Origin of the sequence: Bacillus sp. SDLI1 (assembly GCF_001553895.1) — a bacterium.
GTDB classification, from domain to species: domain Bacteria; phylum Bacillota; class Bacilli; order Bacillales; family Bacillaceae; genus Bacillus; species Bacillus siamensis.
This window is the reverse complement of sequence record NZ_CP013950.1, coordinates 1,464,022-1,521,692: the sequence shown is the minus strand read 5'-3', so window position 1 is coordinate 1,521,692 and position 57,671 is coordinate 1,464,022. Positions and strand designations below refer to the sequence as shown.

At 47.8% G+C, this 57,671-nt stretch carries 49 protein-coding genes and 4 pseudogenes (2 of these 53 only partly in view); 31 read left to right on the top strand and 22 right to left on the bottom strand.

All coding sequences use genetic code 11. From position 1 onward, the window contains the following. The 5 genes and pseudogenes from AUL54_RS07095 to AUL54_RS07075 form a co-directional block, all read left to right on the top strand. Positions 1–214, top strand: the 3' portion of a protein-coding gene (locus tag AUL54_RS07095; RefSeq protein ID WP_060963367.1) for a glucose-1-phosphate cytidylyltransferase. 551 nt of this gene lie to the left of the window's left edge; 214 of the gene's 765 nt are visible here — the last part of the coding sequence; the start codon falls outside the window, past its left edge; the stop codon is at positions 212–214. Between the two features lie 6 nt (positions 215–220). Further along, a complete protein-coding gene (locus AUL54_RS07090; RefSeq protein WP_060963366.1) occupies positions 221–1,189 on the top strand; it encodes a GDP-mannose 4,6-dehydratase in 969 nt (322 codons plus the stop codon). Positions 1,190–1,211: 22 nt separating this feature from the next. Continuing rightward, positions 1,212–2,123 carry a putative nucleotide-diphospho-sugar transferase gene (locus tag AUL54_RS07085; protein ID WP_060963365.1) on the top strand — a complete coding sequence of 304 codons (912 nt, stop codon included), beginning with the start codon at positions 1,212–1,214 and terminating at the stop codon, positions 2,121–2,123. 27 nt (positions 2,124–2,150) lie between these two features. Further along, positions 2,151–3,330: pseudogene (locus AUL54_RS07080) on the top strand (glycosyltransferase). Continuing rightward, a complete protein-coding gene (locus AUL54_RS07075; RefSeq protein ID WP_060963363.1) occupies positions 3,327–4,265 on the top strand; it encodes a putative nucleotide-diphospho-sugar transferase in 939 nt (312 codons plus the stop codon). The pseudogene AUL54_RS07080 and the gene AUL54_RS07075 overlap by 4 nt, the downstream one beginning before the upstream one ends. A 28-nt stretch (positions 4,266–4,293) precedes the next feature. Here AUL54_RS07075 and AUL54_RS07070 read toward each other — a convergent pair whose 3' ends face one another. Continuing rightward, a complete protein-coding gene (locus tag AUL54_RS07070; RefSeq protein ID WP_016936965.1) occupies positions 4,294–5,523 on the bottom strand; it encodes an MFS transporter in 1,230 nt (409 codons plus the stop codon). A 116-nt stretch (positions 5,524–5,639) separates the two neighbouring features. Further along, the gene (locus AUL54_RS07065; RefSeq protein ID WP_060963362.1) at positions 5,640–7,025 is read right to left on the bottom strand and encodes a branched-chain amino acid transporter BcaP; all 1,386 of its coding nucleotides are present in this window, start codon (positions 7,023–7,025) and stop codon (positions 5,640–5,642) included. Positions 7,026–7,269: 244 nt separating this feature from the next. Between AUL54_RS07065 and AUL54_RS07060 the strand changes: the two genes are divergently transcribed. The 3 genes from AUL54_RS07060 to AUL54_RS07050 all read left to right on the top strand — a co-directional run bounded on the left by AUL54_RS07060 (position 7,270) and on the right by AUL54_RS07050 (position 10,626). Next, positions 7,270–8,727 carry a benzaldehyde dehydrogenase gene (locus AUL54_RS07060; protein WP_060963361.1) on the top strand — a complete coding sequence of 486 codons (1,458 nt, stop codon included), beginning with the start codon at positions 7,270–7,272 and terminating at the stop codon, positions 8,725–8,727. Between the two features lie 15 nt (positions 8,728–8,742). Then, entirely contained in the window at positions 8,743–9,597 is an 855-nt protein-coding gene (locus AUL54_RS07055; protein WP_060963360.1) for a methyl-accepting chemotaxis protein, read from the top strand. A 129-nt stretch (positions 9,598–9,726) separates the two neighbouring features. Then, positions 9,727–10,626 carry an SDR family oxidoreductase gene (locus AUL54_RS07050; protein WP_032858503.1) on the top strand — a complete coding sequence of 300 codons (900 nt, stop codon included), beginning with the start codon at positions 9,727–9,729 and terminating at the stop codon, positions 10,624–10,626. A gap of 46 nt (positions 10,627–10,672) precedes the next feature. Here the strand turns inward: AUL54_RS07050 and AUL54_RS07045 are convergent, their stop codons facing one another. Further along, positions 10,673–11,740 carry a tetratricopeptide repeat-containing glycosyltransferase family 2 protein gene (locus AUL54_RS07045; RefSeq protein ID WP_060963359.1) on the bottom strand — a complete coding sequence of 356 codons (1,068 nt, stop codon included), beginning with the start codon at positions 11,738–11,740 and terminating at the stop codon, positions 10,673–10,675. 158 nt (positions 11,741–11,898) lie between these two features. Here AUL54_RS07045 and AUL54_RS07040 point away from each other — a divergent pair, with 158 nt between their 5' ends. Then, positions 11,899–13,788, top strand: a complete 1,890-nt coding sequence (locus AUL54_RS07040; protein WP_060963358.1) for an ABC-F family ATP-binding cassette domain-containing protein — start codon at positions 11,899–11,901, stop codon at positions 13,786–13,788. Between the two features lie 176 nt (positions 13,789–13,964). Here the strand turns inward: AUL54_RS07040 and AUL54_RS07035 are convergent, their stop codons facing one another. From AUL54_RS07035 to AUL54_RS07025, 3 genes are all read right to left on the bottom strand, one after another. Further along, positions 13,965–15,236 (bottom strand): NCS2 family permease, encoded by a 1,272-nt coding sequence (locus tag AUL54_RS07035; RefSeq protein WP_060963357.1) that lies wholly within the window; start codon positions 15,234–15,236, stop codon positions 13,965–13,967. After that, the gene (locus AUL54_RS07030) at positions 15,214–16,494 is read right to left on the bottom strand and encodes a cytochrome P450 (protein ID WP_060963356.1); all 1,281 of its coding nucleotides are present in this window, start codon (positions 16,492–16,494) and stop codon (positions 15,214–15,216) included. Before AUL54_RS07030 ends, AUL54_RS07035 begins: the two co-directional genes overlap by 23 nt. A 142-nt stretch (positions 16,495–16,636) precedes the next feature. Next, on the bottom strand, positions 16,637–17,416 hold the full coding sequence (locus AUL54_RS07025) for an HAD-IIB family hydrolase (RefSeq protein WP_060963355.1): 780 nt from the start codon (positions 17,414–17,416) through the stop codon (positions 16,637–16,639). A 165-nt stretch (positions 17,417–17,581) separates the two neighbouring features. Between AUL54_RS07025 and AUL54_RS07020 the strand changes: the two genes are divergently transcribed. Both AUL54_RS07020 and AUL54_RS07015 read left to right on the top strand, forming a co-directional pair. Beyond that, complete coding sequence (locus AUL54_RS07020; protein WP_060963354.1) at positions 17,582–18,004, top strand: MerR family transcriptional regulator; 423 nt, start codon at positions 17,582–17,584, stop codon at positions 18,002–18,004. Between the two features lie 63 nt (positions 18,005–18,067). Then, positions 18,068–19,252 (top strand): MFS transporter, encoded by a 1,185-nt coding sequence (locus AUL54_RS07015; protein ID WP_060963353.1) that lies wholly within the window; start codon positions 18,068–18,070, stop codon positions 19,250–19,252. 43 nt (positions 19,253–19,295) lie between these two features. Here AUL54_RS07015 and AUL54_RS07010 read toward each other — a convergent pair whose 3' ends face one another. Continuing rightward, on the bottom strand, positions 19,296–20,852 hold the full coding sequence (locus AUL54_RS07010; protein ID WP_060963352.1) for an ABC-F family ATP-binding cassette domain-containing protein: 1,557 nt from the start codon (positions 20,850–20,852) through the stop codon (positions 19,296–19,298). Between the two features lie 170 nt (positions 20,853–21,022). Between AUL54_RS07010 and AUL54_RS07005 the strand changes: the two genes are divergently transcribed. Beyond that, complete coding sequence (locus tag AUL54_RS07005) at positions 21,023–22,153, top strand: DEAD/DEAH box helicase (RefSeq protein ID WP_060963351.1); 1,131 nt, start codon at positions 21,023–21,025, stop codon at positions 22,151–22,153. 73 nt (positions 22,154–22,226) lie between these two features. Next, positions 22,227–22,672 (top strand): annotated as a pseudogene (locus AUL54_RS07000) (GNAT family N-acetyltransferase). A 53-nt stretch (positions 22,673–22,725) separates the two neighbouring features. Here the strand turns inward: AUL54_RS07000 and AUL54_RS06995 are convergent. Together AUL54_RS06995 and AUL54_RS06990 are read right to left on the bottom strand one after the other, a co-directional pair. Continuing rightward, positions 22,726–23,745, bottom strand: a complete 1,020-nt coding sequence (locus AUL54_RS06995; RefSeq protein ID WP_060963350.1) for an NADP-dependent oxidoreductase — start codon at positions 23,743–23,745, stop codon at positions 22,726–22,728. Positions 23,746–23,873: 128 nt separating this feature from the next. Then, positions 23,874–24,224: a DUF3212 family protein gene (locus tag AUL54_RS06990; protein ID WP_060963349.1), complete on the bottom strand. Its 351-nt coding sequence runs from the start codon at positions 24,222–24,224 to the stop codon at positions 23,874–23,876. Between the two features lie 191 nt (positions 24,225–24,415). Between AUL54_RS06990 and AUL54_RS06985 the strand changes: the two genes are divergently transcribed. From AUL54_RS06985 to nosA, 11 genes and pseudogenes are all read left to right on the top strand, one after another. Beyond that, the gene (locus tag AUL54_RS06985) at positions 24,416–24,763 is read left to right on the top strand and encodes a YflT domain-containing protein (RefSeq protein WP_016936978.1); all 348 of its coding nucleotides are present in this window, start codon (positions 24,416–24,418) and stop codon (positions 24,761–24,763) included. 162 nt (positions 24,764–24,925) lie between these two features. Then, on the top strand, positions 24,926–26,191 hold the full coding sequence (locus AUL54_RS06980) for a pectate lyase (protein ID WP_060963348.1): 1,266 nt from the start codon (positions 24,926–24,928) through the stop codon (positions 26,189–26,191). A gap of 117 nt (positions 26,192–26,308) precedes the next feature. After that, positions 26,309–27,745 carry an anion permease gene (locus tag AUL54_RS06975; RefSeq protein WP_007408966.1) on the top strand — a complete coding sequence of 479 codons (1,437 nt, stop codon included), beginning with the start codon at positions 26,309–26,311 and terminating at the stop codon, positions 27,743–27,745. Between the two features lie 106 nt (positions 27,746–27,851). Continuing rightward, positions 27,852–28,550, top strand: a complete 699-nt coding sequence (locus AUL54_RS06970; RefSeq protein ID WP_060963347.1) for a hypothetical protein — start codon at positions 27,852–27,854, stop codon at positions 28,548–28,550. A 114-nt stretch (positions 28,551–28,664) separates the two neighbouring features. Then, positions 28,665–33,554 (top strand): beta strand repeat-containing protein, encoded by a 4,890-nt coding sequence (locus AUL54_RS21930; RefSeq protein ID WP_082761614.1) that lies wholly within the window; start codon positions 28,665–28,667, stop codon positions 33,552–33,554. 418 nt (positions 33,555–33,972) lie between these two features. Then, positions 33,973–35,577, top strand: a complete 1,605-nt coding sequence (locus AUL54_RS06955) for a sensor histidine kinase (protein WP_060963345.1) — start codon at positions 33,973–33,975, stop codon at positions 35,575–35,577. Beyond that, the gene (locus AUL54_RS06950; protein ID WP_060963344.1) at positions 35,574–36,254 is read left to right on the top strand and encodes a response regulator; all 681 of its coding nucleotides are present in this window, start codon (positions 35,574–35,576) and stop codon (positions 36,252–36,254) included. The genes AUL54_RS06955 and AUL54_RS06950 overlap by 4 nt, the downstream gene beginning before the upstream one ends. 12 nt (positions 36,255–36,266) lie before the next feature. Then, positions 36,267–37,229, top strand: a complete 963-nt coding sequence (locus tag AUL54_RS06945; RefSeq protein WP_060963343.1) for a tripartite tricarboxylate transporter substrate binding protein — start codon at positions 36,267–36,269, stop codon at positions 37,227–37,229. Between the two features lie 193 nt (positions 37,230–37,422). Then, a complete protein-coding gene (locus tag AUL54_RS06940; protein WP_016936787.1) occupies positions 37,423–38,721 on the top strand; it encodes an Mg(2+)/citrate complex secondary transporter CitM in 1,299 nt (432 codons plus the stop codon). 51 nt (positions 38,722–38,772) lie between these two features. After that, positions 38,773–39,058 (top strand): annotated as a pseudogene (locus AUL54_RS06935) (MBL fold metallo-hydrolase); the annotation flags it as partial. Between the two features lie 192 nt (positions 39,059–39,250). Next, the gene (nosA, locus tag AUL54_RS06930; protein ID WP_060963342.1) at positions 39,251–40,342 is read left to right on the top strand and encodes a nitric oxide synthase; all 1,092 of its coding nucleotides are present in this window, start codon (positions 39,251–39,253) and stop codon (positions 40,340–40,342) included. On the opposite strand, the gene AUL54_RS06925 is transcribed toward nosA, so the two are convergent. Beyond that, positions 40,336–40,608, bottom strand: coding sequence for an acylphosphatase (locus AUL54_RS06925; RefSeq protein ID WP_060963341.1), 273 nt, complete (start codon positions 40,606–40,608; stop codon positions 40,336–40,338). The genes nosA and AUL54_RS06925 overlap by 7 nt on opposite strands. A 67-nt stretch (positions 40,609–40,675) precedes the next feature. On the opposite strand from AUL54_RS06925, the gene AUL54_RS06920 reads away from it, so the two are divergent. Next, positions 40,676–41,335: an MOSC domain-containing protein gene (locus AUL54_RS06920; protein ID WP_060963340.1), complete on the top strand. Its 660-nt coding sequence runs from the start codon at positions 40,676–40,678 to the stop codon at positions 41,333–41,335. Between the two features lie 40 nt (positions 41,336–41,375). Here AUL54_RS06920 and AUL54_RS20590 read toward each other — a convergent pair whose 3' ends face one another. The 4 genes from AUL54_RS20590 to map form a co-directional block, all read right to left on the bottom strand. Next, entirely contained in the window at positions 41,376–41,510 is a 135-nt protein-coding gene (locus tag AUL54_RS20590) for a YflJ family protein (protein WP_003155609.1), read from the bottom strand. A gap of 178 nt (positions 41,511–41,688) precedes the next feature. Then, complete coding sequence (locus tag AUL54_RS21145) at positions 41,689–41,844, bottom strand: hypothetical protein (protein WP_003155608.1); 156 nt, start codon at positions 41,842–41,844, stop codon at positions 41,689–41,691. A gap of 81 nt (positions 41,845–41,925) precedes the next feature. Then, the gene (locus tag AUL54_RS06915; protein WP_003155607.1) at positions 41,926–42,237 is read right to left on the bottom strand and encodes a DUF3243 domain-containing protein; all 312 of its coding nucleotides are present in this window, start codon (positions 42,235–42,237) and stop codon (positions 41,926–41,928) included. A 56-nt stretch (positions 42,238–42,293) separates the two neighbouring features. Then, complete coding sequence (map, locus tag AUL54_RS06910) at positions 42,294–43,043, bottom strand: type I methionyl aminopeptidase (protein ID WP_003155605.1); 750 nt, start codon at positions 43,041–43,043, stop codon at positions 42,294–42,296. 165 nt (positions 43,044–43,208) lie between these two features. Here map and nagE point away from each other — a divergent pair, with 165 nt between their 5' ends. Next, entirely contained in the window at positions 43,209–44,585 is a 1,377-nt protein-coding gene (nagE, locus tag AUL54_RS06905; protein ID WP_060963339.1) for an N-acetylglucosamine-specific PTS transporter subunit IIBC, read from the top strand. 129 nt (positions 44,586–44,714) lie between these two features. Then, positions 44,715–45,158, top strand: coding sequence for a YfmQ family protein (locus AUL54_RS06900; protein ID WP_007408492.1), 444 nt, complete (start codon positions 44,715–44,717; stop codon positions 45,156–45,158). A gap of 41 nt (positions 45,159–45,199) precedes the next feature. Here AUL54_RS06900 and AUL54_RS06895 read toward each other — a convergent pair whose 3' ends face one another. Further along, positions 45,200–47,137, bottom strand: coding sequence for a lipoteichoic acid synthase (locus tag AUL54_RS06895; RefSeq protein WP_060963338.1), 1,938 nt, complete (start codon positions 47,135–47,137; stop codon positions 45,200–45,202). A gap of 247 nt (positions 47,138–47,384) precedes the next feature. Here AUL54_RS06895 and AUL54_RS06890 point away from each other — a divergent pair, with 247 nt between their 5' ends. Beyond that, entirely contained in the window at positions 47,385–47,762 is a 378-nt protein-coding gene (locus AUL54_RS06890) for a DnaJ family domain-containing protein (protein ID WP_016936778.1), read from the top strand. Between the two features lie 9 nt (positions 47,763–47,771). Here the strand turns inward: AUL54_RS06890 and AUL54_RS06885 are convergent, their stop codons facing one another. The 3 genes from AUL54_RS06885 to AUL54_RS06875 are packed head-to-tail and all read right to left on the bottom strand — an operon-like array spanning position 47,772 to position 48,736. Continuing rightward, entirely contained in the window at positions 47,772–48,203 is a 432-nt protein-coding gene (locus AUL54_RS06885) for an Hsp20/alpha crystallin family protein (RefSeq protein ID WP_016936777.1), read from the bottom strand. A gap of 15 nt (positions 48,204–48,218) precedes the next feature. Next, positions 48,219–48,461: a spore germination protein gene (locus tag AUL54_RS06880; RefSeq protein WP_003155595.1), complete on the bottom strand. Its 243-nt coding sequence runs from the start codon at positions 48,459–48,461 to the stop codon at positions 48,219–48,221. Between the two features lie 14 nt (positions 48,462–48,475). Continuing rightward, positions 48,476–48,736 (bottom strand): spore germination protein, encoded by a 261-nt coding sequence (locus AUL54_RS06875; RefSeq protein ID WP_007408496.1) that lies wholly within the window; start codon positions 48,734–48,736, stop codon positions 48,476–48,478. A 70-nt stretch (positions 48,737–48,806) separates the two neighbouring features. Here AUL54_RS06875 and AUL54_RS20585 point away from each other — a divergent pair. Together AUL54_RS20585 and AUL54_RS06870 are read left to right on the top strand one after the other, a co-directional pair. After that, a pseudogene (locus AUL54_RS20585) lies at positions 48,807–48,935 on the top strand (trehalose operon repressor); the annotation flags it as partial. 133 nt (positions 48,936–49,068) lie between these two features. Beyond that, positions 49,069–49,734, top strand: coding sequence for an NAD(P)H-dependent oxidoreductase (locus AUL54_RS06870; RefSeq protein ID WP_016936776.1), 666 nt, complete (start codon positions 49,069–49,071; stop codon positions 49,732–49,734). Positions 49,735–49,773: 39 nt separating this feature from the next. Here the strand turns inward: AUL54_RS06870 and AUL54_RS06865 are convergent, their stop codons facing one another. The 3 genes from AUL54_RS06865 to AUL54_RS06855 all read right to left on the bottom strand — a co-directional run bounded on the left by AUL54_RS06865 (position 49,774) and on the right by AUL54_RS06855 (position 56,145). Continuing rightward, the gene (locus AUL54_RS06865) at positions 49,774–50,535 is read right to left on the bottom strand and encodes a YibE/F family protein (protein WP_060963337.1); all 762 of its coding nucleotides are present in this window, start codon (positions 50,533–50,535) and stop codon (positions 49,774–49,776) included. Further along, the gene (locus AUL54_RS06860) at positions 50,532–51,671 is read right to left on the bottom strand and encodes a YibE/F family protein (protein ID WP_060963336.1); all 1,140 of its coding nucleotides are present in this window, start codon (positions 51,669–51,671) and stop codon (positions 50,532–50,534) included. Before AUL54_RS06860 ends, AUL54_RS06865 begins: the two co-directional genes overlap by 4 nt. Before the next feature lie 181 nt (positions 51,672–51,852). Then, positions 51,853–56,145, bottom strand: a complete 4,293-nt coding sequence (locus AUL54_RS06855) for a multifunctional 2',3'-cyclic-nucleotide 2'-phosphodiesterase/3'-nucleotidase/5'-nucleotidase (protein WP_101605576.1) — start codon at positions 56,143–56,145, stop codon at positions 51,853–51,855. A 220-nt stretch (positions 56,146–56,365) separates the two neighbouring features. On the opposite strand from AUL54_RS06855, the gene AUL54_RS06850 reads away from it, so the two are divergent. Further along, a complete protein-coding gene (locus tag AUL54_RS06850; protein WP_060963335.1) occupies positions 56,366–56,881 on the top strand; it encodes a type 1 glutamine amidotransferase domain-containing protein in 516 nt (171 codons plus the stop codon). A gap of 20 nt (positions 56,882–56,901) precedes the next feature. On the opposite strand, the gene AUL54_RS06845 is transcribed toward AUL54_RS06850, so the two are convergent. After that, positions 56,902–57,671, bottom strand: the 3' portion of a protein-coding gene (locus AUL54_RS06845) for a LacI family DNA-binding transcriptional regulator (protein ID WP_060963334.1). 262 nt of this gene lie beyond the right edge of the window; only the last 770 of its 1,032 coding nucleotides appear in the window; the start codon falls outside the window, past its right edge — the gene reads right to left on this strand; its stop codon occupies positions 56,902–56,904.

The window sequence follows — 57,671 nt, the reverse complement described above, 5'->3', positions numbered from 1 at the left end:
CGGATTCTTCGTGCTCAGCCCGAAGGTATTCGATTATCTGCCGAAAGACAGCGATGTCATGTTTGAAGAAGAACCGCTGAAGGAGCTGGCGAAGGACGGCGAATTGGCGGTATATCGGCATTACGGTTTCTGGACGGCGATCGATACGTATAAAAACTTGCTGGAAATCAACAAGATGTGGGACAGGGGACAACATGTATGGAAGGTATGGTGATCAAGTTTGAGTTTCTGGAAAAATAAAAATGTGTTTGTGACGGGATGTACAGGTCTTTTAGGAAGCTGCTTGGTAAAGGAACTGATCGATCAGGGGGCCAATGTGACGGGACTTGTCCGTGACACTGTGCCCAAATCTAATCTGTATCAGGGAGAACAAGTGAAGCAAATGAATATCGTGCAGGGCGCTCTTGAAGATCTGGATGTGATTGAGCGGGCGCTGGGCGAATATGAAATCGACACGGTCTTTCATTTAGCAGCACAGGCGATCGTCGGCGTCGCAAACCGCAATCCGATTTCCACATTTGAAGCCAATATTCTCGGCACATGGAACATCCTTGAAGCGTGCCGCCGGCATCCGCTCATCAAGCGGGTGATCGTCGCCTCCAGTGATAAAGCGTACGGCGACCAGCCGGCACTGCCGTACGATGAAAACATGCCTCTTCAGGGCAAACATCCGTATGATGTGTCAAAAAGCTGTGCCGATCTGATAAGCCACACATATTTTAATACGTACGGCCTTCCGGTTTGTATTACGCGCTGCGGCAACTTGTACGGCGGCGGGGATTTGAATTTCAACCGGATTATCCCGCAGACGATTCAGCTCGTGCTGAACGGTGTAGCGCCGGAAATCCGCAGCGACGGCACATTTATCCGTGATTATTTTTACATTGAGGATGCGGTCGACGCGTACCTTTTGCTGGCGGAAAAGATGGAGGAGCTCAATCTTGCGGGAGAAGCGTTCAACTTCAGCAATGAGATTCAGCTGACGGTGCTGGAACTTGTAGAAAAAATTCTTAAGGCTATGGACAGTGACTTGAAGCCGAAAGTGCTCAACCAGGGGAGCCACGAAATTAAGCATCAATATTTGTCGGCGGAAAAGGCGAGAAAGCTTCTGAACTGGACACCCGCGCATACCATTGATGAAGGGTTGGAAAAAACGATCGAATGGTATAAAGCCTTTTTTCAAAAGTAACAGAAACAGAGGTGATAAAGACGTGACAAGCGCATATTGCACAGTTTTATCAAAAGGAAGGCTGTATCAGGCCATCGCTTTATTCGGCTCATTGAAAGAGGTTCAGGCTGACGCCCCCATTTTTACTTTGTGTATGGATCAAGACACCTATGACGTGCTTCAGGCAATGCAGCCGGATAATGTCACCCTGATTCCGGTGTCTGAACTGGAAAATGAGGAGCTCCTTGAACTGAAGCGGACGAGAGATCAGAGCGAATACTGCTGGACGGTGAAGCCGGTATTTCTCGAATTCGTGCTGGACGGACATCCGGACTTAGAGCGTGTCACGTACATTGATGCCGATTTGTTTTTTTTCGCTGATCCGCGCCCGATTTTTGAAAATCAGCCGGATTGTTCGGTGCTTCTGTCACGGGGCGATATCGTCATCCCCTCATTTGAAAAACAGGAAATTGACATGCTGCAGCGCCTTTTAGGCCGGTATAACTCCGGTTTTCTCAGCTTCAAAAACGACCGGGCCGGCACAGATTGTCTCAGATGGTGGAAAGAACGCTGCCTTGAAGAATGCAAAAATGCGCCGGGTGAAGGGAAATTCGGAGATCAGGGCTACTTGGATCACATGTCTGATCTATTCCCGAATGTGTGTGACATCACAACGCCCGGTGTGAATATCGGCCATTGGAATTACGGCCGGCACACATTTTCATGGAAGGACGGGCGTCTTGTTCTCGAAGACGAAAGTCCGCTGATTTTCTATCATTTCAGCGGATACCGGATCATCACAGCCGGCGACATTCGGCAGATTCACGAGAAGACCCGGACCGACCTGCCGTTTGTCCATCAGCTTTACAAAGACATTCTGAAGCAGGTGATCGGGACGGTCAGCGCCGTCTGCCCGAAGTTCAGCGGCTTTGCATCTGAGGACGATAACAAATAAATGATTATATACAGGAAGTGAACAAAAGTGAAGGCAAGCGTCATAGTTCCCGCATATAATTCCAGGGAGCGGCTTTATAACAGCCTGCTGTCCCTGAATGAACAGGAATGCACAGAGCCGTTCGAAGTGATTGTGGCTGACAACGGTTCGGAAGACGGAACTTTATCCATGCTCGAATCATTCAGCGCGAATTTTCCGCTGATTTTTGTGAGAATTAAAGAAAACAGAGGGATCGCTTACGGCCGGAATCAGGCGGTCCGCAATGCCAGAGGCGATATTTTGATTTTTCATGACAGTGACATGCTTGCCGAAAAGGATTTGGTGGCGAAGCATATCAAGGCTCATGAGAACCGGGACGATCTTGTTGTATGCGGTATGTTCTGGAAGCGGCTGTACAGCTTTTATTATGACCGTTTTGAAAAAGAGCATAAGGAAAAGCTCGCCGAACTGTATGAAGAGCTGCCGGGCGATAAAGAGCCGCTTCTTGATGAAAGTGCCATCAGAGACGGAAGCTTTCTCGACCGATGCTTTGACTTAGATACCGATTTTATACGTGTGCTGAAAAGCATTTTGGAAAAATACGGAGACGGCTTGAAAGGCTACCGTCTGCCGTGGCGTTTTTTCATTACGAACAATTCCTCAGTCAAACGGCAGCACGTGGCAGATCTCGGTCTGTTTGATGAAGGCATTGTCAGATACGGTTTTGAAGATTATGATCTCGGCATCAGGCTTCACCAGTCGGGCTTGTCGTTTCAGCTGCGGCGCGATATCATGAGCGTCCATCAGGAGCATCCGAGCAACTGTGCTTCCGTTGATGACATTAGGACGAATATTGCGTACATGTGCGACAAGTACAATGACATCCATTCGCTTGACGTGCACCTCGCGTTTAACGGCCCGTTTGACGCGGAGTTAACCAACAGCATTATGGCAGACATCGAAGTGCTGCTTGATTATGAGAAATATGAAAGCCTGCTGTACATCTTTCTTGAGCTGATGCACGCGGTTAAAGACCGCAACCTCGATCCGGACTGGAGGACGAAAAGCCCGCGTATCACGGCGAACAGCTTTCATCTGCCGGAGGCCCAAAAGCTTTTGTCAAAAGCGGAAAAAAAGCTGGGCGTTACGCACTTTGCAAGAGCGTTCAAAGCGCTGTTTGCTGATTTACTGCATGTGGATTTTAAATAAATTGGATGTGATATGGTGAGTAAATATCATTTTTCAACCATTGTTTCAAGAACGCATATCTTTAAACTGATGCCGATGATTCATTCTCTCCATGAGCATTGCCGTGATTTTCATCTGTATGTGCTGTGTGTCGACAAGAAGGCGTATGAACTGCTTCAGCAGGTGCCGTGGGAGCATGTCACGGCGGTTCAGCTCCATGAAATGGAGGACCCGGAGCTGCTTGAAGCAAAGGGCGGGCGGACGTTTCATGAATATTGCTGGACGCTGAAGCCGGCATTTCTGTTCCATGTGATGACGGAGTATGATGAAGCCGAATATTTTGCCCATTTGGACACCGATCTCTTTTTCTTCTCAGATGCGGGCGAGCTGTTTGCGGAAAAGCCGGATGCTTCTCTTTTCCTGACGGATCACCGCAATTCAGAACGGTTTGCGTCTTATTACAAGCTGACCGGGCAGTACAACACCGGGTTTGTCGGCGCGCGGAATACTGAGGAAGCGTATCGGGCGGTCTGGCAGTGGAGACAGGATTGCATCTCCTATTGTACGGTGGAGATGAATGAAGAAAAAAAGACATACGGTGACCAAAGGTATGTTGAAAAATGGCCCGCGCAGTTTGAGAACGTTCATGTCACGGAGTCGATCGGCGCGAATGCCGCGCTGTGGAATATTGAGCAATACGAAGTCAGCCTGCGTGACGGGGCTGTATATGTCAATGACACCCCGCTGATTTTTTATCATTTTTCAGGCTTTACGCTCGTCACGGAGAACGAATTCAATCTGTGCTGGTACTATCACATTGATGACGAGGCGACAGTCAATATGATTTACGTGCCGTACATCAAAAACATAAAAAAATGGATTGATGGAATTCAAAAGGCGTTTCCTGATTTCAGAGACGGGTTTATTCCGAAATATGCGGTTCCTGACACTCATTTTTATACGGTTGAAACATAAAATCCCTGCCGAAAAGGCAGGGATTTTTTTATGAATGCCATTCTTTTAATGTTTTGTCGCTCGGCAGGACAAACGCGAGCAGTCCTAAAACGGGCAGAAAGGCGACGGCTGTCATGGTCGGCGTCAATCCCGCGGAATCAATGAGGGCGCCGAGTGCAACGGCTCCGATCGCGCCCATTCCGAAGGCGAGCCCGACCGTAAGCCCTGACATCGTGCCGATTTTACCCGGAACGAGCTCCTGCGCGTAGACAACGGTCACAGAGAAGCTGGACATCAGGACAACGCCGATCAGCGCCAGTACGCCATAGGCGATGACAGGTCCCGCAAACGGAAGGAAAATCGTCAAGGGAGCCGATGCCATCATTGATACGATAATGACGTTCCGCTTTCCGAAACGGTCTGCCAGCGGCCCGCCGAGAAACGTTCCGACAGCCCCGAAGAATAAAAAGACGAAGATGTAGCTCTGTGCCTGCTGAATGCTGACATGATAGGCATTCATCGCATAGAACGTATAAAAGTTGCCGATCGCGCTCACATACCAGGAACGCGCGAAAATCAGGAAGATAATCATGATAAGGGCAAGAATAATCGGCTTTGTAATCACAGTCTCCACAGCGGCAGCCGGTGATTTTTTACTTGCGGCACGCAAATGAATAAGGCGGCCTTTATACCATTTGGCGATATAAATGAGAAACAGCACAGCGATTGCGGCGACAAGCGTAAACCAGACAGAGCCGAATTGACCGAGCGGAACGAGAATCAGCGCGGTAATCAGGGGCGCCATCGCCTGACCGGTGTTTCCGCCGACTTGGTAAATCGATTGCGCCAAGCCGCGCTTTTCGCCGGCGGCCATGTAAGCGACACGCGATCCTTCAGGGTGAAAAACGGCGGAGCCAAGGCCGATAAAAAATACACAGCATAAAATCGTCAGAAAAGACGGGGCGAACGCGAGACCTAAAATGCCGAGCATGCTTGCGGTGAGTCCGAGCGGCAGGGCATACGGCATCGGGCGTTTATCCGTATACCAGCCGATGACGGGCTGCATCACGGAAGACACCATATTCAGCGTAAAGGCGATCATTCCGAGCTGTGTAAAGGTAAGGCTCATGGAACGTTCCAAAATAGGAAACATCGCCGGAATCACCGCTTGCAGTGAATCGTTCAGCAAATGACAAATCCCGATAATCAATAAAATGGAATACATGGTTGTATCGGGACGATGGACAGGTTTTTCTTTCATCGGTGCGGCAATTGCCAAAGTGATTCTCCTCCTTTTATGTAAGCAAAGCATACACCATATTATTCATAAGGTGAATGAATGATCAAGAGCAAAAAAGGCTCTTCTTTCTCAAATCGAAAAAAGAGCCTCCCTTTTTATTTGTTTAACAAACTGTGTTTTCTCGAATAAACCATATAAACGACGATCCCGGCGGCGATCCAGATGACAAAGGAAAGCCATGTCACGCCGGGCAGGCTGCTTGCGAGATAGAGGCAGAAGCATGCGCTGATGATCGGCACAAAAGGAACGAAAGGAACACGGAAGGAAGATTTGATCTCCGGATGTTTCTTTCTTAAAACGATGACGGCGATCGCGATGACCGTAAAGGCCGCCAAGGTTCCCATATTGACGAGATGGGCTAATGTTCCCAAATCAATCAAACCGGCGAGCCCGGCGGCAACGATCCCCGTCACCCAGGTGTTTTGAAACGGTGTTTTAAAACGCGGGTGCACCTTGGAAAATACGCGGGGCAAAAGACCGTCTCTGCTCATCGCAAATGTGAGACGCACCTGAGCGTACAGCAGAGCAAGCATGACTGTTGTAATCCCGATAATCGCGCCGACGGAAATAATGCCCGCGATTTTGTTCTGGCCGACAAACTGCAGCGCAAATGATACCGGATCTCCGACATTTAATTTAGTGTACGAAAGCATTCCCGTCAGAACGAGCGATACGGTAATGTAAAGAATGGTGCAGATGGCGAGCGCGCCGATAATCCCGATCGGCATTGATTTCTGCGGGTTCTTCACTTCTTCCGATGCGTTGGACACAGCATCAAATCCGAGATACGCGAAGAAAACGGTCGCGGCGCTCGTGATGACGCCTTTCATTCCGAACGGCATAAACGGCGACCAGTTTTCCGGTTTCACGTAGCCGAATCCGACGATGATAAACAGCAAAATGATGGCAATTTTCATCAAAACAATGACATTATTAAAGCGGGTGCTTTCTTTCACGCCTCTTGAAACAATCGCGGTAATCATCAAAATAATAATAACGGCCGGCAGATTGAGCACGGCGCCCGCTTTGCTTCCGGGTGCGGCGGTCAGCCCCTCCGGAAGATGCAGCCCGAAGCCCGCAAGAAGCGACTGGAAATACGATGACCAGCCGGTTGCGACGGCGGCGATCGCAATGACATATTCAAGCATTAAGTCCCATCCGATCAAAAACGCGAGACATTCTCCGAGAGTGACATAGGAGTAAGTATATACGCTGCCTGAAATCGGAATGGTTGAAGAAAATTCCGCATAACAAAACGCTGCGAGCGCGCAGGCAAGACCCGCGAGCACAAACGACAGAATCAAAGCCGGCCCTGCCCCTGTTGCGGCCACGGTCCCGGTAATTACAAAAATCCCCGTGCCGACAACACAGCCAATTCCGAGTAAAACCAAGTCAAAAGCGCTTAACGAGCGGGCCAGACCGGCCTGTTTGCTCTGGGCCTTTAAGTCGGCGATCGGCTTTTTCCGAAATAATAAAGACATATGGGTCCTCCTGAAAATTCATAATATTCATATCATTATATACACTGACGTTTGTATTATATTGTCGAAATTTCGCACAGTCAATTAAAGAATTTTCCACTTTAAAAGGAAAAAGCTCAAAAGCGTCGATGTGCGGAAGGAACAGTAATTTTATTGTGAAATAGTTCAATTTTCTTACGTTAAGACCGATACAAAAAATGACTCATCAACTATTTTCAAGTTTCGGTGAAAGGGAGATGTTTACATGTTTCAATATGAAGAACTAAATAAGCAGTTTATCGGCGGCCGATGGAGGGATGGGAGCAGCCGGAACGTATTGGAAAACAGGAATCCTTATACTCAGAAAGTCATCACCTCATTCCGAAAAGCGACGCCTGATGACGTAGATGCGGCGTATCGCGCCGCGGCTCTTGCGAAACAAGAATGGGACAAAGTCAATCCTTTTAAAAAGCGGGCCATTTTGGAAAAAGCCGTATCTTTCATCGAAGAGCACGAAGAAGCGATCATTTACTTAATCATGGAGGAGCTTGGCGGAACAAGGCTGAAGGCTGAGTTTGAAATCGGACTTGTCAAAAATATGATAAAAGAAGCCGCAACATTTCCGGTGCGGATGGAAGGGAAAATTCTCCCGTCCACGATTGACGGAAAAGAAAACAGGCTGTACAGAATACCGGCCGGCGTCGTCGGGGTCATCAGCCCGTTTAACTTCCCGTTTTTCCTTTCGGTGAAATCAGTTGCGCCGGCACTCGGAGCTGGCAACGGCGTTGTGCTGAAGCCTCATGAAGAAACACCGATCTGCGGCGGAACACTGATTGCGAAGATTTTTGAAGCGGCCGGCGTACCGGACGGGCTGCTGAATGTCATCGTGACGGATATCGGGGAGATCGGCGACAGTTTTGTTGAGCATCCCGTGCCGCGGATTATCTCATTTACGGGTTCAACCGGAGTGGGCAGCTATATCGGACAGCTTGCGATCAAACACTTCAAAAAACCGCTGTTGGAGCTTGGCGGAAACAGCGCGCTGATCGTGCTTGAGGACGCTGATCTCGAATACGCCGTCAATGCGGGTGTATTCAGCCGGTTTACGCATCAAGGCCAGATCTGCATGTCGGCGAACCGGGTGCTCGTACACACATCTGTATATGACAAATTCACAGAGCTTTACGAAGCGAAAGTGTCATCGCTGAAAGTCGGCGATCCGATGGACCCTGACACGGTGATCGGGCCTTTAATCAATGAGAGGCAGGCGGAAGGTCTGAGACGGTCTGTCGAAAAAGCGATAGAAGAGGGAGCGGTTCCGGTGCTGTCCGGCCGATTCAGCGGAACGGTCGCTGAGCCCGTCATTTTAAAAGATGTGAAACCTGAGATGAGCATCGCGAAGGAGGAGCTGTTCGGTCCGGCCGTCTGCATCATGCCGTTTGAAACGGAGGATGAAGCGGTAAGCATCGCAAACGCGACACCGTTCGGTTTAAGCGGAGCCGTGCATACGGCAAACGTTGAGCGCGGCGTTGAGTTTGCTAAGCGGATCGAAACCGGCATGATTCACGTCAACGATACGACTATTAATGATGAACCGAATGTCGCGTTCGGCGGCGAGAAGCAATCAGGTCTCGGCAGGCTGAACGGCGAATGGAGCCTGGAAGAATTCACTACGCTGAAATGGATTTCGGTTCAGCATGAAAAACGGCAATTCCCATATTAAGAAGGAGTGAAAGAAATGAGTATACAGACGGAACAGCAAACGCACAGCCTGCTTGACGCTTTTGTCAAAGTTGCGCCTTTTTTAAACAGCCTGATCCAAGATGACATCACCATCGGGATTTATGATACAGAAAAATTAATCGTGAATATTCCGGCTAAAACGTTTTCTCTTAATGTAAAGCCGGGAGACCCGCTCCAAAAAGGAGACATCATTACAGACGCAATCCGTTTGAATCAGAAAAAGACAAGCATGGTGCCGAAAGAGCTGTTCGGATTTCCGCTGATCGCCAGAGCGATCCCGCTTCACGATGAAAACGGAAAAGTCATCGGCGGCGTCGGTCTCGGCACGAGCCTTGAAAAATCAGCCAAGCTTCATGATGTCGCTGAAAGCCTGTCCGCCGTCGTGGAACAGACTGCTTCAGCCATCGCGGATATTTCAGAATCCATCAGCGGCTTTTCATCACAGATGTCCGGGATTTCCGTTCAGGCGAAACAAGTCAGTGAAAGCGCGGGAGAAATCGCCGACATTTCCGTCACTGTCAAGGGCATTTCAGATCAAAGCAATCTGCTCGGTTTGAATGCGGCCATTGAAGCCGCGAGAGCGGGAGAATCCGGAAAGGGCTTTTCCGTGGTGGCGGACGAGATCCGCAAGCTTGCCACTCATTCAAAAGACAACGTCGGACAAATTGACCAGATTACGAAAAAAATCCACAGCCTGCTGAAAGGGCTGGAGGACTCTATTGAATCCATCAACCAGAACACAGACGGCCAAGCGGCGGCGGTTGAACAAATTTCTGCCACGATGCAGGAGATTTCAGGAAGCGCCCAGCATTTAGCGAAAATGGCTGAAAATGTGCTCGGAGATTCATAAAAAAGGGGAGCTTATGGGCTCCTTTTTTGTTTTCTCTCCATTATTCGGAAACTGCATTTCATACGTTTGATCCGCTATGCTCAGGGGTACACATACCAATACATCACCAATGATAAAGGAGAGTTTTGTATGTCTGATGCAAATCTGCACAACCCGCTGACGAAATATGATCATGATGAATTTCCAAAACAATATCAAGAACCGCCCGGTTTGCAGAAAGAGATGAAGCCTGTGCCGGACTGCGGCGAAACAAGCTATAAAGGAGCCGGCAAGCTGAAGGGAAGAAAAGCCCTCGTCACCGGCGGCGATTCGGGGATCGGCCGGGCCGCCGCGATTGCTTATGCCCGGGAAGGGGCGGATGTGGCGATTAACTATCTGCCTGAGGAACAGCCGGATGCTGAAGAAGTGAAAGCGTTAATTGAAAAAGAGGGAAGAAAAGCCGTTCTGCTGCCGGGAGATTTAAGCGATGAAGCGTTTTGCGGAGAATTGGCGGAAAAAGCGTATCAAGAGCTTGGCGGTCTTGACACGCTCGCTCTTGTCGCCGGCAAACAGCAGGCAGTGGATGATATCAGCGATCTTGCCACAGAACAAATCTATCAAACATTCGAAGTCAACGTGTTCTCGCTGTATTGGCTCGTCAAAGCCGCGCTTCCGTATCTGCCGGAAGGTGCGTCTATTATCACGACAACTTCTGTCGAAGGGTACAATCCAAGTCCGATGCTGTTGGATTATGCCGCGACGAAACATGCCATTATCGGCTTTACCGTCGGCTTAGGAAAGCAGCTGGCGAATAAAGGAATCAGAGTCAACTCTGTAGCGCCGGGGCCGATCTGGACGCCGCTTCAGATTTCCGGAGGACAGCCCGGTGAAAACATTCCGAAATTCGGCAAGGAAACACCGGCCGTGCCATTACAGCGTGCCGGCCAGCCCGCGGAGCTTGCAGGGATTTATGTCTTTTTGGCCTCAGAAGAATCGAGCTATGTGACATCCCAGATCTACAGTGTCAGCGGAGGTATTCCGACGGCGTAATGAATAAGGAGCTGCCCTCTTACAGGGGGCAGCTCTTTTTTTGATGTTATGTGCCGAGCACGTTTTGATTATACAGTACGCTCGGATGTGACGGGTGATAGGAGGCGGCTTTGTCGTTATGAATCTTCGCTTTTTCTCTGTCGCCGAGCTGCCAGTGGCAGACGCAGAGCTGCAGATGAGGATACCAGGTGGAATATTCGAGCTGGGTAAAGCCTGAATCGCTGTATGTGGCGGATAGGGCGAGCTCATACCAAAACACGCCCTGCCGGTATTGCCGTTTCTCCGCAAAATAGTCGCCAAGCCTGCAGCAGAACTCCGGCCGCGGACAATCAATCAAAAATGATTTTAAGAGCGACGTCATGGCGGCCTCTTCATGGCCGACCGCCCTGTAGCAATCGAATAGATATTGGCACGTTCTGATCTCGTCTTCGATCCAGCACTGTTTAGTGGAAAGAAAATGGTGATAATACGTAATGGCGCGCTGATACTGGCCGTGATCCTTTAATTCATTCGCGAAATAAAATAAATCGCGCGGTGTCATCGTTTCACTGTTTTCCGCCATTTTCTCGTAAATCCTCAGGTTGCGGTCTGAGGGAGGCGAGTGCTTTTTCTCGGATTTGCGGTGTGTGACGGCGATATCGGTTTCTATGATGTTTCCGTATACTTCCAGATATTCATGCACGGCTCCGATCCAGCGGAACCCTTTTTCCCGCTTGACGAGACGGTTGCGGCGGTATCTGAAGCTGACCTCTCCCCGATCATCAAAGCCGACGTGATAATACATGGATACCGCGTCCACCTCTTTTGAAAGCGACGCCTTCAGTTCAATCAGTTTTTCACGATCCTTTTCCGTCAGCATATCGTCGGCGTCCAGCCACAGAATATATTCCATTTCCGCTTTCGAAAACGCAAAATTACGGGCGGCCGCAAAGTGATCGATCCATTCAAAATCATAAATCTTATCCGTATAACGGGCCGCGATTTCTTTCGTCCGGTCGGTCGACCCCGTATCAGCAATCACAATTTCATCCGCAATGTCTTTGACGGAATCAAGACAGCCCGCAAGCACTTCCTCTTCATTTTTCACGATAACGCATAAACTGATGCTGATCATGTCATCACCTCTTCACCTCCAGTGTATAAAAGGAGAGGCGGAAACATTCTTCGGACAAAATGATCGCTTCCAAGAAATTTGTCTGCCCTTTTACTAGTTTTATTCCAGCGCCTGATTTAAAATGAACACATGAACTTACGTGAGGATTGATAGGAACCATGAGCATCATAAAAGCGGAAAACCTTTATAAAACATACGGAGAAAAGACATTATTCGACCATATCTCCTTTCATATTGAAGAGAATGAAAGAATCGGTTTAATCGGCCCGAACGGAACGGGGAAGTCCACGCTTCTGAAAACCATTGCCGGCCTCGAATCAACGGAGGAAGGCGAGATGACGGCTTCAGGAAACGTGCATATTGAGTTTTTGCATCAGGACCCTGAGCTTCCTGCCGGACAAACCGTCCTTGAGCATATTTATTCCGGCGACTCAGCCGTCATGAGAACGATGCGGGAGTACGAAAAAGCGCTTCAGGAGCTGAATGAAGAGCCGGAAAATGAACAGCGCCAAAAGCACCTGCTTGATGCGCAGGCGAGAATGGACGCGAATGACGCGTGGGAGGCGAATACATTAGCCAAAACGGTTTTAACCAAACTCGGTGTCACCGACTTGATGAAGGATGTCAGCGAGCTGTCCGGCGGCCAGAAAAAGCGCGTCGCGATTGCGAAAAACGTCATCCAGCCGGCTGACCTGCTTATTTTGGATGAACCGACAAACCATTTGGACAATGAAACGATTGAATGGCTGGAAGGCTACTTATCGCAATATCCGGGCGCCGTCATGCTTGTCACGCACGACAGGTATTTTCTGAACAGGGTGACGAACAGAATTTACGAGCTTGAGAGAGGCAGCCTTTATACGTATAAGGGAAACTATGAAGTATTCCTGGAAAAACGGGCCGAACGGGAGGCGCTGGCAGAGCAGAAAGAAACGAAACGTCAAAACCTCCTGCGCCGCGAATTGGCGTGGCTCAGAAGAGGAGCGAAAGCACGCTCGACGAAACAAAAAGCGAGAGTGGACAGAGCGGAGGCGCTCAAGGAGCAAAAAGGGCCGGCAGTCTCCGGATCGCTCGATTTCGCGATCGGGTCCCACCGTCTCGGAAAACAGGTGATAGAAGCGGAAAACGTCACCCTCACCTACGACGGCCAAGCGCTGATCAGCCAATTTAACGAGCTTGTCATCCCGGGTGAAAGAATCGGCATCATCGGGCCGAACGGAATCGGGAAAACGACACTTTTAAACAGCCTCGCCGGCAGAATTCAGCCAGACAGCGGCCGCATCACCATCGGGCAGACGGTCAGGATCGGGTACTACACCCAGGACCACAGCGAAATGAACGGCGATATGAAAGTCATTGACTATATAAAAGAGACGGCTGAAATCGTCAAGACGGCGGAAGGTGATGTCATCACCGCGGAACAAATGCTTGAGCGCTTTCTGTTCCCGCGCCCGATGCAGCAGACATATATCAGAAAGCTGTCAGGCGGGGAAAAGCGCCGTCTGTACTTGCTGAATGTACTGATGCAGGAGCCGAATGTGCTGTTTTTAGATGAGCCGACCAATGATCTGGACACAGAAACATTAAGCGTGCTCGAAGATTACATCGAACAGTTTCCGGGCGTCGTCATTACCGTATCCCATGACCGCTATTTCCTTGACCGTGTTGTGGACCGCCTGATCGTATTTGAAGGACAAGGCATCATTTCGCGTTTCCAAGGTTCGTACAGTGAATACATGGAATACGCAAAAGCGAAGAAGACTGCGGTAAAACAGCCGGCCGAAGAGAAAAAGGCGGAAGAAGAGCCGAAGAAAAAGCGCAAAAAGCTTTCGTACAAGGATCAGATCGAATGGGACGGCATCGAAGACAAAATCGCCGGCCTTGAAGAAAAGCATCAGCGTTTGGAAGCGGAAATCGCTGAAGCGGGAAGTGATTTCGGAAAGATTCAAGAACTGATGGCCGAACAGGCAAAAACGGCTGAAGAGCTTGAAGCGGCGATGGAGCGCTGGACCGAATTGTCACTGATGATTGAAGAACTTGAGAATTAATAGAATGCGGATGCACGCCGCGCTTTTTTACACAAGCCTTATTATCGTAAAAACGTTGCTTTGAACCGCTTCACCGCATTGTTAGAGCACTAAGCAGTTTCCATCAGTGACAGGGGTTCAGCTAATCGAGACAAAAAACCAGCGGAGCGTGTATGCTTCACTGGTTTTTTGTTTCGTTATAAAAATAATAAATAGTTTAGCAAAAATAAACACGCAACGAAGCAAACGGTGACATTTAGCTCTTTCCCTTTTCCACACAGGATTTTAATCAGAGGATAAGAAATAAACCCAAATGCCATGCCGTCGGCAATATTATAGGTTAAAGGAATTAAGACAATCGTTAAAAATGCCGGAAAATATTCTGTCACATCATTGAAGTGAATGTCACGTATACTTTGAAGCATCAAGCTTCCGATTAAAATTAAGATAGGAGCGATAGCGCTGTCAGGTATGGCTTTAATAACAGGCATAAAAAATACCGAGCATAAAAATAATAAACCGACTACAGCCGAGGACAGACCCGTTCTCGCGCCGGAAGCAATACCGACAGAACTTTCCAATGCAGCCACTGTAGAGCTTGTGCCAAACGTTCCCGCAAAGATATTTGAAACTCCTGTCGCTCGGTAAGCGTGAGTGAATTTTCTCTCGTTTTTTTCAAAAGTTTGGATCGTTCCCAGATTTTGAAACAGCAAAATCATGGTTAACGAAAACACAGCCGTCCAAAAGGGAAGTGTAAGGAAGCGATCAAACGAAAATGCTCCGAATAAATGCTGGTACTGCCGCAGTCCTGCTGACCAATCACTCGAACCGTCCCATTCGGTAAAACCGAACGGAATTGCCAGAAGCGCACCTGCTGCAATGCTGATAAGAAGTCCGCCCTTTACATTCCTGATAAATAAAACCGCTGTGATAAGCAAAGAAACCAGCGTAAGCAAAGTTTTGGGACTTGTCAAATCCCCCAATTCAATAAGATTTTGCTTATTTGCCGTCACGATACCGCCTTTTTGCAGGCCGATAAAAGTAATAAACAAGCCTATGCCGACAGTAATCGCACTTTTCATTGAAAGAGGAATGGATTTTGTTAAAGATGCCGCTAAAGGAGAAAATGCAATAATGGTGTATAAAACGCCTGAAATGAATACAATAGCCAAGCCTTCTTGCCATGAAAAGCCGAGAGCACGGACAATGGTATATGAAAAAAATATATTTTCACCCATTCCGGGAATAATCACTAAAGGGGAATTTGCCCAGAAGGCTATCATCAGACAGCCTAAAAAACAAGTGATAGAGGTTGCGATTGCGGATGCTTCTTGGCTCATGCCGGCATCCTTTAAAATTGAGGCATTGACGATAACTATATACGCAACTGTGAAAAAGGCAGTTAGCCCCGAAAGAAATTCCCGCTGAACAGTCGTCTCATGCGCTTTAAGCTTGAAGGTTCGATTCATCCAATTTGTTAACAATGTTGCTCTCCTCCTGATATGATGGGATCTCCGCTGCTTTTGTACTGATGATAGTCAGATGATTCAGCGTTCTGAAACCGAACGTATCCATCCAGCTGGCTTTTGATTGAGAAAGATTCTGTCCCTGAAAAGCCTTTTGAAATGATTTTGCAAATATAGCCAAAGATTTCTTTGTAATTACCGCACCCGCACAGTAATGACTCCCTGCTCCAAAAGTAAGCGGTGCCGATTTGTGACTGTGCTGATGAATACAAGAAGGATTTATGTATTGTTGGGGGTCTACATTTCCCGCAGAAATAAAAAAGATTACCCGGTTGCCTTTTTTTATAGTTTTGCTGCCGATTTGAATGTCTTCATTCGCATTACGGGCGCAGTATGGAAAAGGTATTTCCAGCCTCAGTGTCTCTTCGGCAAATGTTTCAATCGGCAGACTGTCAAGAAATGACGGGTTTTCAGATGAGTATTTGATGAAGAAATACATAAACGTTTTAATAGCGCTTAAAAACGGTTCATGCCCGTCAATAACAATATTAATGATCAGCGCGAGGGATTCCTGATGTGTGCCGATGCTTTTTAAAACGCAGTCGAACAGTCTGTCCTCTTCAAAACGTTCATCGTCTATTATTTCATTAATCAGTCTGTAGGTTTTCTTAATGGATGCTATGGCGTTTTGGATGTGTGAGTGATCTGGGTGAGGGTTCCAAAGGAAGTCTACTGCGCTTGTTGCTTCAGCTAAAATAGTTGAATAATCTTTAACGCTTAATCCAAGCAAGTCTGCCATAACGTTGTTTATAAACGGGTCGGCGATTTCACTTACCGCGTCTATAACCGCTTGTCCCTCTTTAAGGGGAATGCGGCTGAAAACAGAGTTTGCAGCGCTTTGTGAGATTTCGGTTATTCGGGCATTTATTTTGTTAATAGGAAGTTGCACTTTTCTTCGCAATTGCGTATGTTCAGGTGCATCCATATACATAAGCCATTTCGAATAGAAAGACGTTAAAAATTGTTTTTCTTCTTCTGCGATGTTCAGTTTTTCGAAAAACTCTTTTTTTCTGTTGGCTGTAAATCGCTTGTCTTTTAAAAAATGAGAAATGAAATCATAGCGAAAGATCAGCCAGGCATTCAAGTCGTCTGACCACAATGGGTCATTGTGCTGCAGAGCTTCTTCATAAAAGGAAAAACGATTTGCTGTCATCTTGCCGATGATACCTTCGGTCAGTGGACAGCCGCTTATACTGGTCAATGTGAATACCTCCGAACATATTTGAATATTAACTATTTATAATTGGTTATAACTAGTTATAATGGATAATAACATAAACATGTTATTTTTTAAATAAAATGTTACAAAAAGTAAAAAACCGATCTGAGATCGGTTTTATATATCAAACGAGAGGAGCCAGCGCTTTATATCTTTGGGAAAGCTCCGTTATTTTTTGTGCAATTGCTTCTTCAGTATTCTCTTCAGTCGGAATCGTCTCGTCTGCATAAGGCTCCAAATCAGGATGACAGCCGATTCTTACCGCGTAAGCAGCGTTTTGAAACATTGTAATATCGTTTGTATCATTTCCGAAGGCAATATATTCTTCAGCATTCACCGGAATTCTTTGCAAGGCGCTCCATTTATGAATATTGGCAGGACTGATGTCAATCAGGTTTTCATTCGTATGTTTATGCACTACCATATCTTCATGTTCAAGCTCCCGCGCCATCGCGTCCATGTCATCTGCTTCAACAATCAAAATCTTAACAAAAGACTCCATTTCTTCAACCGTCACAATTTTCGCCAGTTTAAGTTCATCAACTTGTTTTAAAATCGGGTGGGTGGCAGGACCTGTGTAAGCATAGTTCCAATCACTGTCAATTAAGTATGACGCATTGTATTTTTCAATCAGATGTAAAATTGTTTTTCTTTGTTCATCTGTAAAACAGTGTGTGTGAACGATCTTTCCCGTGCTGGAAGACAACGCGCCGTTTCCGCCGATGAGATACGAATTATGAAAGTGTTTGTCAAGAACCGGTATCATATCACGAATCGGTCTGGCAGAAGCGAAGACTGCTTCATGCCCTTCGTCCTGCAAGGTGAGGATTGCATCAGCTATCACGCTGGAAACGGGTTTTCCTTTAAAACATATCGTTCCATCCAAGTCAAAAACAAATTTCATAGTATCCCCCTGTATATCATTATTTATATCTATTTATAACTAATAATAACATTTATTCTCTTCATCATCCTCATATTTTTCAAGCAGAAAAACCAAACCTTTACGTTTACGTTAAGGTTCAAATGGTGTATAATAGAAACAGAAACGACAAGAGGGGGATTCACCTTGGAATGGATGAAGATTGATCAAGTTGCCAAACGAAGCGGATTGACAAAACGAACCATTCGTTTTTACGAGGAGATTGGTTTGATTCCTGCTCCTAAACGGACAGAAGGCGGCGTCCGGCTTTACTCTGAAGATGATATGGAGGAGCTTGAAAAAGTCACCAGCACAAAAGAAGTGCTCGGTTTTTCCCTTCAGGAGCTTCAGCAGTTTATGGAGATGAGCCGTCAGCTGGAATTAAACAAAGAGGGGTACTTGTTGTCACTGGATCCGAAGGAACGGAAAGCAAAGCTGGAAGAGCTTCAGCACGCATTAAACCACCAGCTTGAGATGATTGATGAGAAGATCAGCACATTTCTGCATTTTAAAGAGCGCCTTAACGGAATGAAAGAAAAAGCTGACCGCGCCATTCAATCAATCGAATGATTTTGCTGTAAACGCTATGAAGATAGCGTTTCTTTTAATGGATTAAATAGGAGGTCTGATCAAATGGATACATCATCACAACAGAAAACAGGCTTATTCAGCCAGCCGAAAGCCGTTTGGGCGGTTGCGTTTGCCTGTGTGATTTCCTTTATGGGAATCGGACTCGTCGACCCGATACTTCCGGCGATTGCCGCACAATTACATGCTTCACCTAGTGAAGTATCTCTGTTATTTACAAGTTATTTACTCGTTACCGGTTTTATGATGTTTTTCTCAGGCGCAATTTCCAGCTGGATCGGCGCGAAATGGACGCTGCTTCTCGGACTTATTTTTATCATCGTGTTTGCCGCCCTTGGCGGAAGCTCAAGTTCAATCGCTCAGCTTGTCGGCTATCGCGGCGGCTGGGGGCTTGGGAATGCTCTCTTTATTTCAACCGCGCTTGCCGTCATTGTCGGGGTATCTGTCGGCGGCAGCGCCAAAGCCATTATTTTGTATGAGGCCGCGCTCGGCTTGGGGATTTCCGTCGGGCCGCTTGCAGGCGGAGAGCTTGGCAGCATTTCATGGCGCGCTCCGTTCTTCGGAGTGTCTGTCCTGATGTTTATAGCGCTTTGCGCGATTTCACTCATGCTGCCGAAGCTTCCGAAACCGGCGAAACGCGTCGGTGTGTTTGATGCGATGAAGGCGCTCAAATATAAAGGCCTTTTGACAATGGCAGTATCGGCATTCTTATACAACTTTGGATTTTTTATTTTGCTTGCTTATTCTCCGTTCGTTCTGGATTTAGATGAACACGGTCTTGGATACGTCTTCTTCGGCTGGGGATTATTGCTGGCAATTACGTCAGTCTTTACGGCGCCGCTCTTGCACAAAGCGCTGGGAACAGTGCGTTCGCTCGTCGTTCTCTTTATCGCCTTTGCGGTCATTCTCATCGTTATGGGGATCTGTACTGACCATCAGACATTGATCATTACATGTATCGTTGTCGCCGGTGCCGTGCTCGGTATGGTGAATACGATCATGACAACCGCTGTGATGGGTTCTGCGCCGGTTGAACGTTCAATCGCGTCTTCAGCCTACAGCTCAGTCCGCTTTATCGGCGGTGCGCTCGCTCCGTGGATTGCCGGAATGCTGTCAGAACACTTTACCGCAAGCACACCATATACAGTAGGCGGGATCGTCGTTTTTGTCGGCATGCTTGTCCTTCTCATGGGACGCAAACATCTCGCCGGAATAAAAGCCGGACATTAAGAAAAAAAGGAACTTCCGCACAGGCGGGAGTTCCTTTTTGTGTTTACAGCACTTTCGTCGTCCAAGACTCGCAGTTCCATGTTTCCGTCGCGATATCCATATAGAACTCCGGTTCGTGGGAAATGAGCAGAATGGAGCCTTTGTATTCTTTCAGCGCGCGTTTCAGCTCTTCTTTCGCATCGACATCCAGGTGGTTTGTCGGCTCGTCAAGCACGAGCAGATTTGTTTCTGAATTGATCAGCTTGCACAGTCTGACCTTCGCTTTTTCTCCTCCGCTTAATACGGAGACGCGGCTTTCAATGTGTTTAGTGGTCAGGCCGCATTTGGCGAGGGCGGCGCGGATTTCGTACTGGGTAAAGGAAGGAAATTCGCTCCACACTTCTTCGATGCACGTATTGTTATTGGTTTCTTTTACTTCCTGCTCGAAATAGCCCGTGTATTGATGCTCGCCGCGTTCCACCGTGCCTTCCAGCGGCTGAATTTCACCGAGCAGGCTTTTTAACAGCGTCGTTTTCCCGATGCCGTTCGCGCCGTACAGGGCGACTTTCTGTCCGCGTTCCATTCTGAGGTTGAGCGGACGTGACAGCGGGGTATCGTAGCCGATGACTAAGTCCTTCGTTTCAAAAATCAGCTTGCCTGACGTTCTCGCCGGCTTGAAATGGAATTCCGGTTTCGGTTTTTCAGCCGCCAGCTCAATCATATCCATCTTATCGAGTTTCTTTTGGCGGGACATCGCCATATTTCTCGTGCTGACCCGCGCTTTGTTGCGGGCGACGAAATCTTTCAGCTCAGCCACTTCCTGCTGCTGCTTTTTGTAGGCCGCTTCGAGCTGCTGTTTTTTCACCTCGTATACTTCCATAAACTGATGGTAGTCGCCGACATAACGCGTCAGCTCTTGATTTTCCACATGATAAATCAAATTGATCACGCTGTTTAAAAACGGAATGTCGTGAGAAATTAAGATGAACGCATTTTCATATTCCTGCAAATAGCGTTTCAGCCATTCAATATGCTGCTCATCAAGGTAGTTGGTCGGTTCGTCCAACAGGAGGATTTCCGGTTTTTCCAAAAGCAGCTTGGCGAGCAGCACTTTCGTCCGCTGTCCGCCGCTTAAGTCAGTGACATCGCGGTCAAGGCCGACATCCTGCAGGCCGAGGCCGCGGGCGATTTCTTCAACTTTGCTGTCAATCACGTAGAAATCATTATTTGTCAGGGCGTCCTGAATGACACCGACATCTTCAAGCAGCTGCTCAAGCTCATCGGGGTCCGCTTCGCCCATTTTGTTGTAAATCTCATTCATTTCTTCTTCCATCGCAAATAAGTAATGGAACGCATCTTTCAGCACGTCGCGGACCGTTTTTCCTTTTTCAAGCACGGTATGCTGATCGAGATAGCCGACGCGCACGTTTTTCGCCCATTCAACCTTTCCCTCATCAGGCTCAAGCTTTCCGGTAATAATATTCATAAATGTTGATTTACCTTCGCCGTTAGCTCCGATTAAGCCGACGTGTTCCCCTTTTAAAAGACGGAACGATACATTGTTAAAAAGCGCACGGTCACCGAAGCCGTGGCTTAAATCTTTTACGGATAAAATACTCATCATTACACCTCTATCGTTATCAGACACGCTTTTTCATTATGTGTCTTTCTCATTAATGATTATAAAGGAGGAGACCGTTTGTTAAAAGGCTTGGAAGGAAAAAGAAAATTGCGTTTGCCGCGTGCATTTGAGATACTATGGAGTAGATTTTAAGAATTGAGGAGAACGACATGACCCAAACATGGCCATTTTTACAGCATACACAACCATTTATCGCCGAAAACTGGAAGGCGTCTGGCTTTCAGAAGCCGACCGACATTCAGGAAAAAGCCGCTCAGGTGATCATGGAAGGGAAAGACGTCATCGCCGAATCCCCGACGGGAACGGGAAAAACATTGGCGTATACGCTTCCGGTTCTGGAGCGGATCAATCCGGAGCAAAAACATCCGCAAGTGATTATTTTAGCGCCGTCCCGCGAGCTTGTGATGCAGATTTTTCAGGTGATTCAGGATTGGAAAAAAGGCTCCGATCTTCGCGCCCTGTCTTTGATCGGCGGAGCAAACGTGAAAAAGCAGGTGGAAAAGCTCAAAAATAAACCGCATATCATTGCAGGCACACCGGGCAGGGTGCTCGAATTGATTCAGGCAAAAAAGCTGAAAATGCATGAAGTCAAGACGATCGTTCTTGATGAAGCGGATCAGCTCGTGACAAAGGAACACCGTGAAACAATGAAAAAAATCATTAAAACGACGCTGAAAGACCGCCAGCTTTTAAGCTTTTCCGCTACGCTGCAGCCGGAGACAGAAGAGGTGCTGAAGGGAATTGCACACGAACCGGCCGTTTTGAAGGTGGAGCGGAATACGGCGGAAAAAGCTCGGGTCACGCATCAATATCTCGTCTGCGATCAGCGGGATAAAGTGAAGCTATTGCAAAAGCTGTCACGGCTGAACGGCATGCAGGCGCTCGTGTTCGTCAGAGATATCGGCAATTTAAGCGTCTATGCGGAAAAACTCGCCTATCATCACGTGGATCTCGGCATCCTGCACGGAGAAGCGAAAAAAATGGAGCGGGCAAAGATATTATCAGCGTTTGAACGAGGAGAATTTCCGCTGCTTCTGGCGACTGACATAGCGGCGCGCGGACTCGATATCGAGGATCTTCCGTACGTCATTCACGCGGACATCCCGAATGAAGACGGGTACATTCACAGATCCGGCCGGACGGGGCGGGCCGGTAAAGAAGGAACGGTACTCAGCCTTGTCACGCCGATGGAAGAATCCAAACTGAAAAAAATGGCCAAATCACTCGGAATTGAGCTGAAAGAGGCCGTTTATTCAGGCGGAAAATTATCTGAGAAATAAGAAACGGAGGGCGCGAAGCCCTTCTTTTTTTTGTTGTGAAATAATAGAAAAGGTTCGCACGGGGGATGGGAAGATGGTTTCAATAGACAGATTTCAAATATTGAAGGAACGTGAGCTGAAAATACTTGAACACTGGTTTAAGGACGATAATATCAGTCGGAGAATGGATGCGATACTGCCATTAGATGCGTGGTATGCACGATTGAATAAAGATGAAGACGATACTGTCCTTATGGCATATGACGGGCAGCTGCCGGCAGGCATAGTCTCTATAGAGTTTGTGGAGGAACGGGCGTATATCGGATTGATCGTCAATCCTTTGTACCAGCTTCAAGGGTACGGAAAACGGATATTGCAAAAACTCCTGACTGACCCTGGGTTTACCAGTGTGCGGGAATGGGCGGCAAGCATCGAAAAAGACAATCAAATCAGTTTAGCCTGCTTTCAAGCAGCGGATTCACTTTGGAAGATACGGAGCCGGATGAAGACAGATTTCTGACTTTGATTCTTCGCAGCTGATCCGAAAAAGCAGAAAAGGAGGGGACAAAGCCCTCCTTTTTTTCATCATCATGTTAACTTGGATCACTGACTTTGATGATCTGTTTGCCTTTGTTTTCTCCCTTAAACAAACCGAGGAACGCGTCAGGGATATGGCTGAATCCTTCCGTAATCGTTTCTTCATAATGAAGCTTTCCGTCCTTGAGCCATTCAGCCAATTGTTTCGCGCCTTCGGAAAAGCGGTCAGCATAATCACCGACGATGAATCCCTGCATCAGCGCTTTTGTTTTGATCAGTTTCGGCTGTACGCGGGGGCCCATGTCTTCCTCTTCACTTTCAGTATTGTATGAAGAGATCGCTCCGCATACCGGAATACGGGCGAATTCATTCAGCAGGTTGATCACCGCATCTGAAATCGGTCCGCCGACATTGTCAAAATAGACATCGACGCCGTCAGGGCATGCCTGTTCAAGCGCTTTTTGAATATCATCCGCCGTTTTGTAATTAATGGCCTCATCAAATTGAAGCTCCTCTTTCAGATACGCGATTTTTTCGTCAGAACCGGCGATGCCGACAACCCGCGCGCCTTTGATTTTGGCAATCTGCCCGACCGTTGAGCCGACGGCGCCCGCAGCCCCTGAAACAACGACGGTTTCGCCTTTTTTCGGACGGCCGATATCAAGCAGCCCGAAGTAAGCGGTCAGTCCGGTCATCCCTAAAATGCCGAGATACGCCGAGGCGGGTGCGATATCCGTATCCAGTTTGCGGAGGGCGGACTCATTCACTGCTGAGTATTCCTGCCATGCGAGATTCCCGATCACGATATCGCCTTTTTTCAGCTTATTGCCGTCTGTGAGAACCTCGGCAATCACTCCGCCTGTTATGGCTTCATCTAAAGCGAACGGCTCGACATATGATTTTGTATCCTGCATTCGTCCGCGCATGTACGGATCAACGGACACATAACTCGTTTTTACAAGCACTTCACCGTCTTGCGGCTCGGGAACGGCAATCGTTTCAAAACGGAAATCGTCATGGGCGGGAACGCCTTTAGGGCGTCTCGCCAATTGAATCTGCTGCTGATTTTTCGGCATGATGCATCCTCCTTCAACATGAGTGTTTATTCCAAATGTGTAACACGAACCATTTCCCGAATACAAAATCAAACCGTCGGCCGGCAACAAAAAAAGAAGGGCCCGGGCCCTTCTTTCCTATGCGTCATTTAATAGAACAGCCGGAACATCTCAGTGTTTTTCTCATGTTCCAAATATTCATAGGCATTTGTTTTAGAAGAATGAAGCATGTCAGCGTTAATGACGGGCTGAAGCGTGGTCAGATAAGTACCCAGCGTATTCTCAATTTCTTTCGGCAGAACGGATTCGATATCACCGATATTGATAATAATAGAGAAAACGAAATCAATATTAATATGAAAGGTATCTTCAGCAAAGGCCGTAAGCTCTTTTATTCCATCCGGGCAGCGGGTATGCCGGCGGAATACCTGTTTCACTAAATCACTGACAACCCAAGCGTTAAATCGCTGTTCCGGTGAAAAATAATGAATAGGAACCACCTCCCTGCTTGATCGGCTCTTGAGAATTTTTATTTTTCTGATAAAAGCAGCTTCTCCTACTGTAACATGTCCCGGAAGAAAATATCCACCGACAATCTGCCCGATTTTTCACTGAACGCTCTTTCTTTTGTTTGGCACTTGGTGAAGCGGGTAAACACACAATATACAAAAACAAAAGGGAGGACTTCTCAATGAAACCGGTAGTAAGAGAGTATACAAACGATCAAAAACTGATGCAGGACGTAAAAGAGCTTCAGCAAATGGGTGTTGCAAAAGAAGATGTATACGTGCTTTCTCATGATGATGACAGAACGGAACGACTGGCCGACAATACGGATGTCAATACCATCGGAGCAAAAGAAACGGGCATTAAACACGCGGTCGGCAATATGTTTAATAAAAAGGGCGACGAGCTCCGCAACAAAATTCACGAAATCGGCTTTTCAGAAGAGGAAGCGTCACAATTTGAAAAGCGCTTAGATGAAGGAAAAGTTCTTCTGTTTGTCACGGATAACGAAAAAGTAAAATCATGGGCGTAAGCCGATCAGGTCCCAAGGGGTTTCGGTCCCTTGGGATTTTTTTGCGGTTTCCGCAATAAAACCGAAAGACACATTCTGTACATTTTCGGTGCTGTTTCTCAACTGATTTGATACAATTCGGTTGTAATAAATTGGAATCGAAAATCAGGAGGAACACAATTCATGAAAAAAATGTTATTTATGCTGGCGGTTTGTTTATGTATGATCCCTGCGGACGTCTATGCCGCTGATCTGGGGCGGCAGACGTTAGGAACAAATGACGGCTGGGGAGCCGCTTCCGGCGGGACAACCGGCGGCGCGAAAGCCTCTTCATCGAATGTATACACCGTATCAAACAGACAGCAGCTCGTTTCCGCATTAGGGGGAAGCGCCAACAGCACGCCGAAGATTATTTACATACAAGGCACAATCAATATGAATACCGACGACCGCAATAAAACGCTCGGCTTTTATGACTATAAAGATCCGGCGTATGATCTCAACGCCTATTTGAAGGCGTACGATCCGGATAAATGGGGGAAAAAAGCACCGTCAGGCACCCAGGAAGACGCCAGACAGCGATCCCAAAAAAACCAGAAAGCGCGGGTCGTGATTGATATCCCTTCAAATACGACGATCATCGGGTCAGGCTCAAACGCCAAAGTGACAGGCGGAAATTTTAATATGAAGAACGGCGTCGACAACGTCATCATCCGCAACATCGAATTTCAAGACGCATACGACTATTTTCCGCAATGGGACCCGACTGACGGCAGCAGCGGCAACTGGAACTCGGAATATGACAATATTACCATTAACGGCGCGACGCACGTCTGGATCGACCATTGCACTTTCAATGACGGATCGAATCCCGACAGCGGTTTTCCCTACTATTACGGGAGAAAATATCAGCACCATGACGGCCAGACGGATATAGCCAACGGGGCGAATTATATGACATTATCCTATAATAAATATCATGACCATGACAAAGGCTCCGTCATCGGAAACAGCGACAGCAAGACGTCGGATGAAGGAAAACTGAAGGTGACCCTTCACCATAACTATTACCAGAACATCGTCCAGCGCGCCCCGCGGGTCCGGTACGGGCAGGTTCATATTTATAATAATTTTTACGCAGGCTCGAAAAGCGCCGCATACCCGTTCAGTTATGCATGGGGCGCAGGATATGCGTCAAAAATATATGCACAGAATAATGTTTTTGAGGTGCCGGGTCTGGCTGCTGGTAAGGTCATCAGTGTCTTCAGCGGCGGAAAAGCGCTTCATGAAGAGGGCACTCTTTTAAACGGCGCTGCCATTAACGCGTCAGCCGCCAACGGATTAAGTCAGTCTGTCGGCTGGACACCGGCATTGCACGGCTCTATCGGCTCATCCGCAAATGTAAAACCGGATGTTATATCTAAAGCCGGTTCGGGTACGTTAAAATAAGAAACACAAAGGAATATTTTCCTTTGTGTTTTTTAATTAACAAAAACGTTTATTAACTTAGTTAAGTAGTAAAATGGGATGGGGGATGGAAGACAACAAAATAGGAGGAGACCTGTAATGGCTTCAGAAAAAGACGCAAAAAAACAGCAGGCGGTAAAAATCATTCCTTTGCTTATTACTGTTGCTGTGGGATTAATCATTTGGTTTATTCCCGCGCCGTCCGGACTTGAACCTAAAGCATGGCATTTGTTCGCTATTTTTGTCGCAACAATTATCGGCTTTATCTCCAAGCCCTTGCCAATGGGCGCAATTGCAATTTTTGCATTGGCAGTCACCGCGTTAACGGGAACGCTTTCTATTGAAAATACGTTAAGCGGATTTGGAAACAAGACAATCTGGCTGATTGTCATCGCCTTTTTTATTTCCCGGGGATTTATCAAAACCGGGCTCGGCGCCAGGATTTCTTACGTATTCGTACAACGGTTCGGGAAGAAAACACTCGGCCTTTCTTATTCACTGCTGTTCAGTGATTTAATTTTATCACCTGCCATTCCGAGTAACACGGCACGGGCGGGCGGCATTATTTTTCCTATTATCAGATCATTATCCGAAACTTTCGGGTCAACGCCGGCAGACGGAACAGAGCGGAAAATCGGCGCTTTCTTATTAAAGACCGGTTTCCAAGGAAACTTGATTACGTCTGCGATGTTTTTGACGGCAATGGCGGCGAACCCGCTGATCGCCAAGCTGGCCCACGATGTCGCAGGGGTGGACATCACATGGACAAGCTGGGCAATTGCGGCCATTGTCCCGGGATTGGCGAGCTTAATCATTACACCGCTTGTCATTTATAAGCTGTATCCGCCGGAAATTAAAGAAACACCGGATGCGGCTAAAATCGCAACGGAAAAATTGAAAGAAATGGGTCCGTTTAAAAAATCCGAGCTCTCCATGGTCATCGTCTTTTTATTGGTGCTTGCGCTGTGGATTTTCGGAGGAAGCTTAAATATCGACGCAACGACGACGGCCCTGATCGGATTATCCGTTTTGCTTTTGTCACAGGTATTAACATGGGAGGACATCAAAAAGGAACAAGGTGCGTGGGATACACTGACTTGGTTCGCGGCGCTTGTGATGCTGGCGAATTTCCTGAATGAACTCGGCATGGTGTCTTGGTTCAGTAATATGATGAAATCCTCTGTTTCCGGTTTTTCATGGATTGTGGCATTTATGATTCTGATCGTTGTGTATTATTACACCCATTACTTCTTTGCGAGCGCAACCGCGCATATCAGCGCCATGTATGCGGCATTTCTCGCCGTCATCGTGGCGGCAGGCGCTCCGCCGTTATTGGCGGCGCTCAGCCTGGCGTTTTTCAGCAACCTTTTCGGTTCGACGACGCATTACGGCTCAGGAGCGGCTCCGGTCTTTTTCGGAGCGGGCTATATTTCGCAAAGCAAATGGTGGTCCATCGGCTTTATCCTGTCAATCGTCCATATTGTGACATGGCTTGTGATTGGCGGATTATGGTGGAAAGTATTAGGTTTATGGTAGAAGAAAAAAGGCAGACTCAGGTCTGCCTTTTTTTGTTTTGATAAGAGGCGGGAAGGCCCTGCACATGATGGCTTCAGCGTGAATACAATATAGCCGGGGTGATAATATGAGCAGCGGCCGTAATCAATACATGATATTGAAACAGAAACCTTACAAATATATGAGCAGACATATGAAACGCTGGTATGAACAATTACTATATGATAATGAAAAAACGGAAATAGTGACGGAAAAACAGTTTCCGTCTTTAGATGAAAATCGATCTGCCCTGTGCGTGCCCCAGATGCGGGGTCCCGAAGGCAAAAGAGGCCCCGCCGGCTCCCGCGGTCCGCAAGGGGAAGCAGGTCCGCCCGGTCCCCCGGGGCCTGAGGGTCCGCCCGGTGCGGTTCCGGCTGTAGCTTTTCAAAATACAGCAGAACAAATGACGATTCCGTTAGAAGGAACACCGATAAATGTATTAAGCACTGTGGTAGATGCGCCGACAGATCAATTGGTAAAAACGGATGCCGTCATACAAGTAAATGTGGAATTAGATCTGCTCGCTTCTAATTTTTCATTAGACTTAGCTGTCGATCTCCAAAGAAATGGGGTATCTATTCAAACACTAAGACAAGAGCTGAACCTCTTTTCTTCAGGCGGGCAAATCTTGGGGATTCCTTTTACGTACATCGAGGAAATGACGGCGGGAGAAACAGCTGCGTATCAGCTCTTTTTATCTGTACTGTCTTCGAATCATGTCACACAAGTCACAGCGGCAAACCGTTCCCTCATTGCAACGGGATTCCCCATTCAAGGATCGGACTAAGGTGATGAATAGAAATCACCTTTTTTATTTAGGTTGTCAAAAGACAGCCCGTATTAATATGCTGTCTTAAAAAGTAAGGTTATCCGCAACAGAAAGGAGAGGGAAAAAGCTTGAATGAATAATCCGATTATAAATGGGAGCTTTGAAACCGGTACATTAGAGGGTTGGAGTTCGGCAAATACCCAGATTAACAGTTTGTTTGCACATTCAGGGAGATATTCTGCACAATTTATTGGAACTCAGCCATATGCTTACCTCAGTCAAATCATCCCCATTTCAGCTCAGTCACTGACTCTATTCGTATCACTGGCAACGCTCGGAAATGAGCCAAGTCCCCAGGTAACCCTCCAGATCATATATGTCAGCGCAGCAGGTGAACAAATCAGTTCCGTTCAAGAAAATATCACACCCGGAAATTTGCCGAACGTGCTCTTTCATACATGGTCTGAAATCTATAAAACAAGCAGTGTGCCCTCTGGCGCGGCCTCTGCTGTCATTGTATTAAGTAAAGTTTCTTCCGGTACGGTTTTAATAGACGATGTTTCATTGGCACAAACCGGGGGTGAACCTGGCGTTACAGGCCCCACAGGAGCAACTGGGGTAACCGGATCAACAGGTCCAACGGGTGCAACCGGCTCAACCGGATCGACTGGAATCACCGGGTCAACCGGTCCAACTGGAGTAACCGGAGTAACGGGAGCAACTGGAGCAACGGGTGCAAGAGGAGCAACCGGATCGACTGGAATCACCGGATCAACAGGTCCAACTGGAGTAACAGGAACAACAGGAGCAACAGGTCCAACGGGTGCAACCGGGTCAACCGGATCGACTGGAATCACCGGGTCAACAGGTCCAACTGGAGTAACCGGAGTAACGGGAGCAACTGGAGCAACGGGTGCAAGAGGAGCAACCGGATCGACTGGAATCACCGGGTCAACCGGTCCAACTGGAGTAACCGGAGTAACGGGAGCAACAGGTCCAACGGGTGCAACCGGCTCAACCGGATCGACTGGAATCACCGGGTCAACCGGTCCAACTGGAGTAACCGGAGTAACGGGAGCAACGGGTGCAAGAGGAGCAACCGGATCGACTGGAATCACCGGGTCAACCGGTCCAACTGGAGTAACAGGAACAACAGGAGCAACAGGTCCAACGGGTGCAACCGGCTCAACCGGATCGACTGGAATCACCGGGTCAACAGGTCCAACTGGAGTAACCGGAGTAACGGGAGCAACAGGTCCAACGGGTGCAACCGGGTCAACCGGATCGACTGGAATCACCGGGTCAACAGGTCCAACTGGTATAACAGGATCAACAGGAGTAACAGGTCCAACGGGTGCAACCGGCTCAACTGGATCGACTGGAATCACCGGGTCAACCGGTCCAACTGGTATAACAGGATCAACAGGAGTAACAGGTCCAACGGGTGCAACCGGCTCAACTGGATCGACTGGAATCACCGGGTCAACAGGTCCAACTGGTATAACAGGATCAACAGGAGTAACAGGAGTAACAGGTCCAACGGGTGCAACCGGCTCAACTGGATCGACTGGGATCACCGGGTCAACCGGTCCAACTGGAGTAACAGGAACAACAGGAGCAACAGGTCCAACGGGTGCAACCGGCTCAACCGGATCGACTGGAATCACCGGGTCAACCGGTCCAACTGGAGTAACTGGAGTAACAGGAGTAACAGGTCCAACGGGTGCAACCGGCTCAACCGGATCGACTGGGATCACAGGGTCAACCGGTCCAACTGGAGTAACAGGAACAACAGGAGCAACTGGTGTAACAGGGGCAACAGGAGAAACAGGAGCAACAGGCTCAACTGGAGTGACTGGAGAAACTGGCCCAACGGGTCCAACCGGATCGACTGGCTCAACTGGTATAACAGGGGCAACAGGCCCAACGGGTGCAACCGGGGCAACAGGAGTAACAGGAGAAACTGGCCCAACAGGTCCAACCGGATCGACTGGCTTAACTGGAGCAACCGGAGTAACCGGCTCAACTGGAGCAACAGGCTCAACCGGAGCAACTGGAGAAACCGGCCCAACGGGTGCAACCGGGGAAACAGGTCCAACCGGAGCAACAGGAGTAACTGGTGTAACCGGAGCGACCGGAGAAACCGGCCCAACGGGAGCAACCGGGGAAACAGGTCCAACAGGAACAACAGGAGTAACGGGTGCAACAGGCTCAACTGGAGTGACTGGAGAAACTGGTCCAACGGGTCCAACCGGGTCAACAGGACCAACCGGAGCAACTGGCCCAACAGGAGTAACTGGCGTAACGGGTCCAACTGGAGAAACAGGTCCAACAGGAGCAACTGGTGTAACAGGATCAACAGGAGAAACCGGAGCAACAGGAGTAACTGGTCCAACCGGATCGACTGGCTTAACTGGAGCAACCGGAGTAACCGGCTCAACTGGAGCAACAGGAGCGACCGGAGTAACTGGAGAAACCGGCCCAACCGGAGCAACAGGCTCAACCGGAGTGACTGGAGAAACCGGCCCAACGGGTCCAACCGGAGCAACTGGCCCAACAGGAGTAACTGGCGTAACGGGTCCAACTGGAGAAACAGGTCCAACCGGCCCAACAGGAGTAACTGGCGTAACGGGTCCAACTGGAGAAACAGGTCCAACCGGAGCAACAGGAGTAACTGGTGTAACCGGAGCGACAGGAGAAACCGGCCCAACCGGAGCAACAGGCTCAACCGGAGTGACTGGAGAAACCGGCCCAACGGGAGCAACCGGGGCAACAGGTCCAACAGGAACAACAGGAGTAACGGGTGCAACAGGAGCAACCGGATCGACTGGCTTAACAGGAGCAACAGGCTCAACTGGAGTGACTGGAGAAACTGGCCCAACGGGTGCAACCGGATCGACTGGCTTAACAGGAGCAACAGGCTCAACCGGAGCGACAGGAGAAACCGGCCCAACGGGAGCAACCGGGGCAACAGGTCCAACAGGAACAACAGGAGTAACGGGTGCAACAGGCTCAACTGGAGTGACTGGAGAAACTGGTCCAACAGGACCAACCGGATCGACTGGCTTAACTGGAGCAACAGGTGTAACCGGTGTAACGGGTCCAACTGGAGAAACAGGCTCAACCGGAGAAATCGGAGCAACTGGTGTAACAGGATCAACAGGAGAAACCGGGGCAACCGGGGCAACCGGAGCAACCGGGGCAACAGGCCCAACCGGAGCAACAGGCTCAACCGGAGTGACTGGAGAAACCGGCCCAACAGGATCGACTGGCTTAACTGGAGCAACAGGAGTAACCGGCTCAACTGGAGAAACAGGAGCGACAGGAGTAACAGGCCCAACCGGAGCAACAGGCTCAACTGGAGTGACTGGAGAAACCGGCCCAACGGGTGCAACCGGGGAAACAGGTCCAACCGGAGCAACAGGAGTAACTGGTGTAACCGGAGCGACAGGAGAAACCGGCCCAACCGGAGCAACAGGAGAAACCGGGGCAACTGGAGAAACAGGAGCAACAGGCTCAACCGGAGTGACTGGAGAAACCGGCCCAACGGGTGCAACCGGGGAAACAGGTCCAACCGGAGCAACAGGAGAAACCGGCCCAACCGGAGCAACAGGAGTAACTGGTGTAACCGGAGCGACAGGAACAACCGGAGCAACCGGGGCAGCTGGAGCAACAGGTCCAACAGGCCCAACCGGAGCAACAGGGACAACAGGAGTAACGGGTGCAACCGGGGCAACAGGTCCAACAGGAACAACAGGAGTAACGGGTGCAACAGGCTCAACTGGAGTGACTGGAGCAACAGGTCCAACAGGCTCAACCGGAGTGACTGGAGAAACTGGCCCAACAGGAGCAACAGGAGTAACTGGTGTAACCGGAGCGACAGGAACAACCGGAGCAACCGGGGCAACTGGAGCAACAGGTCCAACAGGCTCAACTGGAGTGACTGGAGAAACTGGTCCAACAGGACCAACCGGATCGACTGGCTTAACAGGAGCAACAGGTGTAACCGGTGTAACGGGTCCAACTGGAGAAACAGGATCAACAGGAGAAACCGGCCCAACGGGAGCAACCGGGGCAACTGGAGTAACCGGAGTAACGGGAGCCACCGGAGTAACAGGCCCAACCGGGGTAACAGGCCCGACCGGGGTGACTGGCCCAACGGGTGTAACGGGTCCAACAGGAGCAACCGGGGTGACTGGCCCAACGGGTGTAACGGGCCCAACCGGAGTAACAGGATCAACAGGGGCAACCGGAGTAACAGGAGTAACGGGAGCCACCGGAGTAACGGGAGCCACTGGAGTGACTGGTGAAACTGGTGCAACGGGTTCAACTGGTTCAACAGGTCCAACCGGAGTAACAGGAACAACTGGGATAACAGGAGCAACAGGTCCAACTGGAGTAACTGGAGCAACCGGCTCGACTGGTGGAACAGGGCCAACAGGAGCAACCGGGGCAACAGGAGCAACTGGGGTAACTGGAGTAACGGGAGTAACCGGGGTAACCGGTCTAACCGGAGCCACTGGGGTAACTGGAGCAACCGGCTCCACCGGAGCAACAGGTGTAACGGGAGCAACTGGGATAACCGGGTCAACAGGCCCAACCGGAGCAACAGGCAGTACACCAACCTTGCTCTTCACAAGAGCTAATGGGCCGCTCACTGTTTTTCCGCCGTTAAATACAGAAGTTCCCGTTGCTACACTGGCAATCCCAGTTAATGCTTTGCAGAATGTAAAGCTGGATTATGCACTCAGTGTCGCGTTAACAACTGCAGCAAATTCAAACTTTGTTTTTGAAGTGAGACTCTATAGGGGAGCAGTGCAAATTCATACAAGAACTTTGTCGCGAACTAGTACTACCGCAGCTACGGATAGTTTTTCGATTGCTGATACAACAGTGGATACTGCGCCGACCGCAGGAACGAACACTTACCAGCTCAGGGTTATTTTCACAACTGCTAATAATTTAACGACAGCAACTGCTCTGAATATCGATTTTAACAGCATTGTTTTTCCGACATCATAATGAAAAGACCTGACTGATATTTTAAAGATGAAAGACCTGACTGATATACGGTTAGGTCTTTTTTTCTGTAAATGAATCTTTTAAATGGGATTTTGAAACACAGTTGTATTCTGAAAATATTGTAAGAAGAGATAGTGTAGTGAGAAAAGGGGATACATGGTATAACAGATACGAGTCTTGGGATGGCTGCTGTGGGTATTGTTATGAGGCTGTCATTGCCAACATAAATGAACGGGGTTGACTGAGCAACAGGGCTAACCGGAGCAGGCGCGATCATTCCTTGTTACATAAATCCTCAAAAGTGAAAATATACCTATCATCCTTTTTGAAAATCGGCAAGAGAAAAAGATCACGAAAATTCTTAAAAATAAGGATATAAAAAGTGGTATGATTTTAGGAGGAAAGGACGGCTGGTGCTGTGTTGGAAGAGAAACGGTTTTATGTCTCTCTGCAAATGAAAATCGCCGGATTAATTACGGCTTTATTAATACTTGTCATCGGAACGCTTACTGTTATATTTGCCTTTCAGCAATTAAAGGAAGGCCAGAAGCAGGCGGAACAGCTGGCGGTGCAGACGGCAAAAACCATATCATACATGCCGCCTGTAAAAGAGGCATTCCGGCTTGCGGATCAAAATGCTTTTAAAAAGTTAGACGTCATTGAACAAATGAAAGAACAGGCAGGTGCGCACGCCGTCTACATGACCGATCAAAAAGGGCGTGCCGTGTTTCATTCGGACCGCAGCAGCATTCCGAAAGACAATCAAAATCTGAAAAACAAAGCCGTCATGTTCGGCGGGGCTCCGGTTTCTGACGGAATGAAGGCCGTCCGGGGAAGCGCACCGGTTATTCTGGAGGAAAAAAATCATAACGAAGTCGTCGGAACGGTGACAGTCGAGTTTCTGCAAGATGAGATAGAAAAAGATATGAAAGCGCATTTGCGGCACTTAAGCTATTTTGCATGTTTGGTGTTTCTTATCGGCATCGGAGGAGCAGCGGCGCTTGCAAAAAGCATCCGTAAAGATACACTCGGCCTTGAACCGCATGAAATTGCGGCGCTGTACCGGGAGCGGAATGCGATGCTCCTTGCGATTAAAGAAGGGATTATCGCCGTAAACAAAGAAGGCGCGGTGACCATGATGAATTTGTCTGCGGCTGATATGCTGCATCTTCCTGAACCGATGATCGGAAGGCATATAAAAGAAATCATGCCGGGCGCAAGGCTCATGCCGGTTTTTGCAGGCGGAGAATTACCGCCGAACGTGGAGGTGCGAGCCGGGGATAAAGTGTTTATCTTAAACGTGAAAGAGATGAGACAGGCCGGGCAAGTATACGGAGCGGTCATAAGCTTTCGCGAAAAAACGGAGCTCAAGAAGCTGATTAACGAGCTGACTGAAATAAAAAAATACTCGGAAGATCTCCGTGCGCAAACGCATGAATTCTCGAATAAGCTTTACGCGATACTCGGTCTGTTGGAACTGGGAGAATACGATGAAGCCATTGAACTGATTAAAGAAGAGTACGCCATCCAGAATGAACAGCACGAAATCCTCTTTCAAAACATTCATTCACAGCGGGTTCAGGCCATACTATTAGGAAAAATGGGAAAGGCATCTGAGAAGAAAGTGAAGCTTTCAATAGATGAAAACAGCTTTTTAGAATCGCTGCCGGCGCATGTGGGCTCATCCCAGCTCATTACAATCATCGGAAATCTCATTGATAACGCTTTCGAAGCCGTCGCCGAAAAAGAGAAAAAAGAGGTATCCTTTTTTATGACCGATATCGGAAGGGATATTGTCATAGAAGTGGCGGACTCAGGAGACGGGGTGCCTCAGGAAAAAACAGAAACGATATTTGAAAAGGGATACTCTTCAAAGGGGACAAGGAGAGGATACGGCTTAGCCAATCTGAAGGAAGCCGTCAGTGAATTGCAGGGATGGATAGAGATTTCGCAGCAAAAGAGCGGCGGTGCCGTATTTACGGTGTTTATACCGAAAGAAAGGCCAAAGGGGGAATCCGTGTGATTAACATCGCGATTGCAGAGGACGACTTTCGAATCGCGCAAATCCATGAAAAATTTATCGAACATCTTGATGGATTCAATGTCATCGGCAAAGCAATCAATGCCAAAGACACCATATCGCTGCTTGAGAACCGGCAGCCTGATCTGCTGCTTTTGGATATTTATATGCCGGATGAGCTGGGAACAGATTTGCTTCCGCTCATCCGCTGCCGTTTTCCTTCTGTTGATATCATCATTATTACGGCTTCTGCCGAAACAAGACTGCTGCAGGAAGCGCTCAGATTAGGCGTTTCCCACTATGTCATAAAGCCGGTTTCGGCACATAAATTTACAGAAGTGCTTTTGCAGTACCGTGAAAAAAGAGAATGGCTGCACTCACAGCCGGAGCTGAGCCAGTCCGTCATCGATATGTTTTTCGGAAGCGGCCAGAAAGAACAAAAACAGCTCAATGATCTGCCCAAAGGCATTAATTCTATTACACTCCAAAAGATAAAAAACGCGCTCAGGACTGCCGAAAAAGGGATGACGGCTGAAGAACTGGGTGAAAAAATGGGGGCCTCCAGAACAACGGCGCGGCGCTACGCCGAGTTTCTCGTTTCTCAGGAAGAAGCGCTCGCTGAATTAGAGTACGGCATTATCGGCAGGCCGGAACGGAAATATTATTTAGCACATGAATAAGGGATGGGAGAAATGAAGCGGTTGGGAGTGCTCCTTGTTTTGCTGGCGGCGCTGGTTTCATTTGACGGACGGCAGATGGCGGGCATCCGCTCAGCCGGAGGGCCGATTGAAATCGTCGTACCCGCAGCGCCTCAAGGGGGCTGGGATGTAACGGCAAAAGCTTTGCAATCGGTAATAGAGCGGAAGCATATATTAGACCGGCCCGTAAAGATTGTCTATAAGCCCGGCGGAGGCGGAGACAGCGGCTGGAAATATGTAAACGAACGAAAAACGGATGTCATCAGTATGAATTCAAGCCTGCTGTTAAGCAATGAAATTTTAGGACAAAGCCGGCTGAAGGCAGATGATTTTACACCTTTGGCCATTATCGCAAAAGAGTGGCAGACTGTCGCTCTTCCGAAAGATTCAAAGATAAAAAGCGGAAAGCAGCTGCTCGGCGATATTAAAACACATCCGGGCGGCATAAAGATCGGATTTGCGCCCGGTCTCGGAAATGATGACCAGCTCTCCTTTGCGAGAGCCGCGGAAATGGCGGGAATTTCGCCGTTTGATATCCGCTTTTTTCAATACGGGAGCAGCAATGAAGTCATTGAAGCTCTTATCAACCACGATATAGATGCCGCCTCGATGACCATTTCAGAAGCGAGAGACACCTATGAGAAAGGAAAAATCACATTAGCGGCCGTTACTTCTGACAAAAGGCTTTCAGGCTTCAGCGATGTTCCGACATGGAAAGAACAGGGGGTGCCGTTTGTCTTTGCGCATTGGAGAGGCATCATGGGACCGAAAGACATGACCGAAGGCGAAATCGCTTATTGGGATCAGGCTTTGAAACAGATTACCTCATCTGCGGAGTGGAAACAAATGATGAAAAAACGGGATTGGGAGAGTTTTTATAAAAACAGCAGCGGCGCAAAACACTTTTTAGAAGAGCAGACCGAGTTTTATAAAGAAATGATGAGCAGCGAAAAATAAGGATTCCGCAGACATGCGGAATCCTTTTTATTTATAAATGAACAAAATGAACGAAAAGGTTATAAAAAATTAAAAATCTTTAAAATCCAAAATATTTACTTCAATATGCAATTCTCATAATATAGCAAAAAGGCGGATAAAGGGGAATCGGGCCTTTAAAATGTAAGCGTATTCATAATAAGGGGGACATACTGTGTTAGCAATCTTAGGCTTTCTTATGATGGTTGTTTTTATGGTGCTGATTATGACAAAACGGCTTTCGGTGTTAACGGCGCTCGTATTGACGCCGATCGTCTTTGCGCTGATTGCCGGCTTTTCATTTAATCGGGTCGGCGGGATGATGATCTCCGGTATTGAACAGGTGGCGCCGATTGCAGTCATGATTATGTTCGCGATTCTTTATTTCGGCATTATGATTGATACCGGTTTATTCGATCCGATGGTTGCGCGTATTTTAAAACTGGTCAAGGGCGATCCGCTCAAAATTGTTGTCGGAACAGCCGTGCTGACCATGCTTGTCGCGCTGGACGGAGACGGTTCGACGACGTATATGATTACAACTAGCGCAATGCTGCCTTTATATATCATGCTCGGAATCCGTCCGATTATTTTAGCGGGAATCGCCGGGGTCGGCATGGGGATTATGAACACGATCCCATGGGGCGGCGCGACGCCGCGTGCGGCGAGCGCGCTCGGCGTGGACCCGGCGGAGCTGACGGGACCGATGCTGCCTGTCATTGCGAGCGGCATGGTGTGTATGATTGCGGTCGCTTATGTACTCGGAAGGATGGAGAGGAAACGGCTCGGGGTGATCGAATTAAAGCAGCCGTCCCATACAAATGAAACGGCTGCGGCTGCAGAAGATGAATGGAAGCGGCCGAAACTGTGGTGGTTCAATTTACTGTTAACGCTTTCTTTAGTCGGGTTTTTAGTATCAGGAAAAGTGAATTTAACCGTGCTGTTCATCATCGCGTTTTGTATCGCGCTGATTGTCAATTATCCGAAGCTTAACGATCAAAGGGAGCGCATTTCAGCCCATTCGAGCAATGTGCTGGCGATCGGGTCGATGATTTTTGCCGCAGGCGTGTTTACCGGAATTTTAACGGGGACGAAGATGGTTGATGAAATGGCCATCTCTCTCGTTTCGCTTATTCCGGAGCAGCTGGGGGGATTTATTCCGGCGATTGTTGCCTTAACGAGCGGTATTTTTACATTTCTGATGCCCAATGACGCCTATTTTTACGGCGTGCTGCCCATTTTGTCCGAAACCGCCGTGGCGTATGGTGTTGATAAGGTGGAAATCGCCCGCGCTTCGATTATCGGCCAGCCGATTCATATGTTAAGCCCGCTCGTGCCGTCGACGCATTTATTAGTCGGGCTTGCCGGGGTAACCATTGATGAGCATCAGAAATTTGCGATGAAATGGGCGGTTCTCGCCGTTATCGTCATGACTGCCTTTGCACTCCTTATCGGCGCGATCACGATTTTTTAACATAAAACAGCCTGTTCGCCGCACACTAAAGGCATCAGAGGAGGTGCCATGATGAGTGATCCGTTTATGCCGCTTTTTTCGGTTAAAAGCGGCGGACGGCGTTTACGGACTGACCGTGCAGATTGCGAATGTTTACTTTATCGAAAATCCCTCGGTTCCGGGGGAAATCATTCTGGTTGACGCGGGAATGCCGCAATCGGCGGAAATGATTACAGATGAAATGAAACGCTGGTTCGGAGAGGGGTATCAGCTGAAGGCGGTCATTTTGACGCACGGCCATTTTGATCATGTCGGTGCGATGGAAGAGCTGCTTAAGCATTGGGATGTACCGGTTTATACGATGTCAGGAAAAAACTACCGTGATGATTTGCTTACACTGGCTGAAAAACTGCATTCCGTTTTGTGAAACACCTGCGAAAATCACAGGTGTTTTTTCTTTGCACTTTCCAGTATGAGACAAAAAAACCATTGTGTTCACCCTTAAAAACGATACAATGGGAAGCAGATGTAAATTGAAGGAGAGAGTTTTTTGAAACATACGGAATTACTCTGGGATGAGGCGAAGGATTTTATTGAGGTCTGCTATCAGGAACTCGGCATGGAATCACAAATCAATGCGCGTCTTCACGCGATAAAAGATGAGATAGATCGGACGGGCAGTTACGTCCATACGGCGGAAGAGCTTGAACACGGGGCGAAAATGGCATGGCGCAACAGCAACCGCTGTATCGGGCGTCTGTTCTGGCAATCGCTGAACGTCATTGACCGGCGCGGCGTGAATACGAAAGAAGAGGTGCGCGACGCTTTATTTGAACATATCGAAATCGCAACGAACGGCGGAAAAATTAAACCGACAATTACGATTTTCCCTCCTGAGAAGAATGGGGAGAAACAGGTGGAAATCTGGAATCATCAGCTCATCCGCTATGCGGGATATGAGACTGAAAAAGGAAGAATCGGCGATCCGGCATCGTATGAGCTGACGGCTGTCTGCGAAAAGCTCGGCTGGCGCGGAAAGCGGACTGATTTTGATATTTTGCCGCTGCTGTTCCGGATGAAAGGGGACGAGCAGCCGGTCTGGTACGACCTGCCTCAGGCTCTCGTGAAAGAGGTGCCGATCTCCCATCCTGATATAGTAGAGTTTGCCGATTTGAATATCAAATGGTACGGGGTTCCGATTATCGCCGATATGAGGCTTGAAATCGGCGGACTGTCGTACAACGCGGCGCCTTTTAACGGCTGGTATATGGGAACCGAAATCGGCGCAAGGAATCTCGCTGATGAGAAACGGTATGATCTGCTCAGAAAAATCGCGTCGGCCATAGGGATTTCATCCAGCCTGAATACCGACCTGTGGAAAGATCAGGTGCTTGTAGAACTGAATAAGGCAGTGCTCTATTCATACAAAAAACACGGTGTCAGCATTGTCGATCATCATACGGCGGCAAATCAATTTAAGCGCTTTGAAGAGCAGGAACAAGACGCGGGCAGAAAGCTGACGGGAGACTGGACCTGGCTGATTCCGCCGATCTCGCCGGCTTCCACCCACATTTTCCATACATCATACGACAATACGATTGTGAAGCCGAATTATTTTTATCAGGACAAGCCTTATCAGTAACTGATGGAAAAGGTGCGGTACCCTTTCAGTTGGCGTGATTCTTCGATGGTTACGCCTGTTACCTTTGAGAAGGGGCTGCCTTTTCTGACGGCTTCGGCAAAGTGTTTTAACGACTCTTCAGGGCCTTCGGCAAGGATTTCAACCCGGCCGTCATCGCGGTTTTTGACCCAGCCGGTAATCTTATGTCTGTCTGCTTCCATCTGGACGAAGTAGCGAAAACCGACGCCTTGAACCCGGCCGTCTGCAAACATATGATATTGAAGCATGGAAAAACCACCTTTTTCCTACTATGATAAAGGAAAGATATGATATTTCGCAAAGGATGTGAACGGGATGACGCAAGACTATTCTGTCTTATCTATCAATCTCGGAATGCCGGCAATTCATGAATTTGCCGGCAGACAAATCAATTCCGGCATCGTCAAGCGGCCTGCGGATTCTTCCGTCATGCTGTATAAAAACCATTTTGCGGGGGACGGACAAGCCGATCTGAAGAATCACGGCGGCGCTGATAAAGCGGTGTGCGTGTATCCCGCCGAGCATTATTCATATTGGGAAACAATGCTTGCGAGAAAGCTGCCCGCCGCAGCGTTCGGAGAGAATGTAACGGTCAAAGGGCTGGCCGAACAGGACGTATGGATCGGAGACGTGTTTCAGCTGGGCGAAGCCGTCGTGCAAGTAAGCCAGCCGCGCCAGCCCTGCGTCAAACTCGCCCTCAAGTACGGCATCAAAGATATGGTGCTCCGTGTACAGCAGACGGGATTTACCGGCTTTTATTTCAGGGTGCTTGAAGAAGGATATGTCGATCCGCATCCGGTCCTCAAGCGTTTGTCGCGAGGCAAAGAAAGCATTTCCGTCTGGTATGCGAATGAAGTGAAGTACCGTGATTCAGGCAATCTGCCGGCCATTGAAGAAGTGCTGCGGGAAGAAGCGCTGTCAGAAAGCTGGAGGGAGTCCTTCCTTAAAAAAAGAGACCGGCTCTTGAATGTATAGAAAAAAAGCCGTGCTGCACTGACAGCACGGCTGATTGACGTTATGCTTGTTTCTTTGTTTCCAGCAGATTGGCAAGGAAATACTTTTTGAAGCTTTGAAGCTTTCTTCCTTCATAGTGGGTAATTCCTTTTTTCTTTAATTCTTCTACATACCAGCCTTTACTGCCATAATGCATGTCAGAAAACTCCTTTCTCATTCTCCCTCAGGGGAGAGTTTCTTCAGTTTTTGCCAAACTTTTGGCATTGTAACATCTATAAAAAGACGCTGAAAAGGGGTAAAGCAAAAACTGAGCCTTTCGATTCAGAGATGTAAAGCTTTCTTACATATATATGTAAAGGGCGGTCTTTTCATGCTTAATGGCCGGTTAATTTTAACAGCACCGTGCCGAGTGTCATAATTCCGAATACGACGCCGAAATAAATCAGCATCCCCTTCTTTTTCTTCACCCCGTAAACGGTAAGAATGATGCTTTCAATAAAGAAAATAAACCCGAAGATAATAAACCACATGTTGAAAAATGGCTCCTTTCACAGACATATGTCCAGTGTAGCACATCTCTTGTCACGAAACATAAAAAGCCGGGCACTGTATCAGTGTCCGGCAAGTTTGACGAGAAGCTGGGCCAAATGCTGTTTTTCATTGTCATCCGCAATATCCCACAGCTCTTGTAAAAGTTTTTCTTCCGCATTGCGGGGCTCCTCGTGCTTGGCGAGATAGTCCCCGAGGATGGCGGCGCTTTTGATGATTTTGCTGTCATCCAGGCCTAGTTTCTTTCCGGCGGAAATTTTCTGGTGAAGGTACGCTTTAAATTCCTCGAAATCCTCTAAAATCTGCTGTTTCGTTACGCCGTGCATGGCGTGTATTTCGTTTTCGATTTTGATTTTTTCTTTATCTTTTTTCATGCGTCTCCCTCCTTCGGGTTAGTTGTTGTATACCTGTTTGGAAGGGAGATGAAACATTACAATGCCGTTAAAATAATCGGTTTGTCTTTTGTGATGACGATGGTGTGCTCCACTTGGGCGACAAGGCTTTTATCCGGTGTTTTATATGTCCAGCCGTCTCCCGCTTCAACAATGGTTTCAGCCTTCGTGGAAATAAACGGCTCAAGCGCGATCACGGTGCCGTTTTTAAACAGCGCGTTATCAAACGGATCGTAGTAATTCATGATGTGGTTCGGCGCTTCATGGAGGTTTCTGCCGATTCCGTGGCCCGTCAGCGTTTTAATGACGGTAAATCCGTTGGAGCGGGCTTCATGGTAGACGGCTCTGCCGATCTGATTTTGGCGTTTGCCGGCTTTTGCCTGATCCAATCCTTTCTGAAATGCGGATGCTGCGCAGTTACAAAGCTTTTGCAGACGTTCATCGCCTTCTCCGAGCACAAATGAAATGCCCGTATCTGAATAAAAACCGCCGAACTCCGCCGAAATATCGATATTTACAAGATCTCCGGCTTTTAAGATTTTAGAGGCGCTCGGAATGCCGTGAGCGACTTCGTCATTTACGCTGATGCATGTCACGCCGGGGAAATCGTATTCCTTCTCCGGAGCGGAAGCAGCTCCGTGTTCGTCAAGCACCGCCTTTCCGATCAGGTCAAGATCTTTCGTGCTCATGCCGGGCTCTGCCTTTTTCTTCATTTCTTCACGCGCCAGGGCGACGATTCTGCCGATTTTTTTAAGACCTTCTAATTCTTGATCGTTCGTTACAATCATTGTCATTCCCGCTTTCTATGTTTAATCATCTGATTCAAGCTTACCACAACTGCTTTATAAATAGAAAACCAACAAGCCTTATGTGCATAAATGAAGGGAAAATTGGTATAGATCACTAGATAACTTATGTGATATATTTAAGAAAAAAGAAGGGGGATGGGTAAAATGCTTCAATTTTTGCAAAAACTCGGAAAATCCTTTATGCTTCCGATTGCCGTTCTGCCCGCCGTGGGTATTATTTTGGCCATCGGCAGAGAGGATTTATTAAATATTCCGTTCATTTATGCGGCGGGGACAGCGGTATTTGATCATTTGCCGCTGATTTTTGCGATCGGAATCGCGATCGGGATCTCAAAAGACAGCAATGGGGCCGCCGCTCTGTCGGGAGCAATTTCCTATATCATGCTGGACGCGGCTGTAAAATCAATCAATTCGACAAATAATATGGCCGTTTTCGGAGGGATTATCGCGGGGTTAATTGCGGGATACACGTATAATCGATTTAAGGATACGAAGCTGCCTGAATATCTCGGATTTTTCAGCGGCCGCAGGCTCGTTCCGATTGTAACGGCGCTGATTACCATTATTTTGGCCGGTATTTTCGGCTTTGTGTGGCCGCCGATTCAGTCGGTGATTACGTCATTCGGGGAATGGATGATCGGGCTCGGGGGCATCGGCGCCGGAATTTTCGGGATTTTTAACCGGCTTTTGATTCCATTCGGTCTTCATCACGTGCTGAATAATATTTTTTGGTTCCAATTTGGCGATTTTCACGGAAAAACGGGAGATCTGGCCCGCTTCTTTGCGAAGGATCCGACGGCCGGGACTTATATGACGGGGTTCTTCCCGATTATGATGTTCGGGCTTCCGGCCGCTTGTCTGGCAATGATTGCCGCAGCTAAGCCAAGCAAGCGCAAAGCAACGGCCGGGATGATGATCGGTCTTGCGCTGACGGCATTTATTACCGGAATTACAGAACCGATTGAATTTGCATTTATGTTTTTATCACCGCTTCTGTACGGGGTTCATGCTTTATTAACCGGATTCTCTTTATTTATCGTCAATATTCTCGGCATCAGATCAGGCTTTTCGTTCTCAGCGGGGGCGATAGATTATCTTCTCAGCTACGGTATTGCGGAAAAACCGCTTTTGCTGCTCGTTGTCGGGCTTTGTTATGCGGTGATCTATTTTGCCGTCTTCTACGTGCTCATCAAATCGTTAAACTTGAAGACGCCGGGACGGGAAGATGATGAGGAAGAGGAAGAAGTGCTTAGTGAGGATACGGCCGGTTCGGTTGAAGAACATGCCATGCTCAAGGGGCTCGGCGGCAGACAAAATCTCGAAACGATTGACCACTGTGCGACCCGCCTCAGACTGACCGTTCAGGATACATCCCTCATTAATGAGACGGCACTTAAAAAAGCGGGAGCAAAAGGGGTTATCAAAACGGGGAATAAAACGGCGCAGGTCATTATCGGGCCGAACGTCGAATTTGTTGCAGAAGAGCTGAGAGAGGCCGTCCGTCATGACGGTCAGAAGTAGACCGAAGCCCGGATCATTTATGTGATCCGGGTTTTTTGTGAACATATATCAAGTTTCACATAATGGACAAAAAACAACGTTTCCTTCTGTGGTAAGATTCATGTAGAACAAGTATGGAGATGATGTAAGGTGACGTGGATTGCAGTTGTTTCAATTGTTGTCATAAGTTTGATTAAGATTGTGCTGACATGCCTTCCTACCGGAGCGGTGGAATGGATTCTCCGAAAATTTGAAACCCATTCGAAGCTCAGTGACGCGTCCGCTGCCGTATCCCTCGGCGGAAAACGTCTGGAAGGCGAAGACAAACGCCGGGTGATTGATGATTTTAACGAAGCCGTATTTATCGAACGGCATTATATATACCCAGGTGATGAAGAGCGGTATCTTCATCCGCAGAACGGAGCCGATCCGCTTGTCATTAAGACGAGAAAAGGGAAAAAAGATGTGACGGTGTTTGTATACAGCTATGAAGATCATGTAGATGTCGTCAAACAGCAGAAAAAGAAAGTCGTCGCTTATTCGGTTCTTTCCGACAGCCTGCAAAAGCGCTCTATGGCCGCTGCCGGGAGCTGAACGATAAAAAAGCCAGATCATTGATATGATCTGGCTTTTGTTTATTCTTTTTGATCATCTGCTGAAGAATCTTCACGCTTTGTATAATCGAATTGTGAAGGATCCACTTTCTTGAAGCCTTTCGGCTGGTAGAAGCGAAGCAGATCTCCGTTGATGATCTTATCAGACATTTCAAGCTCAGTCTTGACGAGTGAGTCTTCTTTTTTGTCGACTTCTGAATCATCTAAAAGTCTTCCGGTTTTCGTATCGTAATACTTGCCGGATACTTTCGTGTAGTTCGGTGAGATGAAGTCGCCGTTACGGAACGGAATCACTTCTCTGTGCTCTTTCGATAAGATATCTGAACCTGACATGAGATAATCTTTCGTATCGACGCCGAGCAGATGGAGAACGGTCGGCGCGACATCGACATCGCCGGCAAATTTATGATTGCGGCCGCCTTTCACGCCCGGAGCGTGGATAAAGAGCGGAACCCGCTGAAGCTGGGCATTCTCGTATTCATTGATCTCATCTTTGCCAAGCACTTTCGCCATCGCTTTATTATGGTTTTCAGAGATGCCGTAGTGGTCTCCGTACATCACAATAATCGATTTATCATACAGGCCGTCTTTTTTCAGGTCATGAAAGAACTGTTCGATTGATTCATCCAGATAGTTCGCGGACTGGAAGTAGTTATTGACGACCGAATCGCCAAAGTCTCCCGCCGGGAAGTCTGTGTCTTCTTTATCCATCCCGAACGGGAAGTGGTTTGACAGCGTAATGAACTTCGTATAGAACGGCTGCGGCAGGCTCTTTAAGAGCGGCATGGATTCTTTGAAATACGGTTTGTCTTTCATGCCGTAGTTTTTCGTATTCTCTTCGCTCATGTCATAATAAGCAGAATCGAAAAACTTATCGATGCCTTCCGCTTTGTACATTTCGTTACGGTTCCAGAACGTCTGCGTATTTCCGTGGAAAGCGGCAGACGTGTAGTTTTTGCCTTTTAAAATCGCAGGAACGGACTGCAGCGTGTTTTGCGCTTTATTGACGAAAACCGAACCTTGCGAGAGCGGGTACAGAGAGTTCTCCATCATAAATTCCGCATCTGATGTTTTACCTTGTCCCGTTTGGTGGAAAAAGTTATCAAAGTAGAATGTTTGATTGTCATGCGCCAGTTTGTTTAAAAACGGCGTCACTTCCTTGCCGTTAATTTTGTAATCAATGATGAAGGACTGCAGAGACTCTAATGAGACGTAGATGACGTTTTTTCCTTCGGCTTTACCGAAGTAGACGTTGTTCGGCACGTCATAGTTGGCCTTCATATAGTTTTCCACATCCGTTACATCGCTTGAATCGGCAAGCGCGCGCTGGCTGTTTGACTTCACATTCTGCACGGCATCGTAAATCGTAAAGTTGTACGTGCCCAAGTATTTCACCAGATAGTTACGGTCAAATGAGCGTGTCAAAAGCTCAGGACGGTCGGTTTCCGCTACGGCGAGGTTGATCAGGAACACAAGCACGGCGGAAGCCAAAACGATTCTGAATGATTTCTTCGCCGGTTTTTCAGCCGGTTTTTTCATCTTAATGGCCAAAATAATCAAAATGACGGTATCCAGGAAGTAGAAGACGTCTGTCCATCTCATTAATGAGAACGCGCTGTCTCCGAGCTGGCCGCCGTTTGTTTTTGCCTGCATCATGACCGGGATGGTAATGAAATCATTAAAGAATCTATAATAGACGATGTTTGCATAAAGCAAAAAAGACAATAAAAAATGAATCACAATAATGGCTGTCTGCTGTAATTTTTTCTTGAAAAGAAGTCCAAATCCAAGAAAGAACAGTCCGGAGCTCAGCGGATTCACAAAAAGCAATATTTTCTGGATCGTGTTGTCTATGCCGAGGTTAAAGTTTAAAATATAAGCAGCATATGTTTTCACCCATAATAACACGACCGCTATCAAGAAGAAGGCAAGTCCTCTTTCTTTTATAAATGTTTTCATTGTTACACTCCTTTTTTCCGATCACGGTTTACACGGAACGATAGAAAAAACGAACGTAATCAATATACCATGAAACCAGCAAATAGAAAAGGTGGAAAAGGCTCATCGGAAAAAGGGCGAAAAACGCTGTCGCAACGGAGGTTTATCTGTTGAAAGCCGGCTATGAAAAATTCGAATGGAACAAAATGGGATATGGATTTTTGTATGGATATGATCCGGTTTAATTGAAAAAAGGAGGTAACAAGTGATGGATATTGCCCATATCGTGGCTGAAGATAAAATCAAGCGCGCCATTAAGGATGGAGAATTCGCCGGCATCAAAGGCATGGGAAAGCCCCTGCCGAAAGACGATGCCGCACATCTTCCGGAGTCGCTCAGAATGGGCTACCGCATGTTGAAAAATGCCGGGATCGCCGAGGATGAGGGCGCGCTGAAGAAAGAGCTGATGACGCTCGATTATTTGATCGCCAAGTGCCGCAATGAAACGGAGCTGGATCACCTGCGGAACAAACGGACGGAAAAACAAGTCAGACTCGACAAGCTGACGGAGGAGAGAGACATGTTCTCAGAACCCGCATCTTCTCATTATAAGGAGAAAGTGTACAGACGCCTGAACCGTCCGTAAACCGGTTCCTTATATTTTCTGCTGAAAAGGAATGTATTCCATAAGGCGCGGATAGGAAATGTGTAGCAGGCCGTTCATGCACTGCGCCTGCAGCAGATGGGGCTCAGCCGGTTCAGGAAGTTCAATCGTCTCATCAATTTCTCCGTAATACCGGTTTTGGCAGATCCCCATGTCCTTTGGAAAAAGGGGCGTGATATTTCCTTTTATATGCAGCCGCGTTCTTGACACCAGCCTCAATGTCAATTCTTCTTCGTAAACGCCGGGCATTTCCACAATGACAAATGTGTGCTGTTCATCCTGATAGATATCATAAACCAGGGTGTTTTTTTGTAAGGAGAAAAACTCTTCGGGAGATTTCCGTTTCAGGACATTGGTCCAAAAGTCGCTGGGCTTGTGCTCGTTTGTAATCTCAAGCCACTTTCTCATTTTTTCGATATCCACTTCAGCAAACCCCCCTTATATTTGATTTGCGATCGGCATTGACGGGTTGGCGATCTGATCCTGGTCGCTCACATCAGGATCAAGATGGCCCGAATTCAAACATCCGGCGGCCGGTGAAAAGTCTCCTAAAGAAAAGTTCGCGCCGACAAATTTGCTGTTGGCGGTGTGGCTGTTTTGTACGGTCTGACCGATATCGACGTTTCCGTTTTGGGTGGCTCCGTTTACTTTTATATTGACGACGTTAATTTGGTAAGGCATTCATAAAAACCCCTTTAATCTATAATGGGCGGCACCGGCGTAATATTTGCGGTATCTGCGGTTCCGATGGCTGTCTGGTCGTTTACATCAGGATCATTTAACAAGTTCTCCATCATCGATTCTATAGGTGACGTATCGCCGAATGAAGAGTTCAGTCCTTGTGATTTGTTGTTTGTGGTGGGACTGTTGTATGCCGCTTCCCCAATCGTAATAGATCCGTTGCCAGAAATACTGTTAATCTTCAGATAGTACAGGTTGATAACAGTGGATGGCATCTCTTCACACCTCTTTAACTTAGTTGTACAGTACTGTATGCTTTTTGCGCTCCTGTTGTGAATTCCGCCCGGATTCAGCCATATGGCGGTCGTGAAAAACCGTATCTTTTTGGAGGGCGCCAGCCTCTTTCAGTACACAGAAAGCCGGCACAGGCTCGATATATTCGGTTTCGTCGGCTTTGCGAGAAGAGAAAAATAAAAACGGACTGCATCGGCAGCCCGTTTTTTTGTCAGTATCAAAATGAATACTATCCAACAAAAATGTGCGTACTGGTACTTTCAAAAATAATGGCTACAATAGTACATAACGAGATAAAAAGGAGAGATCATGAATGTCAGATAAAAAACAGCAGATCATCGAAGCGTATCAATTCAGACACGCCACAAAGGAATTTGATCCTGAGAAAAAAATTTCAGAAAGCGATTTTGAATTCATTTTAGAAACGGGAAGACTGTCCCCAAGCTCACTCGGTTTGGAGCCTTGGAAATTTGTCGTCGTTCAAAACCCGGAGCTTCGTGAAAAACTCCGCGAGTTCACATGGGGCGCGCAAAAGCAGCTGCCGACTGCAAGCCACTTCGTACTTCTGCTTGCCCGGACGGCAAAGGATATCCGTTTTGACGCCGATTATGTCAAAAACCACTTGAAGGAAGTCAAAAAAATGCCGGAAGATATGTATGAAGGCTATATCAGCAAAACAGAAGATTTCCAGAAAAATGATTTCAATCTGCTTGAATCAGATCGCGCGCTGTTTGACTGGGCTTCAAAACAGACATACATCGCCCTTGGCAATATGATGACAGCCGCGGCGCAGATCGGAATCGACTCCTGCCCTGTAGAAGGCTTCAACTACAAAGAAATCCACCGGATTCTTGAAGAAGAAGGACTTCTGGAAAACGGAAGTTTCGACATCTCTGTCATGGCCGCATTCGGTTACCGTGTCAGAGAACCGCGTCCGAAAACAAGATCTGCCGCAAAAGACGTTGTAAAGTGGGTATAAGGTAAATAAAAAAAGCTGCCGGGAGTTTCCCGGCAGCTTTTAACGTTTCGTCTGTTTCGCTAAAAAACAGGCGGTGATCCAGGACGTAACGGGAATGATGATGCCGATCCCGACGCCGGCGCAAAGAATGGTGACGGCTTCCGCGCTGAAGACTTTTGAGTTCACTATTTTTTCAGCAGAGTATGATAAGTCTTTAAACCATATAATTAAAGCCAAATAGCTGCCGAAAAAAGCAAAGAATAGCGTATTTGTATTCGTTCCTAAAATATCTCTTCCGATGCTTAAACCGAATTTGTACAGATCTTTTCGGCTCATGGACGGATTATAGCTGTAAATCTCTCTCATGGGTGATGTAATGGAGATCGCGACATCGGTAATTGCCCCTATCGTGCCCATAATGATCATAGCCGCGGTAACCTTCACAAAATCCACCCCGACAAAAAGTGTGAATATGCCGATATCACCCAGTTCTTCTTCACCAAACCCTTGAATCGAAGTCTGTTTCGTGACGGCCAGAATAAAAAACAGCATCAATACGATCGTCAGCATGGCAGCAATAAAGGCGGTTACGGTTTTGACGTTTCCCCCGTTAATATAAAAAAGTGTAATGCTGCAAATCGCGGCGGAAGAGAGCAACGTTAAAACAATCGGATTGATGTGCGGGTCAGTCATTAAAATGATGGTGAGAAAGAGAACGCCGAAATTTAAAAATAGCGCAATAAAAGACCTCGCTCCCTTTTTACCGCCGATGAGAACCATCAATAGAAATAAAATCGCCGCAAGAATTACGATGACATTCATGAGCTTGCCTTCTTTCGTTTAATAAAAAAGACAGAAGCATACAGACTGGCGGGGATGGTTAATACAATTCCGATTCCCCCGGCCAATGCTCTGGCTATTTCCAAGGAAATGTTCATAGAAAGAGTGAATCCTATCGGGGAATCATTTTTCAAATACAAAAGCATCATCGGTATAGAGCCGCTGATATAGGCAAAAAACAGAATGTTGGTCATCGCCCCCATGATGTCTTTACCGATCTCCATTCCGGAACGTTTGAGTGCTTGTAATGAGATACTCTTGTTTTCTTCATATAATCCAAAGACAGATGACGTCATGGTAATGGCCACATCCATGACCGCTCCCAGTGATCCGATAAATACTCCGGCCATGAACACCGTGTGATAAGGGCGGGTTAAATACTGCATTTCTTCATATCTGAGACCTTTTTCTCCGGTTGCCGCCATCACCAAATACGTAATGAGCAGGGAGACAAAAGTGCCTGCGAGCGTCGCGGCTATGGCGGCATATGTTTTCTCGTGAAAACCGCTGACAAGCAGCAATGAAATGACAGTAAAGATGAGAATGCAGATACCGCAGATGAAAATCAGCCCGATATTCGGGTGCTTTCGGTACAAATCTAATGCATAAGACAATAAAACAGCGTTAAACATCAGGCTGATGATCGAAAAGAAGCCTTGTTTTTTGCCGACGATCAGTAAGGTGAATATGAAAATCCAAGCGATCAGCAAAAGCTGTTTATCCCGTTTTTTATCTATAATGCTTCCGGATATATCCTTACTTGATGTTTTCCCTTTATCAATAGAGACGAATACTTCATCGCCGGGCTGATACTTTTGATCATTCGCTCCGGATGAGGAATACTGATTGGACAAATGAATGAGCTTTCCTTTTTGACTGCCGTTTTCAAGTTTGGCTGTAATCGTCTGATTGAAAATCTTATCTTTGTTTTTGTGCATGTCCTGCACATCAGACTGGTGTTCCAATGCTGTTTTTGTCACTTTGGCAATCGGGCGCTCATAAAAAGAAGCGTTGTAATTGACGAAAATGAGCGAGCTGATACAGCAAAGCGCTGTTATCACGTAAAACAGCTTTATTTTGTAAGTCATGCTGTTGCGTTTGTTTTTTGTTATTTTCAAAAAAAGTCCTCCAAACAGGCCCCGCTGTGAAGTGTCAAGCTATGCAGCTGCTGCATAAATAACGCTCATATTTTATCATTCGGCCGTACCGCTGTCGATTCAGAAGGCGGACCGGGAAAAGCTCCCCTGACATCAGATCAGGAGAGCTTTTGGGATGAACCGGCCGAGAAAAGCGGCCTTTTTATGCTTCATTCACTTTTTTTGCTTTTCTTCTTTGATACAGATACAGTGCCGTTCCGAGCGCGCTGATGAGAAACCCGGCAAGGAGGATGGAATACATCGCTGTGGCTGTATCAGGAAGCAGGCCGCCCGGCGATACTCCGTCCTGCGCTTGGCCGGATGAAGGGTTTTGTCCGTTTGGCTGCTTTCCGGAGCCGTGATCTCCGCTTGTCGGCGGCGCGCTCTTCGTGTTTGCGTTTAATATGGCGTATTCACTGAAATGATTGGTATAGCCCGTGACGAGATCGTGTGAAACCGATCCGTTGTCTGTTTTTGTATAGACGTTCTTTTTCCGGTCTATGTGATAAATGCCCGGCTGTTTCGCCTTTTTCGTATTCTCAATGCGCATGGTAAGCTTTACAGGCGCTTTGAATGTTTTGATGTCTTTGTTTTTCTGCTTCATTGTAAAGTCGTATACATTTGAAAGCGCGCCGCTTACTTTCTTTTTCGGCGTCACGCCGAACCGTGTGTCATTAGCTGCAGCGTTTGCCATCGGCATTTTCATGCTGAACTTGTCATGCAGGATCGTAAGGGAAGAATCAGATGTTCTGTCCCTTAACAGGCCGATCTGATTTTTGGTTACGCTGAGATCAATCGGCTTTTTGGCGCCGTCATTCTTGTCGTAGTATACGATCGGTGTATTGGCGTTTTTGGCATAGGCCGCAAATGCGCTGTCATCTTCAAGCGTCCACGAGCCGTTTTTTTGCTTCGTCGGCAGGTACACTTCTTGCGCGCGGCCGTCAACTTTCGGTTCCACCGCTTTTCCCGCTTTTTCAAGCTGCTCGATGAAGACCTCATAGTCGACAAAGCCAAGGTCTTCTTTATGGGACGCTTCGTTAAAGACGGAATATCCGTCTCCGCCTTCACCGACAAAGTTACTGGTGGCGACTCTGTATGTTTTCTTATCAGAAATCGGCTTTACGCTGCCGTCATCCTGCACGGCCGCAGCTTGAAGAACGCGGTGTCCCGGCTTTTTATTCAGTGTAAACGTGTATGTTAAACCGGCAACTTGAGGGAAGGCGCCCCCTTGAGCCTCAATTCCGCTTAACCCTTGTTCCAAGGCTTGTTTGATCTGTTTCCCGGTTAAATCCGCGACGTAAAGCGTGTTGCCGAACGGCATCACATTCAGCACATCGCCGAGTGTGATGTCTCCTTTATCAATGCCTGCGCGGATGCCGCCCCCGTTTGTGATCGCGATCTGGGCGCCGGAGGCTTCCTTCGCTTTTTGCAGCATGCCGTCCGCGATGAAGTTTCCGAGATTGGTTTCTTTAGAGCGGACATGCTCGCGCCGGCCGTCAAGCGCAACTTTCGTGGAGCCGACTTTTTCATTTTTGACGGAGACGAGCTCTTTTTTAAACGGATTAAGCTCTGTTTTCAGATCCGGATCTTCTTTCGTCTGCTCATTCACCGGCAGGGCTTGAAGAGAGGATTGTTCCGGCAGGACGACCCCATTTTTGTCAAATGCGACATCCACCCGGCCTAAATATTCGCCGTATTCTTTTGCCTGGGCGACGATGGTCGGCTCTTCGTTTTTGACAATTTCCATTTTATCTACAAGCGTATGCGTATGTCCGCCGACGATTAAGTCAATGCCTTTTACTTTTTTGGCGAGATCGAGATCACGCTGATGCCCGATATGGGTCAGGGCGATAATTTTATTGACATGTTCCTTGTTCTGTATTTCTTTTACCGTACCTTGTGCGGATTGGAAGGCATCATTAAAGACAATGCTTTTACCCGGGCTTGATGTGACGGACGTATCTTCCGTCGTTAAGCCGAATACGGCAACTTTTTCTCCGTTTACATCAAGCAGAATGTATGGATAGATGCCTGCTTTTTTCTTTTTCCCTGCCGTAAAGGTGTCTGCTTTTTTCATGAATGGTCTGAGTTTTGACTCTTTGGACACATCGACATTTGAGCTGACGAGCGGGAAGTCAGGCGCTTGGAAATTGTATTTTCCGGGCGGGTCAGCCGCGCTTCCGTTCCCGCTCAGGAAGCTGGCGAGAGCACCCGGGCCTTTATCAAATTCATGATTTCCGAAGGTCATTGCGTCGTAGCCCATGCTGTTCATCAATTTTAAATCAGCCAGCCCCTGCCACTTTGTAAAATAGAGATCGCCTGAGAAAACGTCTCCCGCATCAAGCAGAATGCTGCGGTCGGTTTCGCCTCTGATTTCTTTGATTTTCGTCATCCGCCTCGCCGCGTTATCAAGATGGGCGTGCGTGTCGTTTGTATGCATAACGGTGAGTTTCCATGCGTCATCTTTCGGAGGATCTGTGCCCGATTCATCATCTTTGAATTGGAGCTTGTACTGTCCATAGCCGGCGTTTTGTGATTTTCCGATATAGGCGACGTCATCTGCGCGGTCGGCAAACGGCTTTGCGGCCAAGGAGGATTCAAATGTCAGGTTCGTCCCTTTGACCGGAAGGATGGACCAGTTATGATCAGCCTGCGGATTAATTGTTTTCTGCTGGATGATGTAATCCATTAAGACCTGCCTGTTTTCATCGGCTGATGAGTATACGATTTTATCATTGCTTAAGTGAGGAAATCCTCCGCCTCCTGAAGCGCGGTAATTATTTGTGACAATCAGAAATTCCTGCTTGGCGCTGACGGGCTTTCCTTGATAAGAAAGGTTGACGATCCTGCTTGCATCGGGATGAATGACTGTTCCGTTTTCGTTGTATTTCGCCGGTTTAGTGACATCGACCTGATAGGTGACGCCGTCAATGACATCAAAATTGTATGAGCGGTAGGCGTCATTTAAAAGCGCTTGGCTGCCGCCTTTTGCCTGATCGATCTGATTAAATTGCCCTGCGGACATTTCAAGCCAGTCTTTCACTTCGCTGCCGTTCAGCTTGACGATCTGAACCGTGTTGTCATACAGGTATAAATCGCCGATATTTTTGATGGCGAGGTCACCTGCGGAAATGTTTGTATAGTAGTTTGAACCGTTCCGCCCGCCGGCTTTAAACGGAGCGCCCGCCGAGAGGATTGGCAGATCTTTATATTCTGTATCTTTCATCCTATTTTCGGCGTACCATTTTTGCGCATCCGTCACGATTTGAATGGACGGATCATCTTTGACTTGGGCGAAAAAACTGTTGATATCGGCTTTTGTCTGGCCGACGGGTTCTCTGATGTATTGCAGTGTGCTTTCATGCGCTTTTTTGACGGTATTGACGACGGTTTCGTTTTCCGAAGTCACATTGCCGGCAATCGGCTCGATCCTGCCTTTTCCATCTTCCACATGCCATGCGCCGTCTGTTTTTTCAAGCCGGAGGTTGATGACGCCCGCATATTTGCCCCAGCTGCTTGACATGACAACGGGGATGCCGTTAATCGTGCCTTTATCGACGTCGAATTGATCAGCGCCTTTGTATTCGCCATCAGGGAACAGACCGTGCTGATGGCCTGATACGATCGCGTCAATTCCGCTGACTTTCGTTGCCAGATCAAAAACGGCATTTTCCGCACGGGAGGACTGTGCTTTTTTTTCGATGCCGCTGTGGGCGAGGGCGATGACGATATCAGCACCTTCAGCTTTCATTTTCGGAACGGTTTTCTTCGCGGATTCCACAATGTCCTCGACTTGAACGCGTCCTTCAAGATTTTTTTTATCCCACGTCATGATTTGGGGAGGGACAAAGCCGATGTAGCCGACTTTTAGCTGGTGTTTTCCGCCGTTTTCATCCGTAACGGTTTTGTCTTTTATGACATAAGGCGTATAACGGTTTTCACCGCTCAATGTTTTCACATTGGCGTTGACGATCGGATAATCAGCGCCTTTCATCGTCCCGTCCAGAAAATCCAGCCCGTAATTAAATTCATGATTGCCGAGTGTTCCTGCGTCATAGTGCAGACTATTCATCACTTCAATGATCGGATGGGTCTTTGCGCCTGAAATGATATCGTTTTTCTGATATTTTACAGCGTATTCTCCGAGGGGATTTCCTTGAATCAGGTCTCCGTTATCGACAAGCAGCGTATTCGGATTTTCGCTTCTGTGCTTCGCAATGAGCTGAGCCGTTCGGGCCAGCCCGAATTCCGTTGTCGGTTTGTCGCTGTAGTAATCGTAGTCCATCATATTGGCGTGAACGTCAGTTGTCGCTAAAATGCTGAGATTCACACTGGAGGATTTGTTTTCTTCTGCTTTAATGGGTGTTATTGGGAGGATTAGACTAAGTATCATAACTAGGGGCAGCAGAATACGGAGTGTCTTATTGACGCTGCATCGTCTTTTCTGTATTCTCACCTGTTCTCCACCTTTCAACAAATTTTGTCATGCAGTACCATTGTAAGAATATTTTGTGAAAGTTTATATAGATTTCATGATGATTCTTGTAAAAAGAAGAAAAATGAGGATAATGACCTATGTAAAACGAATGGGCGGCAAATGAGTCTTTTATGTTTGATGTTAGTGTGGCTGGGGTACATGGATTTATGTAGACTTCATCAAGCAGGAGGTAGTAACTATGGGTAAAAAAATTGCAGTTGTATTAACGGATTATTTTGAGGACGTCGAGTATACAGAACCTGTGAAAGCTTTTGAAGATGCGGGTCATGAATTAACAGTGATTGAACAGGAAAAAGGAAAAACAGTCAAAGGCAAACAAGGGGAAGCGGAAGTGAAAGTGGATGCGTCCATAGATGATGTGAATCCGAAAGACTTTGACGCATTGCTGATCCCGGGCGGATTCTCACCTGACATGCTGCGTGCGGATGACCGATTCGTCCAATTTGCCAAAGCGTTTATGGATGATAAAAAACCGGTTTTCGCCATCTGCCACGGCCCTCAGCTTCTTATCAACGCGAAAGCATTGGACGGGCGCAAAGCGACAGGATTTACATCCATTCGTATTGACATGGAAAACGCAGGCGCAAATGTGGTGGATGAAGAAGTCGTCGTCTGCCAGAACCAGCTGGTCACAAGCCGCACACCGGATGACATTCCGGCATTCAACCGCGAGTCATTAAAACTGCTTGCATAATATAAAAGCGGAGCGCCGTATCAGGCGTTCCGCTTTTTTTGTGAAGATTCACGAATGACCAGCTCAGGCGCCAAAATAATGCGCTGTTTTTGGTGCTGGGAATTGGTGATTTTATGATGCAGCAATTGAGCCGCTTCTTTTCCCGACTGCCGCGGAAAAGAAGCAACGGTTGTAAGCGGGGGATAAGAAATTTCAGCTTCCGGCACGTTGTCAAAGCCGACAATATCAATATCTTCGCCCGGGATGAGTCCTGCTTTTCTGATCCCTTGCATGACGCCGAACGCGACCAAATCACTGAAGCAGAAAATCGCGGCCGGGCGCTCAGGCCGGCGGAGCAGCTTCATCACAGCTTCATAGCCTGCCTCGCGGGTCGGCGCGCTGTCAATCACAAATTCACTTTTCACTGCAAGATCCGCTTCACGGAGCGCTTTTTTAAACCCTTTTATCCGTTTCGTCCATGTTGATGAGTGCTTCACGCCGCCCAGAAACGCAATCTCCTGATGCCCTTTTTCAATGAGATGGCGCACTGCCTTATAGGTGCCTTCCTCATAGTCAGCTCCGACAAAATCACAGTCCGCATCGGCAATCTCCCTGACGGCGAGCACGACCGGAATATCAAGCTGCTCAAGGCGGGAAAGGGTTTCCTCGGCCGCGCCTGAAACCGGGCATAAAATCAATCCGCCGACCCTGTGTTCCAGCATGGTCGAGATCAGCTGCTCCTGTTTGGCGACGGAATCAAATGTCGTGCCTAAGAGCACTGTTAATCCGACTTCCTCGAGTGTATTCTGCA

What these genes read in the sequence shown, in the direction of transcription:
- AUL54_RS07065 (WP_060963362.1), bottom strand. Translation starts at nt 7,025, where the DNA reads ATGTCTTTATTATTTCGGAAAAAGCCGATCGCCGACTTAAAGGCCCAG.
- AUL54_RS07060 (WP_060963361.1), top strand. Translation starts at nt 7,270, where the DNA reads ATGTTTCAATATGAAGAACTAAATAAGCAGTTTATCGGCGGCCGATGG.
- AUL54_RS07055 (WP_060963360.1), top strand. Translation starts at nt 8,743, where the DNA reads ATGAGTATACAGACGGAACAGCAAACGCACAGCCTGCTTGACGCTTTT.
- AUL54_RS07050 (WP_032858503.1), top strand. Translation starts at nt 9,727, where the DNA reads ATGTCTGATGCAAATCTGCACAACCCGCTGACGAAATATGATCATGAT.
- AUL54_RS07045 (WP_060963359.1), bottom strand. Translation starts at nt 11,740, where the DNA reads ATGATCAGCATCAGTTTATGCGTTATCGTGAAAAATGAAGAGGAAGTG.
- AUL54_RS07040 (WP_060963358.1), top strand. Translation starts at nt 11,899, where the DNA reads ATGAGCATCATAAAAGCGGAAAACCTTTATAAAACATACGGAGAAAAG.
- AUL54_RS07035 (WP_060963357.1), bottom strand. Translation starts at nt 15,236, where the DNA reads ATGAATCGAACCTTCAAGCTTAAAGCGCATGAGACGACTGTTCAGCGG.
- AUL54_RS07025 (WP_060963355.1), bottom strand. Translation starts at nt 17,416, where the DNA reads ATGAAATTTGTTTTTGACTTGGATGGAACGATATGTTTTAAAGGAAAA.
- AUL54_RS07015 (WP_060963353.1), top strand. Translation starts at nt 18,068, where the DNA reads ATGGATACATCATCACAACAGAAAACAGGCTTATTCAGCCAGCCGAAA.
- AUL54_RS07010 (WP_060963352.1), bottom strand. Translation starts at nt 20,852, where the DNA reads ATGAGTATTTTATCCGTAAAAGATTTAAGCCACGGCTTCGGTGACCGT.
- AUL54_RS07005 (WP_060963351.1), top strand. Translation starts at nt 21,023, where the DNA reads ATGACCCAAACATGGCCATTTTTACAGCATACACAACCATTTATCGCC.
- AUL54_RS06995 (WP_060963350.1), bottom strand. Translation starts at nt 23,745, where the DNA reads ATGCCGAAAAATCAGCAGCAGATTCAATTGGCGAGACGCCCTAAAGGC.
- AUL54_RS06985 (WP_016936978.1), top strand. Translation starts at nt 24,416, where the DNA reads ATGAAACCGGTAGTAAGAGAGTATACAAACGATCAAAAACTGATGCAG.
- AUL54_RS06980 (WP_060963348.1), top strand. Translation starts at nt 24,926, where the DNA reads ATGAAAAAAATGTTATTTATGCTGGCGGTTTGTTTATGTATGATCCCT.
- AUL54_RS06975 (WP_007408966.1), top strand. Translation starts at nt 26,309, where the DNA reads ATGGCTTCAGAAAAAGACGCAAAAAAACAGCAGGCGGTAAAAATCATT.
- AUL54_RS06970 (WP_060963347.1), top strand. Translation starts at nt 27,852, where the DNA reads ATGAGCAGCGGCCGTAATCAATACATGATATTGAAACAGAAACCTTAC.
- AUL54_RS21930 (WP_082761614.1), top strand. Translation starts at nt 28,665, where the DNA reads ATGAATAATCCGATTATAAATGGGAGCTTTGAAACCGGTACATTAGAG.
- AUL54_RS06945 (WP_060963343.1), top strand. Translation starts at nt 36,267, where the DNA reads ATGAAGCGGTTGGGAGTGCTCCTTGTTTTGCTGGCGGCGCTGGTTTCA.
- AUL54_RS06925 (WP_060963341.1), bottom strand. Translation starts at nt 40,608, where the DNA reads ATGCTTCAATATCATATGTTTGCAGACGGCCGGGTTCAAGGCGTCGGT.
- AUL54_RS06920 (WP_060963340.1), top strand. Translation starts at nt 40,676, where the DNA reads ATGACGCAAGACTATTCTGTCTTATCTATCAATCTCGGAATGCCGGCA.
- AUL54_RS20590 (WP_003155609.1), bottom strand. Translation starts at nt 41,510, where the DNA reads ATGCATTATGGCAGTAAAGGCTGGTATGTAGAAGAATTAAAGAAAAAA.
- AUL54_RS21145 (WP_003155608.1), bottom strand. Translation starts at nt 41,844, where the DNA reads ATGTGGTTTATTATCTTCGGGTTTATTTTCTTTATTGAAAGCATCATT.
- AUL54_RS06915 (WP_003155607.1), bottom strand. Translation starts at nt 42,237, where the DNA reads ATGAAAAAAGATAAAGAAAAAATCAAAATCGAAAACGAAATACACGCC.
- map (WP_003155605.1), bottom strand. Translation starts at nt 43,043, where the DNA reads ATGATTGTAACGAACGATCAAGAATTAGAAGGTCTTAAAAAAATCGGC.
- nagE (WP_060963339.1), top strand. Translation starts at nt 43,209, where the DNA reads ATGCTTCAATTTTTGCAAAAACTCGGAAAATCCTTTATGCTTCCGATT.
- AUL54_RS06895 (WP_060963338.1), bottom strand. Translation starts at nt 47,137, where the DNA reads ATGAAAACATTTATAAAAGAAAGAGGACTTGCCTTCTTCTTGATAGCG.
- AUL54_RS06890 (WP_016936778.1), top strand. Translation starts at nt 47,385, where the DNA reads ATGGATATTGCCCATATCGTGGCTGAAGATAAAATCAAGCGCGCCATT.
- AUL54_RS06880 (WP_003155595.1), bottom strand. Translation starts at nt 48,461, where the DNA reads ATGCCTTACCAAATTAACGTCGTCAATATAAAAGTAAACGGAGCCACC.
- AUL54_RS06875 (WP_007408496.1), bottom strand. Translation starts at nt 48,736, where the DNA reads ATGCCATCCACTGTTATCAACCTGTACTATCTGAAGATTAACAGTATT.
- AUL54_RS06870 (WP_016936776.1), top strand. Translation starts at nt 49,069, where the DNA reads ATGTCAGATAAAAAACAGCAGATCATCGAAGCGTATCAATTCAGACAC.
- AUL54_RS06865 (WP_060963337.1), bottom strand. Translation starts at nt 50,535, where the DNA reads ATGAATGTCATCGTAATTCTTGCGGCGATTTTATTTCTATTGATGGTT.
- AUL54_RS06850 (WP_060963335.1), top strand. Translation starts at nt 56,366, where the DNA reads ATGGGTAAAAAAATTGCAGTTGTATTAACGGATTATTTTGAGGACGTC.